This window comes from Streptomyces sp. NPDC048185, assembly GCF_043202495.1.
In the GTDB taxonomy this organism is placed as follows: domain Bacteria; phylum Actinomycetota; class Actinomycetes; order Streptomycetales; family Streptomycetaceae; genus Streptomyces.
In genome coordinates this window covers 1,098,458-1,154,325 of the sequence record NZ_JBIDAN010000001.1, presented here as the reverse complement: position 1 = coordinate 1,154,325, position 55,868 = coordinate 1,098,458, and the positions used below count along the sequence as shown (strand labels likewise).

At 73.8% G+C, this 55,868-nt stretch carries 52 protein-coding genes and 3 tRNA genes (1 of these 55 cut by a window edge); 26 read left to right on the top strand and 29 right to left on the bottom strand.

The genetic code is table 11. The features are described from left to right. The 3 genes from ACGF3H_RS05095 to ACGF3H_RS05085 all read right to left on the bottom strand — a co-directional run. Positions 1-590: the 5' portion of an SEC-C domain-containing protein gene (locus ACGF3H_RS05095; protein WP_362498916.1), read on the bottom strand. 427 nt of this gene lie to the left of the window's left edge; the window shows 590 of its 1,017 coding nt (coding positions 1-590); its start codon is at positions 588-590; its stop codon lies beyond the left edge, outside the window. Positions 591-674: 84 nt separating this feature from the next. Next, on the bottom strand, positions 675-1,100 hold the full coding sequence (locus tag ACGF3H_RS05090) for a DUF3592 domain-containing protein (RefSeq protein ID WP_362498913.1): 426 nt from the start codon (positions 1,098-1,100) through the stop codon (positions 675-677). Between the two features lie 74 nt (positions 1,101-1,174). Further along, the gene (locus ACGF3H_RS05085; protein ID WP_362498910.1) at positions 1,175-2,602 is read right to left on the bottom strand and encodes an MFS transporter; all 1,428 of its coding nucleotides are present in this window, start codon (positions 2,600-2,602) and stop codon (positions 1,175-1,177) included. A 112-nt stretch (positions 2,603-2,714) separates the two neighbouring features. On the opposite strand from ACGF3H_RS05085, the gene ACGF3H_RS05080 reads away from it, so the two are divergent. The 4 genes from ACGF3H_RS05080 (at position 2,715) to ACGF3H_RS05065 (ending at position 5,506) form a co-directional block, all read left to right on the top strand. Then, complete coding sequence (locus ACGF3H_RS05080) at positions 2,715-3,254, top strand: winged helix-turn-helix transcriptional regulator (protein ID WP_393582540.1); 540 nt, start codon at positions 2,715-2,717, stop codon at positions 3,252-3,254. 91 nt (positions 3,255-3,345) lie between these two features. Next, positions 3,346-3,657: a DUF6412 domain-containing protein gene (locus ACGF3H_RS05075; RefSeq protein ID WP_362498906.1), complete on the top strand. Its 312-nt coding sequence runs from the start codon at positions 3,346-3,348 to the stop codon at positions 3,655-3,657. Between the two features lie 109 nt (positions 3,658-3,766). Next, positions 3,767-4,486 (top strand): membrane protein insertase YidC, encoded by a 720-nt coding sequence (locus ACGF3H_RS05070; protein WP_362498905.1) that lies wholly within the window; start codon positions 3,767-3,769, stop codon positions 4,484-4,486. A gap of 162 nt (positions 4,487-4,648) precedes the next feature. After that, a complete protein-coding gene (locus tag ACGF3H_RS05065) occupies positions 4,649-5,506 on the top strand; it encodes a fumarylacetoacetate hydrolase family protein (protein ID WP_362498902.1) in 858 nt (285 codons plus the stop codon). 114 nt (positions 5,507-5,620) lie between these two features. Here the strand turns inward: ACGF3H_RS05065 and ACGF3H_RS05060 are convergent, their stop codons facing one another. The 3 genes from ACGF3H_RS05060 to ACGF3H_RS05050 form a co-directional block, all read right to left on the bottom strand. Continuing rightward, positions 5,621-6,493: an LLM class F420-dependent oxidoreductase gene (locus tag ACGF3H_RS05060; RefSeq protein WP_362498900.1), complete on the bottom strand. Its 873-nt coding sequence runs from the start codon at positions 6,491-6,493 to the stop codon at positions 5,621-5,623. A gap of 96 nt (positions 6,494-6,589) precedes the next feature. Continuing rightward, the gene (locus ACGF3H_RS05055; RefSeq protein WP_362498898.1) at positions 6,590-7,069 is read right to left on the bottom strand and encodes a heme-degrading domain-containing protein; all 480 of its coding nucleotides are present in this window, start codon (positions 7,067-7,069) and stop codon (positions 6,590-6,592) included. Then, complete coding sequence (locus ACGF3H_RS05050; protein ID WP_362498896.1) at positions 7,066-8,145, bottom strand: Gfo/Idh/MocA family oxidoreductase; 1,080 nt, start codon at positions 8,143-8,145, stop codon at positions 7,066-7,068. The genes ACGF3H_RS05055 and ACGF3H_RS05050 overlap by 4 nt, the downstream gene beginning before the upstream one ends. Positions 8,146-8,311: 166 nt before the next feature. Here ACGF3H_RS05050 and ACGF3H_RS05045 point away from each other — a divergent pair, with 166 nt between their 5' ends. From ACGF3H_RS05045 to ACGF3H_RS05005, 9 genes are all read left to right on the top strand, one after another. Further along, entirely contained in the window at positions 8,312-9,478 is a 1,167-nt protein-coding gene (locus tag ACGF3H_RS05045; RefSeq protein WP_393583257.1) for an ROK family protein, read from the top strand. Between the two features lie 121 nt (positions 9,479-9,599). Continuing rightward, positions 9,600-10,415 carry a hypothetical protein gene (locus ACGF3H_RS05040; protein ID WP_362498891.1) on the top strand — a complete coding sequence of 272 codons (816 nt, stop codon included), beginning with the start codon at positions 9,600-9,602 and terminating at the stop codon, positions 10,413-10,415. A 454-nt stretch (positions 10,416-10,869) separates the two neighbouring features. Further along, the gene (locus tag ACGF3H_RS05035) at positions 10,870-11,625 is read left to right on the top strand and encodes a GntR family transcriptional regulator (RefSeq protein WP_362498888.1); all 756 of its coding nucleotides are present in this window, start codon (positions 10,870-10,872) and stop codon (positions 11,623-11,625) included. 119 nt (positions 11,626-11,744) lie between these two features. After that, positions 11,745-12,890, top strand: coding sequence for a TIGR03364 family FAD-dependent oxidoreductase (locus tag ACGF3H_RS05030; protein ID WP_362498885.1), 1,146 nt, complete (start codon positions 11,745-11,747; stop codon positions 12,888-12,890). A 14-nt stretch (positions 12,891-12,904) separates the two neighbouring features. Beyond that, the gene (locus tag ACGF3H_RS05025; RefSeq protein WP_362498883.1) at positions 12,905-13,606 is read left to right on the top strand and encodes an HAD family hydrolase; all 702 of its coding nucleotides are present in this window, start codon (positions 12,905-12,907) and stop codon (positions 13,604-13,606) included. Positions 13,607-13,771: 165 nt separating this feature from the next. Beyond that, complete coding sequence (locus ACGF3H_RS05020; RefSeq protein WP_362498880.1) at positions 13,772-14,551, top strand: HAD-IIA family hydrolase; 780 nt, start codon at positions 13,772-13,774, stop codon at positions 14,549-14,551. A gap of 103 nt (positions 14,552-14,654) precedes the next feature. Continuing rightward, positions 14,655-15,209, top strand: a complete 555-nt coding sequence (locus ACGF3H_RS05015; protein WP_362498879.1) for a hypothetical protein — start codon at positions 14,655-14,657, stop codon at positions 15,207-15,209. Positions 15,210-15,211: 2 nt separating this feature from the next. Beyond that, positions 15,212-15,901: a class F sortase gene (locus tag ACGF3H_RS05010; RefSeq protein ID WP_362498877.1), complete on the top strand. Its 690-nt coding sequence runs from the start codon at positions 15,212-15,214 to the stop codon at positions 15,899-15,901. A gap of 49 nt (positions 15,902-15,950) precedes the next feature. After that, the gene (locus ACGF3H_RS05005) at positions 15,951-16,979 is read left to right on the top strand and encodes a glycoside hydrolase family 6 protein (RefSeq protein ID WP_362498875.1); all 1,029 of its coding nucleotides are present in this window, start codon (positions 15,951-15,953) and stop codon (positions 16,977-16,979) included. 83 nt (positions 16,980-17,062) lie between these two features. Here the strand turns inward: ACGF3H_RS05005 and ACGF3H_RS05000 are convergent, their stop codons facing one another. The 3 genes from ACGF3H_RS05000 to ACGF3H_RS04990 form a co-directional block, all read right to left on the bottom strand. Further along, complete coding sequence (locus ACGF3H_RS05000; protein ID WP_393582558.1) at positions 17,063-19,000, bottom strand: galactose oxidase-like domain-containing protein; 1,938 nt, start codon at positions 18,998-19,000, stop codon at positions 17,063-17,065. After that, complete coding sequence (locus tag ACGF3H_RS04995) at positions 18,997-21,039, bottom strand: cellulose synthase catalytic subunit (RefSeq protein WP_362500335.1); 2,043 nt, start codon at positions 21,037-21,039, stop codon at positions 18,997-18,999. Before ACGF3H_RS04995 ends, ACGF3H_RS05000 begins: the two co-directional genes overlap by 4 nt. 283 nt (positions 21,040-21,322) lie before the next feature. Beyond that, positions 21,323-21,396 (bottom strand) — tRNA-Lys (locus ACGF3H_RS04990). A gap of 199 nt (positions 21,397-21,595) precedes the next feature. Between ACGF3H_RS04990 and ACGF3H_RS04985 the strand changes: the two genes are divergently transcribed. The 3 genes from ACGF3H_RS04985 (at position 21,596) to ACGF3H_RS04975 (ending at position 24,711) form a co-directional block, all read left to right on the top strand. Continuing rightward, entirely contained in the window at positions 21,596-22,672 is a 1,077-nt protein-coding gene (locus ACGF3H_RS04985; protein WP_362500336.1) for a peptidoglycan-binding protein, read from the top strand. A 69-nt stretch (positions 22,673-22,741) separates the two neighbouring features. Beyond that, positions 22,742-23,953 (top strand): SPFH domain-containing protein, encoded by a 1,212-nt coding sequence (locus ACGF3H_RS04980; RefSeq protein WP_362500337.1) that lies wholly within the window; start codon positions 22,742-22,744, stop codon positions 23,951-23,953. A gap of 152 nt (positions 23,954-24,105) precedes the next feature. Beyond that, a complete protein-coding gene (locus tag ACGF3H_RS04975) occupies positions 24,106-24,711 on the top strand; it encodes a lytic polysaccharide monooxygenase (protein ID WP_362500338.1) in 606 nt (201 codons plus the stop codon). A 41-nt stretch (positions 24,712-24,752) separates the two neighbouring features. Here ACGF3H_RS04975 and ACGF3H_RS04970 read toward each other — a convergent pair. The 6 genes from ACGF3H_RS04970 to ehuB form a co-directional block, all read right to left on the bottom strand. Continuing rightward, positions 24,753-24,826, bottom strand: a tRNA-Lys gene (locus ACGF3H_RS04970). Positions 24,827-24,925: 99 nt separating this feature from the next. After that, positions 24,926-25,684 (bottom strand): IclR family transcriptional regulator C-terminal domain-containing protein, encoded by a 759-nt coding sequence (locus tag ACGF3H_RS04965; protein ID WP_362500339.1) that lies wholly within the window; start codon positions 25,682-25,684, stop codon positions 24,926-24,928. A 194-nt stretch (positions 25,685-25,878) separates the two neighbouring features. After that, positions 25,879-26,664 (bottom strand): ectoine/hydroxyectoine ABC transporter ATP-binding protein EhuA, encoded by a 786-nt coding sequence (ehuA, locus tag ACGF3H_RS04960; protein WP_362500340.1) that lies wholly within the window; start codon positions 26,662-26,664, stop codon positions 25,879-25,881. After that, on the bottom strand, positions 26,654-27,304 hold the full coding sequence (gene ehuD, locus ACGF3H_RS04955; RefSeq protein ID WP_362500341.1) for an ectoine/hydroxyectoine ABC transporter permease subunit EhuD: 651 nt from the start codon (positions 27,302-27,304) through the stop codon (positions 26,654-26,656). The genes ehuA and ehuD overlap by 11 nt, the downstream gene beginning before the upstream one ends. Beyond that, positions 27,301-28,005 (bottom strand): ectoine/hydroxyectoine ABC transporter permease subunit EhuC, encoded by a 705-nt coding sequence (gene ehuC, locus ACGF3H_RS04950; protein ID WP_362500342.1) that lies wholly within the window; start codon positions 28,003-28,005, stop codon positions 27,301-27,303. Before ehuC ends, ehuD begins: the two co-directional genes overlap by 4 nt. Further along, complete coding sequence (gene ehuB, locus ACGF3H_RS04945) at positions 28,002-28,931, bottom strand: ectoine/hydroxyectoine ABC transporter substrate-binding protein EhuB (RefSeq protein ID WP_362500343.1); 930 nt, start codon at positions 28,929-28,931, stop codon at positions 28,002-28,004. Before ehuB ends, ehuC begins: the two co-directional genes overlap by 4 nt. 107 nt (positions 28,932-29,038) lie before the next feature. Between ehuB and ACGF3H_RS04940 the strand changes: the two genes are divergently transcribed. Further along, positions 29,039-29,536: a DUF3830 family protein gene (locus ACGF3H_RS04940; RefSeq protein ID WP_362500344.1), complete on the top strand. Its 498-nt coding sequence runs from the start codon at positions 29,039-29,041 to the stop codon at positions 29,534-29,536. A 135-nt stretch (positions 29,537-29,671) separates the two neighbouring features. Here the strand turns inward: ACGF3H_RS04940 and ACGF3H_RS04935 are convergent, their stop codons facing one another. The 4 genes from ACGF3H_RS04935 to ACGF3H_RS04920 all read right to left on the bottom strand — a co-directional run bounded on the left by ACGF3H_RS04935 (position 29,672) and on the right by ACGF3H_RS04920 (position 34,071). Continuing rightward, complete coding sequence (locus ACGF3H_RS04935) at positions 29,672-30,958, bottom strand: MFS transporter (protein ID WP_362500345.1); 1,287 nt, start codon at positions 30,956-30,958, stop codon at positions 29,672-29,674. Positions 30,959-30,996: 38 nt separating this feature from the next. Further along, positions 30,997-31,503: a GNAT family N-acetyltransferase gene (locus ACGF3H_RS04930; RefSeq protein WP_362500346.1), complete on the bottom strand. Its 507-nt coding sequence runs from the start codon at positions 31,501-31,503 to the stop codon at positions 30,997-30,999. 195 nt (positions 31,504-31,698) lie between these two features. Beyond that, positions 31,699-33,087 (bottom strand): amidase, encoded by a 1,389-nt coding sequence (locus ACGF3H_RS04925; protein WP_362500347.1) that lies wholly within the window; start codon positions 33,085-33,087, stop codon positions 31,699-31,701. A 36-nt stretch (positions 33,088-33,123) separates the two neighbouring features. Beyond that, positions 33,124-34,071 (bottom strand): D-2-hydroxyacid dehydrogenase, encoded by a 948-nt coding sequence (locus ACGF3H_RS04920; protein ID WP_362500348.1) that lies wholly within the window; start codon positions 34,069-34,071, stop codon positions 33,124-33,126. A 186-nt stretch (positions 34,072-34,257) separates the two neighbouring features. Between ACGF3H_RS04920 and ACGF3H_RS04915 the strand changes: the two genes are divergently transcribed. The 3 genes from ACGF3H_RS04915 to ACGF3H_RS04905 all read left to right on the top strand — a co-directional run bounded on the left by ACGF3H_RS04915 (position 34,258) and on the right by ACGF3H_RS04905 (position 36,424). Beyond that, a complete protein-coding gene (locus ACGF3H_RS04915; RefSeq protein WP_362500349.1) occupies positions 34,258-35,094 on the top strand; it encodes an aspartate/glutamate racemase family protein in 837 nt (278 codons plus the stop codon). Continuing rightward, the gene (locus ACGF3H_RS04910; RefSeq protein ID WP_362500350.1) at positions 35,091-35,822 is read left to right on the top strand and encodes a decarboxylase; all 732 of its coding nucleotides are present in this window, start codon (positions 35,091-35,093) and stop codon (positions 35,820-35,822) included. The genes ACGF3H_RS04915 and ACGF3H_RS04910 overlap by 4 nt, the downstream gene beginning before the upstream one ends. A 149-nt stretch (positions 35,823-35,971) precedes the next feature. After that, entirely contained in the window at positions 35,972-36,424 is a 453-nt protein-coding gene (locus ACGF3H_RS04905) for a DUF1801 domain-containing protein (protein WP_362500351.1), read from the top strand. A gap of 107 nt (positions 36,425-36,531) precedes the next feature. On the opposite strand, the gene ACGF3H_RS04900 is transcribed toward ACGF3H_RS04905, so the two are convergent. After that, positions 36,532-39,732: a LuxR C-terminal-related transcriptional regulator gene (locus ACGF3H_RS04900; protein ID WP_362500352.1), complete on the bottom strand. Its 3,201-nt coding sequence runs from the start codon at positions 39,730-39,732 to the stop codon at positions 36,532-36,534. Positions 39,733-39,863: 131 nt separating this feature from the next. On the opposite strand from ACGF3H_RS04900, the gene ACGF3H_RS04895 reads away from it, so the two are divergent. Beyond that, on the top strand, positions 39,864-40,316 hold the full coding sequence (locus ACGF3H_RS04895; protein ID WP_362500353.1) for a pyridoxamine 5'-phosphate oxidase family protein: 453 nt from the start codon (positions 39,864-39,866) through the stop codon (positions 40,314-40,316). 37 nt (positions 40,317-40,353) lie between these two features. Then, complete coding sequence (locus tag ACGF3H_RS04890; RefSeq protein WP_362500354.1) at positions 40,354-42,225, top strand: SMI1/KNR4 family protein; 1,872 nt, start codon at positions 40,354-40,356, stop codon at positions 42,223-42,225. 21 nt (positions 42,226-42,246) lie between these two features. Here ACGF3H_RS04890 and ACGF3H_RS04885 read toward each other — a convergent pair whose 3' ends face one another. Next, positions 42,247-42,612, bottom strand: coding sequence for a nuclear transport factor 2 family protein (locus tag ACGF3H_RS04885; protein ID WP_362500355.1), 366 nt, complete (start codon positions 42,610-42,612; stop codon positions 42,247-42,249). Between the two features lie 110 nt (positions 42,613-42,722). Between ACGF3H_RS04885 and ACGF3H_RS04880 the strand changes: the two genes are divergently transcribed. Together ACGF3H_RS04880 and ACGF3H_RS04875 are read left to right on the top strand one after the other, a co-directional pair. Next, positions 42,723-43,625 carry a LysR family transcriptional regulator gene (locus ACGF3H_RS04880; RefSeq protein WP_362500356.1) on the top strand — a complete coding sequence of 301 codons (903 nt, stop codon included), beginning with the start codon at positions 42,723-42,725 and terminating at the stop codon, positions 43,623-43,625. Positions 43,626-43,687: 62 nt separating this feature from the next. Next, positions 43,688-44,788: an LLM class flavin-dependent oxidoreductase gene (locus ACGF3H_RS04875; RefSeq protein WP_362500357.1), complete on the top strand. Its 1,101-nt coding sequence runs from the start codon at positions 43,688-43,690 to the stop codon at positions 44,786-44,788. Here ACGF3H_RS04875 and ACGF3H_RS04870 read toward each other — a convergent pair. Further along, entirely contained in the window at positions 44,764-46,626 is a 1,863-nt protein-coding gene (locus ACGF3H_RS04870; protein ID WP_362500358.1) for an EAL domain-containing protein, read from the bottom strand. The two genes, ACGF3H_RS04875 and ACGF3H_RS04870, sit on opposite strands and share 25 nt — an antisense overlap. A gap of 332 nt (positions 46,627-46,958) precedes the next feature. Here ACGF3H_RS04870 and ACGF3H_RS04865 point away from each other — a divergent pair, with 332 nt between their 5' ends. Further along, a complete protein-coding gene (locus tag ACGF3H_RS04865) occupies positions 46,959-48,287 on the top strand; it encodes a M6 family metalloprotease domain-containing protein (RefSeq protein ID WP_362500359.1) in 1,329 nt (442 codons plus the stop codon). Between the two features lie 92 nt (positions 48,288-48,379). Here the strand turns inward: ACGF3H_RS04865 and ACGF3H_RS04860 are convergent. The 7 genes from ACGF3H_RS04860 to ACGF3H_RS04830 form a co-directional block, all read right to left on the bottom strand. After that, a tRNA-Lys gene (locus ACGF3H_RS04860) sits at positions 48,380-48,453 on the bottom strand. Continuing rightward, the gene (locus ACGF3H_RS04855) at positions 48,444-49,028 is read right to left on the bottom strand and encodes a bifunctional DNA primase/polymerase (RefSeq protein WP_362500360.1); all 585 of its coding nucleotides are present in this window, start codon (positions 49,026-49,028) and stop codon (positions 48,444-48,446) included. Before ACGF3H_RS04855 ends, ACGF3H_RS04860 begins: the two co-directional genes overlap by 10 nt. 140 nt (positions 49,029-49,168) lie before the next feature. Beyond that, positions 49,169-49,540, bottom strand: coding sequence for a hypothetical protein (locus ACGF3H_RS04850; protein WP_362500361.1), 372 nt, complete (start codon positions 49,538-49,540; stop codon positions 49,169-49,171). 325 nt (positions 49,541-49,865) lie between these two features. Then, a complete protein-coding gene (locus ACGF3H_RS04845; protein WP_362500362.1) occupies positions 49,866-51,227 on the bottom strand; it encodes an AAA domain-containing protein in 1,362 nt (453 codons plus the stop codon). Then, the gene (locus tag ACGF3H_RS04840) at positions 51,224-52,831 is read right to left on the bottom strand and encodes a hypothetical protein (RefSeq protein ID WP_362500363.1); all 1,608 of its coding nucleotides are present in this window, start codon (positions 52,829-52,831) and stop codon (positions 51,224-51,226) included. The genes ACGF3H_RS04845 and ACGF3H_RS04840 overlap by 4 nt, the downstream gene beginning before the upstream one ends. Continuing rightward, positions 52,822-54,024, bottom strand: coding sequence for a hypothetical protein (locus tag ACGF3H_RS04835; protein WP_393816453.1), 1,203 nt, complete (start codon positions 54,022-54,024; stop codon positions 52,822-52,824). Before ACGF3H_RS04835 ends, ACGF3H_RS04840 begins: the two co-directional genes overlap by 10 nt. Beyond that, complete coding sequence (locus ACGF3H_RS04830; RefSeq protein WP_362500364.1) at positions 53,921-54,874, bottom strand: phosphatase PAP2 family protein; 954 nt, start codon at positions 54,872-54,874, stop codon at positions 53,921-53,923. The genes ACGF3H_RS04835 and ACGF3H_RS04830 overlap by 104 nt, the downstream gene beginning before the upstream one ends. A 202-nt stretch (positions 54,875-55,076) precedes the next feature. Between ACGF3H_RS04830 and ACGF3H_RS04825 the strand changes: the two genes are divergently transcribed. After that, positions 55,077-55,676 (top strand): histidine phosphatase family protein, encoded by a 600-nt coding sequence (locus tag ACGF3H_RS04825; protein ID WP_362500365.1) that lies wholly within the window; start codon positions 55,077-55,079, stop codon positions 55,674-55,676. Positions 55,677-55,868 lie beyond the last annotated feature (192 nt).

Below are 55,868 nucleotides of genomic sequence, written 5' to 3'. Positions count from 1 at the left end.
TCGGCCGGGTCGTCGGAGCCGAGGGACCAGACGCGCTTCGGGTCGTGCAGCTCGTCCAGGGACACCGGCATCGAGTGCAGGGTGTCCGCCAGGCGGTCCCAGTCGTCGTGGGGCGCGCCCAGCATGCGCCGGACCCGGTGGCGCCCGTAGAGCAGCGGATGCGTGGAGTACGGCGGCTCGGCCACGTCTGTCAGGAGCAGGCGGGCGCCCTCCGTGAACGTCTCCTGGGCCGCCTCCAGCTCGTCGTGGGCCTCCAGGGCCTCGGCCACGATCACCCAGGGGGCCGGGTCGCGCGGGGCCGTCGTGCGGACGCCCTCGATGATCGCCCTGGCCTCCGCCTCGTGGCCGTACTCCCAGAGGTTCGACGCCTTGAGGGCGCGGACCAGGGACGGGTCCTCCAGCCCGTCCGGCGAGGACAGCAGGCGGTCGTAGAGCTTGGTCGCGGAAGGGCGGTCGCCGGACAGTTCCAGGTGGGCCGCGGCCCGGACCAGGAGGGCCTCGGCGTCCTCCGGATACAGGCCGGCGGTCCGCTCCAGGCGGGCGGCTTCGGCGGCGTGGTCGACGTTTTCGGCAGGCGTGTCGGGGCGCATGGGTGACACCGTACTGCCGCGAGGTGACGAAGGTCAGGGGCCCGCGGGTCGCGGGCCGCGGCCCGGGCGGCGGACGTGCGGAGGTCAGAAGGGGTACAGGTTCGCGATGCGGATCAGGACCGCCGTCAGCGTCCCGGCCCACAGCAGCACGCCGAGCCACATGCCGAGCACCGCCGTCCGGTAGCGCTCCGGCGAGTCCAGGACCACGCTCTCCGGGGCGCCGGGGAGGTGGCGCAGGTGGACGCGGGTCCCCTTGGCCAGCCGGTGGGCGTCCGTCGTGTCCGGGAGGGCGTGCTCGTGCTCGGTGCCGTCGCCGTCGGTCCAGCGGACCACCGGGTGCAGCGTCGGGTACGTGCCCTCGCGGGACGCGACGTGGTCGCTCACCACGCCCTCGGCGTGACGGCCCATGCGACGCAACACGTGCTCGGTGAACGCGTTCCTGGCCTCCACGGCCGTGAGGACGAGTCCGGCGAGGAAGGGTATGAGGGCCAGGAACCAGTACGCAGTCATGGGCGCAGAGCCTATGGTTCTTCCGCCGGTACGGCGGCCGGCGGGCCCGGCTCATCCCATCCCCGCGGCCCGGCTCACCCCCGTTCCCGCAGCACCCCCACCGCCACCGCCGCCACCAGCGCCAGCCCCGCCGACACCCAGAGGGCCACGTCCGTGCCGCGCCCCGGGTCGCCCGCCGACGTGGCGATCGCGATGGTCAGGGCGACGCCGGCGCACGAGCCGATGTAGCGGAACGTCTGCTGCGCCCCGGACCCCATCGCCGCCCGGGCCGCCGGCACCGACTCCACGGCGAGCAGCGGCAGCGCGGCGTTCAGCAGGCCGCTGCCCACGCCGGCCACGACCAGGCCGGGCAGCAGGCGGGGCCAGGAGCCGGCGCCGACGGCGCCCAGCATCGTCAGGGCGCCGGCCGCGTGCAGGGCGAAGCCGACGGTCAGTTGGTGCCGCGGCGGCACGCGGTGGGCGATGCGGCGGGCCTGGAGGGCGACGGTGAAGGACAGGCCGGACCACAGCAGGAACAGCCACGCCGTGTCCATCGGGGACAGACCGAGCCGCTGCTGCAGCAGGGCCGGCAGGAAACTGAACAGCCCGATCACCGCCAGTCCCATGAACAGGCCGCCGGCGGAGGACGCCAGGAAGGGCGCGCGGCGCAGCAGGGACAGGTCGATCATCGGGGTGGCCGCGCGGCGCTCCACCAGGACGAACAGGCCGCCCAGCACCACGGCCGCCGCCAGCAGCAGGCCCACCGGTGCCCGCAGCCAGCCGTCCCGCCCCAGCGTCACCGCAGCCACCAGCGCGACGAGCGCGAGTCCGAACGTCACCGCGCCGGCGAGGTCCGGCCGGCCGCCCCGCGGTGAGCGCGACTCCGACAGGGACCGCGCCCCGAGTCCGGCGACGACCAGGGCTGCGGCGCCGAGGACGCCGTACGACAGGCGCCAGTTCGGGACGGCCCCGGTCAGCAGGGGGCCCACCGCGATGCCCCCGCTCACGAAGGCTCCCCACACGCCGGTCGCCCGCAGCCGGCCGGCCGGGGTGGGGAACGCGTGCACCAGCAGGCCCAGGCTGCTGGCCAGCAGTGCCGCGCTCGCCGCGCCCTGCGCGATGCGGGCCAGGGTGAACAGCCAGGTCGTGCCGGCGAAGGCGCCCAGGACGGTGGTGACGCCCAGGGCCAGGGTGCCGGAGACGAAGATCCGGCGGCGCCCGTGGTCGTCGGCCAGGGAGCCCGCGACCAGGAGCAGCGCGGCCAGGCCCAGCGGGGTGCCGTTCAGCAGCCAGGCCTGCGCGGACAGGGGGGTGTGCAGGTCGGCGGCCGTCTCGGGGAGCGTGACCATCGGCGCGGTGTACGTCATCAGGGCCACGGCGGTCGCGGCGCTGGTCAGGCCGAGGGTGAGGCCGGGGCGCGGTGGTGCGTGCCGGTCGGGGCGGCCCTTCCGGCGTACGGCACCGGTGCCGGTGCCTCTGCCGGTGGGGGCGGGTGCGGTGGAGTCCGTGCCGATGTCGGTCATGTCGTCCGCTCTCGGTAGGTTCGGTGACTGAACTGACCCTCAGGCCGGTCAACCTAGCACCTCTGGTTCGATGAATGAACCCACTCGTCGGAAAGTGGCTACAGTGGAACCCATGGCACTGGGCAAGGACTACGCGGCACAGGAGTGCGCGATCGCCCGCGCGCTGGAGGTCGTCGGCGAGCGGTGGACGCTGCTGGTGATCCGCGACGCGCTCTACGGCGTCCGGCGCTACAACGACTTCCTCGTCCACCTCGGCATCCCGCGCGCCGTCCTGGCCAACCGCCTCCAGACCCTCACCGCGGAGGGCATCCTCGAGAAGCGCCGGTACCAGGAGTCGCCGCCCCGGGACGAGTACGTCGTCACCGACCGCGGCATCGCCCTGTGGCCGGCCCTGCGCGCGCTCGGCCTGTGGGGCCGCGAGCACCTCGGCGGGCAGCCGTTGCGCTCCTTCTGGCACGCCGACTGCGGCACGGAGCTCGGCCCGTACGGTGAATGCCCGGCCTGTGGAACCGTCGTGGCCGTCCGGGACGTCGAAATGGTGCCGGGACCGGGACTCGATCCGGATCCGGCGGACCCGGTGAGCAGGGCCCTGCTGGAGCCGAGACGGCTCCTCCAGCCCCTCGACACCGACCCGCGGCCGGGCCCCGCCTAGGCGGCGGCCGGCGCCCGCCCGCACGCTGTCGGGCGCCGGGCGGGGTCATGTATAACTGGGGCGAACGCGCGTACGAGAGGAGGGGCCGCTCATGACCCGAGACCGGGCCGTGCCGCGCCCCCTCCTCGTGCTGCTGCTCGTCCTCCTGCCCGTCGCCCTCGTCGACGTCGGCAGCCTCTCCGCCACCGTCGCGCTCGCCGCGACCGCCGCGGCGAGTTCCGCGCTGGCCGTCTGCGCCCTGATCACCGCGCGCTGCGCGCCCGCCGTGCCGCCCACCCGGGTGCGTACGGCCATCAGGGACCGGGACCGCCGTACGGCCTTCCTGCCGCAACGCGATCCCGACGCCTCCGGCCGCCGCCGGCCCCGGGCACCCGGACACGCCCTCCCGGCGACCACCGCGTAGGGCACCCCTTCGCCACCGCGAGGACCGTGCGCCCGCGCGGGTCGTCATGCCGCACACCCCGATCACCGATCGCACCGGCACGACGAGACCCCCGGAGGGCTCCTCACCCATGTCCGTTTTCGCCAGCCTGGTCGAGCACCTCGCCGACCTGCTCCAGCCGCTGTTCGGCGCCTCCGCCGCGGCCGCCGCCATCGTCCTGTTCACCGCCCTCGTACGACTCCTCGTCCACCCCCTGTCGCGGGCCGCCGCGCGCGGGCAGAAGGCGCGCGCCGCGCTCCAGCCGAGGATCGCCGAGCTGCGGCGCAGGCACGCGAAGAACCCCGAGAAGCTGCAGAAGGCCGTGCTGGAGCTGCACGCCGAGGAGAAGGTGTCGCCGCTGTCGGGCTGCCTGCCCAGCCTGTGCCAGCTGCCCGCGTTCTTCCTCCTCTACCACCTCTTCTCCAACGGCTCGATCGGCGGCGAGGCCAACGGCCTGTTGTCCCACCAGCTGTTCGCCGCACCGCTCGGCGGGCGGTGGGCCGACGCGCTCGGGGACGGCGGGCCGCTCGGCGGCTCCGGGCTGGTGTACGCGGGGCTGTTCGCGCTGGTCGCCTGCGTCGCCGCCGCCAACTACCGCCTCACCCGGCGCAGGACGGCCGAGCAGTCGGCGCTGCCCGCCGCCGGGAACGGGGAGCAGCAGGTGCCCGGGCTGGGGGCGATCGCCAAGGTCATGCCGTTCATGTCGTTCTTCACGCTCGTCACCGTGGCCGTCGTGCCGCTGGCCGCCGCCCTCTACATCGTCACCAGCACGACGTGGAGCGCCGTCGAACGGGCCGTCCTGTACGGGTGAGCCCGGCCGCCCTCACGTGGCTACGGTCCAGTACGTGAACGGGGTATTGCGGAGTGGAAGCCGACCTTGGACGATCGAACAAGTCCTCCGATGGCTGCGCACTGCCGCAACCAGGTCGCACCTCATCGGGCGGGCGCCCGCGAACGAGGGAGTTGGGGATTCATGAAGCTGCTGCGAGTCGGTACGGCGGGGTCGGAACGGCCCGCGCTGCTCGACGCCGAGGGGACCCTGCGTGACCTGTCGGGCGTGGTGGCGGACATCGACGGCGAGCTGCTCGCCGACGACGCGGCACTCGACCGGGTACGGGCCGCCGCCGACGCCGGTGAGCTGCCCGTCCTGGACGGCACGGGGCTGCGCGTCGGACCGCCCGTGGGCCGCATCGGCAAGGTCGTGTGCATCGGGCTCAACTACCACGACCACGCCCGCGAGACCGGCGCCGAGCCGCCCGCCGAGCCGGTCGTCTTCTTCAAGGCGCCGGACACGGTCGTCGGACCGGACGACACCGTGCTCGTGCCGCGCGGGTCCGTCAAGACCGACTGGGAGGTCGAGCTGGCGGTCGTGATCGGGCGCACGGCCCGCTACCTGGACTCGGCCGAGGAGGGGCTCGCGTGCGTCGCCGGGTACGCGGTCGCGCACGACGTGTCCGAGCGGGAGTTCCAGATCGAGCGGGGCGGGACCTGGGACAAGGGCAAGAACTGCGAGACGTTCAACCCGCTCGGTCCGTGGCTGGTGACCGCCGACGAGGTCCCCGACCCGCAGCGGCTGTCGCTGCGGCTGTGGGTGAACGGCGAGCTGAAGCAGGACGGCACGACCGCGGAGCAGATCTTCCCGGTGGGGGAGGTCGTGCGGTACGTCAGTCAGTTCATGGTGCTGCGTCCCGGTGATGTGATCAACACCGGGACGCCGGCGGGCGTGGCGATGGGGCAGCCCGAGCCGAAGCCGTACCTGCGGGCGGGCGACGTGGTCGAGCTGGAGATCGAGGGGCTCGGGCGGCAGCGGCAGGAGCTCAAGGACGCGTAGGCGCTCCGCCGGGGGCGGGGACCCGCGGCGCGTCGCCGGCCGCGGGTCCGGTCGCGCCCACGCGGCGGAGCCGCACATGTCACAGCCCCGCGCCCCTTTGGGGCGCGTTTTCGCTCACGCCAGTAGCGAAGCCAGCCTGCGCCAGCCTTCCCTCGGGGTGAGGGCCGTGTCGGCCTCCACCACCTGGAGCGCCACGTGGTCCGCGCCCGCTTCGAGGAAGGCCGTGACGCGGGTGCGGATCGTGTCGTCGTCGCCCCAGGCGAACAGGGCGTCGATCAGACGGTCGCTGCCGCCGTCCGCGATGTCGGCGTCGGTGAAGCCGAGGCGCAGGAAGTTGTTGGTGTAGTTCGGGAACTGCAGGTACATGGCCAGGTAGGCGCGGGCCGTCGCGCGGGCGCGGGCCGGGTCGGCGTCGAGGACGACCTTGAACTCCGGCGCCAGCAGCGGGCCCTCGCCGAGCCGCTCGCGGGCCTGCGCGGTGTGCTCGGGGGTGACCAGGTACGGGAGCGCGCCCGCCGCCCGGTCCCGGGACAGGTCCAGCATCTTCGGGCCGAGCGCGGCCAGCAGCCGGTGACCGGGCCGCATCCCCGCCTTGTCCAGCTCGTCGAGGTAGTCGACCATCTTGGAGTACGGGCGGCTGTACCCCTCGACGCGCGGGCCGTGACTGACCCCTAGGCCGAGCACGAAGCGGCCGGGGTGGGCGACCTCCAGCTCGGCGAAGCTCGCCGCGGCGGCGGAGGCCTCGTGCTCCCAGACGCTCTGGATGCTGGTGCCGACGACGATCCGCGAGGTCGCCTCGATCAGCGGGGCGGCCTGCCGGGCGGAGCCGCTGCCGCCCAGCCACAGGGCGCCGAAGCCGAGCTGCTCCAACTCGGCTGCCGCCTCGGCGCGTTCACCCCGGCCCTCCGGGTCCTCGGCGCGCAGGTGCGGGCTCCAGATCCCGTACCGTCCGACGGATTCCTTCAGTGCGGCCGTCGCGTCGTTCATCGGTTCCGATCCCTCCGGTGGGCACGTGATCGTCTGTCGTACGTCGCGTGCCAACCAGAGGGATCCGGCGTTGATTCCCGGGGACGGTCGTCCGGGCTACTCGCCCAGGAACCGCTCCAGCGCCTCCACGACCAGCCGGTGGTCCTCCACCTGCGGCAGGCCCGACACCGTCACCGCGCCGATCACGCCCACGCCCTCCACGGTGACCGGGAAGGAGCCGCCGTGCGCCGCGTAGGTGTCCGGGTCGAGCCGCGAGGAGTCCTCGAAGGTCGTGCCCTTGGCCCGGAAGCGGGCGCCCACCAGGTACGAGGCGGAGCCGTACCGCTCCACCACCCGGCGCTTGCGGGCGATCCAGGCGTCGTTGTCGGGGGTCGAGCCGGGCAGGGCCGCGTGGAAGAGCTGCTGGCCGGCCCGGTGGATGTCGACGGCGACGGGTGCCCGGCGCTCCCGGGCCAGCTCGACCAGGAGCGAACCCAGCGCCCACGCGTCGTCGTGGGTGAACCGGCGGAAGACCAGACGGCGTTCCTGCGCCTCCAGTTCCTCCACGGTCGGGGCGGGACTCTGTTCGCGCGTCACAGGGCCACCGCCACTCCGTCGCGTGCCGAACGGCGGGCCGCCTCCAGGACGTCCAGCGCGGCAGCCGCCTCGCGGGCGCCGACCGGATGGGGGCCCTGCTCCCGCAGCGCCGCGGCGACGGCCGCGTAGTAGGCGGGGTAGTCGCCCGGGACGGTCGCCTCCACGCGTCCGCCGCCGGTCGGCGGGGACTCGCCGGAGCCCACGCGGCCCCACAGCGCCTCGTCCTCCTCTCCCCAGCCGGGACCCGGCCGCTTGCCCTCGCGCAGGGCGCCCTCCTGCGGGTCCAGGCCGTACTTGACGTAGCCCGCGCGCGAGCCCAGCACCCGGAAACGGGGGCCGAGCTGGGCGGCGGTGGAGGAGACGTAGAGGTGCGAGCGGACGCCGTTCGCGTGCGTGATCGCGATGAACGTGTCGTCGTCCGCCTCGGCGCCCGCGCGCCGCACGACCGACTCGGCGTAGACCTGCGTGGCGGGGCCGAACAGGACGAGCGCCTGGTCGACGACGTGGCTGCCGAGGTCGTAGAGGAGACCTCCGATCTCCGCCGGGTCGCCCGACTCGCGCCAGCCGCCCTTGGGCTTCGGCCGCCAGCGCTCGAAGCGCGACTCGAAGCGCCACACGTCGCCCAGCGTGCCCTCCTCCAGCAGCTTGCGCAGGGTGAGGAAGTCGTTGTCCCAGCGGCGGTTCTGGAAGACGGAGAGCAGCAGACCGCGCTCCTCGGCCAGCGCCGCCAGCTCGCGCGCCTCGGCCGCCGTGCCCGCGACCGGCTTGTCCACGACGACCGGCAGACCGGCCTCCAGGGCGCGCCGGGCGAGCGGCACGTGGGTCTTGTTCGGGGACGCGATGACGATCAGGTCCAGCTCGGCGGCCCGGTCGAACAGCTCGTCCGGCGTGTCGACGGTCCGCACGTCCGGGAACTCGTCGCGGGCCTGCCGCTGCCGGTCCGGGTTCGAGGTGACCACCGTGTCCAGGGCCAGGCCCTCGGTGGCGGCGATCAGCGGGGCGTGGAAGACGGAGCCCGCGAGGCCGTAGCCGACGAGCCCGACCCGCAGGGGGGTGCCGGGGGGTGTACCAGTCATACGTCCACTTTGGCAACGCTGTTGCCAAAGTGCAAGCGCCGGGGACAATGGGGGCGTGAACAGGGCTGACGGCGGCGGAACGGGTGACGGTGCGCGCGGTGCCGCGGAGGCGCGCGGCGTGCGGGGCGCCGACGGTGGGCGCGGGGTGCGTCCCGCGGCGGGCGAGGTGGCGGGCGGTGCTGCGGGCGGTGCCGCGGGGGGTGCTGCGGGCGGTGGCGCGGGGGGTGCGAATCTGCTCGCCCTGCGCAGCCACAACACCGCCCTCGTCCTCGACCTGCTGCGCACCGCCGGGACGGAGGGCATCAGCCGGCTCGAACTCGCCGAGCGCACCGGGCTCACCCCGCAGGCGGTCAGCAAGATCACCGCCCGGCTGCGGGCGGAGGGCCTCGCCGCCGAGGCCGGGCGCCGCGCCTCCACGGGCGGCAAGCCGCGCACGGTGCTGCGGCTGGTGCCGGAGGCGGGGCACGCGGTGGGCGTGCACCTGGACCGGGACGAGCTGCGGGCCGTGCTGGTCGACCTCGTGGGGACGGTCGTGGGGGAGCGGCGGTCCCCGCTGGACCTGGGCGCGGGCGCGGCGACCGTGCTGGAGGGGGTGGCGCGGGCGGCCGGTGAGCTGGTCGCCGACGCGCTGGGCGTGCCGGGCGGACGTCTCGCCGACGGGCCCACGCTCCTCGGGCTCGGGGTCGCCCTCCCGGGGCCCCTCGACCACGTCCGGGGCGTGCTGCACCGGGTCACCGGCTTCCCGGAGTGGGACGGCTTCCCGCTGCGGGACGCGCTGACCCGGCGTCTGGGGGTGCCGGTCGTCGTCGACAAGGACACCAACGCGGCGGCCCTGGGGCTGGCGGTCGGCGGCGAGGCGGGCGGTTCGTTCGCCTATCTGCACCTCGGTACGGGGCTCGGCGCCGGCCTCGTCCTCGGCGGCGGCGTGCACCGGGGCGCGCGGACCGGTGCCGGGGAGTTCGGGCACCAGGTCGTCCAGCTGGACGGGCCGCCCTGCACCTGCGGCGGGCGCGGCTGCATCGAGGCCCTCTGCCTGGGCGCCGTCGCCCGCGGCGACCTCGCGGAGGCGGCGCGGGTGCTGGGCGCGGGCGCCGGCAACCTCGCCGGGCTGCTGGACATCGACCTGGTCCTGCTCGGCGGCCGTACGGTCGCCGCCGCGCCCGAGGTGTTCGTCTCGGGGGTCGGCGCCGTGCTCGACGCCCGGGCCCGGCGCGAGGGCGGGCGGGAGGGTGCCGTGCCGGTGCGGATCGCGCCCGGCGGGACGCGCGGGGTCGCCCGGGGCGCGGCCCAGCTGCTGCTCGCGCCGCTGTTCGGGCGGGGCGACGGCCCCTGACGCCCCTGACCCGGCCGGCGCAGCGCCGTACGCCAAGCGAGGGCACCGTTGCCGCCGTTCGGGGGGCGCACCCCGAACGGCGGTCCCGGTGACCGCGTCCGTCCGGCACGCTCATGTGTTCATGCGACTGTTCACGCCCGCGTTCCCCTGCCTGGCGGCGGCAGCCGCCCTCCTGGTGGCCGCCTCGGGTCCGGCCGCCGCCACGCCGTGGGCCCCCGCCGACCCCGGCGCGCCGCTGCCCGCCTGCACGGCCCCCGACGACCACACGTTCCCGCTCACCACCCGCATCCACGGCGGCCCGGGCGCCTACGAGTCCGGCGGCGGCTTCGGCACCTGGTACCTGGACCTCACCAACACCACGTCCCGCACCTGCGAGGCCGTCCACCCGGTCGTCGTCCTCGTCGACGAGCGGCGGTCCCTGGAGCCGGCACAGGCCCGTCTGGAGTTCTACGACGGCGACCGCCCCCGCCCCGTCACCCTCGAGGCGACCGACCACGACGAGCTGATCGGCGCCTTCGGCGAGGGCGAGGGCGACGCCGCCTTCCCGGGCTTCACCGTCGGTCCCGGCAGGACCCTCACCGTGAAGGTGCGGCTCGCGCTCACCTCGGACGCGGCGCCGGGAGAGGTCACCGCCAACGCGGCGGTGGTCCAGCGCCGCGGCGACGACGGCGACTGGGTCGGCCAGTCGAACGACTACCGCTTCCGCGTCGGGACCGGCGGCACGTCCGATGACCCCGCCGACGAGTCGTCCGCCGCGGGGAGGGCCGAGCCCGTCGCGCCCTCCGTCGCCTCCACTCCCGACAGCAGCGGCACCGGGTTCCCGTTCGCCGACGAACTCGCCGGCACCGGAACGGGCCGCCTGGCGGCCCTGGCGACCGCCGCCGCCCTGCTGGCCACCGGCGCGGCGGCGGTCCTGCTGACCCGCAAGCGACGCTGACGCGGGTTCCGTTCGGGCGGGGCCGGACCGCGCGGGCGCCGCCGACGCCCAGGCACGGCGGACCCCGGGGCCTCGCCCGCGCCCGGCACCGGCCCGCCGCCGCCCCGCACGCCCGTCCCACCGACGCCTCGCCGCTGACACGCGTCCAGCCCCGACGCCGGACCCGCCGCCCTTGCGACGCCGGCCCGGCGCGCGCACGGGTCGGCGCCCTCGACGCCGGACCTACCGCCCCTTGCGACGTCGGCCCTGCGCGCGCACGGATCATGCCCTCGCCGCCGGACCTACCGCCCCTTGCGGCGTCGGCCCTGCGCGCGCACGGATCATGCCCTCGCCGCCGGACCCGCCGATCCTTCCGACGCCGGCCCTGCGCACCCGCGGATCGGCGGAGAGGCTCCTCCGCCCCTCGGCCGGAGGCCCCCGCCGCGTGGCTGTGCGCGTCTGCGACCATCCCTGCGTGGACTACCCGAACGACCAGGCCCCCGGCGCCCCCGTCCGCTCCGGGATCCCGGAGCACGGCCGCGTGCCGAAGTACTACGCCGTCAAGGCGCGGATCGACGCTCTCGTCGGCGAGCTGGGGGAGGGTGTCGCCATCCCCACCGAGCGGGACCTGTGCGAGCGGTACGGGGTCGCCCGCGAGACCGTCCGGCAGGCCCTGCGCGAGCTCGTGCTGGAGGGCAAGCTGCGCCGGCAGGGGCGCGGCACGGTGGTCGCCGGCCCCAAGCTGGCCCAGCCGCTGTCGCTGGCCAGCTACACCGAGGGCGTCCGGCGCCAGGGGCGCACCCCCGGTCGCGCGCTCGTCACCCTCGACCGCTTCCCCTGCCCCGACCCGCTCGCCGCCGAGACCGGCCTCACGCGCGGCGAGCCCGTCTGGCACCTGGAGCGCGTGCTGCTCGCGGACGACGAGCGGGTCGGGCTGGAGAGCACCTACGTCGCCGTGACCCGCCTCCCCGACCTGGACACCGCCTTCGACCCGGACTCGTCCTTCTACGCCCACCTCGCCGCGCAGGGCATCGCCTTCGGCGACGCCGACGAACGGATCGAGACCGTGCTGGCCACCCCGCGCGAGGCCCTGCTCATCGGTACCCCGCCGGCCCTCCCGATGCTGCTCATCCACCGCGTCTCCCGCGACACGGAGGGCCGCCCGCTGGAGCGGGTGCGCACTCTCTACCGGGGCGACCGTTTCTCGTTCACGACCCACCTGCGCGGCTGAAACGTCACGGAAAGCGCCCTTTTCGCCCCTCCTCTCTCATTACGAAAAGATAACGGGTCTAGCCCAAACGTGCGACCAGTTCACGCTCTCGTTGTCAGCCGGATTCCTCCGGTTCGCCGATGCCAAGGAGCGTTGCGGTCGTGAGAGTGATAGTCGTCGGAGCCGGCGTGGTGGGCACCATGCACGCCTGGCACGCAGTGGAACGCGGCCACGAGGTCGTACAGATCGAGCGCGAGACCGAGGCGCGCGGCGCCTCGCTGCGCAACTTCGGCCAGATCTGGGTGAGCGGCCGCGCGGGCGGCGAGGAACTGGAGACCGCGCTGCGGGCGCGGGAGCTGTGGGAGGAGATCGGCGGCCGGATCCCGGCGCTCGGCTTCCGCCCGAACGGCTCCCTGACCCCGCTGCGCGGCGACCTCGAACGCGCCGTCGCCGAGGCCGCCGTGGCCCGCCCGGACGCCGCCGCCCGCGGCCACAAGCTCCTCACCCCGGGCGAGGCCCGCGCCCTCAACCCCGCCCTGCGCGGCGAGTTCGACGCGGCCCTGTACTGCGAGCGGGACGCCGCCGTCGAGCCGCGCACCGCCCAGCTCGCCCTGCGCGCCGAGCTGCGGAAGTCGCCGCGGTACACGTTCCTGCCCGGCCGCGAGGTCCGCGACGTCGTCGGCGAGCGGGCCGTCCGCGACGACCACGGCGACGTGCACACCGGCGACGTCGTCGTCCTCGCCACCGGCGCCTGGCTCGGCGGCCTCGTGCGCGAGCTGGCCGGGCCCGACCTGCCCGTGCGCAGGGTCCGCCTCCAGATGATGCAGACCGACCCCCTCGGCGAACCGCTCACCACCTCGGTCGCCGACGCCGACAGCTTCCGCTACTACCCCGCGTACGGCTCGCCCGCCCTGGACGAGCTGAACGCGCGGCAGCCGCAGCCGGCCACGGCCGCGGAGCACCGGATGCAGCTGCTGATGGTCCAGCGCGCCGACGGCGGCCTGACCATCGGCGACACCCACGAGTACGAGCAGCCCTTCGCCTTCGACACCGTCGAGGACCCCTACGAGCACCTCACCGGCGTCGTCGAGTCTCTCCTGGGACGCCCGCTGCCGAGGATCCGCCGCCGCTGGGCCGGGGTGTACGCGCAGTGCACCGACACCAGCCGCGTCGTGCACCGGCAGCAGGTGCGCGACGGCGTCTGGCTGGTCACCGGGCCCGGCGGGCGCGGCATGACCTGCTCGCCGGCGATAGCCGAGACCACCGCGAACGAACTGAACTGGTGAACCCCCTGATGACCATGACCGAGAACACCCCCGACATCCGCCTCGTCGTCCTCGACATGGCCGGCACCACCGTCGCCGACGGCGGCCTCGTCGAGCGCGCCTTCGACAGCGCCGCCCGCGAGCTGGGCGTCGAGCCCGGCACCGCCGACCACGCCGAGAAGCTCGACCACGTCCGCGCCACCATGGGCGAGTCCAAGATCTCCGTCTTCCGGCATCTCTTCGGCGGCGAGGACCGCGCCCGGCGCGCCAACGCCGCATTCGAGAAGGCGTACGGCGAACTCGTCGACGGCGGCCTGATCGCCCCCGTCCCCGGCGCCCGCGAGGCCGTCGAGGAACTCGCCGCGGACGGCCGCACCGTCGTCCTGACCACCGGCTTCGCCCGCGTCACCCAGGACGCCGTCCTCGACGCGCTCGGCTGGCGCGACCTGGTGCCGCTCACCCTGTGCCCCGCCGACGCGGGCGGCCGCGGACGGCCGTACCCGGACATGGTGCTGGAGGCGTTCCTGCGCACCAAGGCCGCCGAGGACGTCCGCCAGACCGCCGTCGTCGGCGACACCTCCTACGACGTGCTCAGCGGCGTGCGCGCCGGCGCCGGACTGGTCGCCGGGGTGCGCACCGGGGCCCACGGCGACGACGCCTTCCGCGCGGCGGGCGCGACCCACGTGCTGGACTCCGTCGCCGCCCTGCCCGGCCTCCTGCGGGAAGCAGCCGGCTGATGAGCACCACCAGCAGCGGCATCCGCTTCGACTCGGTCACCGTCGCCTACGAACGTCGACGCCTGGAAGGCGGCCACCGGAAGCTGAGACGGCCGTTCCCCCCAAGATCCTGCTCTGTTTAGGCTAGGGCGCACGCTGGACCGCGTACGGCAGGAGATCCCGCACATGGCAGACCGCAAGCCCATCGAGTCATGGCTCACCGACATGGACGGGGTGCTCATCCACGAGGGCGTCCCCATCCCCGGTGCCGACGCCTTCGTCAAGAAGCTGCGCGAGTCCGGCAAGCCCTTCCTCGTCCTGACCAACAACTCGATCTACACCCCGCGGGACCTGCACGCCCGGCTGCGCCGCATGGGTCTGGAGGTGCCGATCGAGGCGATCTGGACCTCGGCGCTGGCCACCGCCAAGTTCCTGGACGACCAGCGGCCCGGCGGCTCGGCGTACGTCATCGGCGAGGCGGGGCTGACCACCGCCCTGCACGACATCGGCTACATCCTCACCGACCACGAGCCCGACTACGTCGTCCTCGGCGAGACCCGCACCTACTCCTTCGAGGCCATGACGAAGGCGGTGCGGCTGATCAACGCCGGCGCCCGGTTCATCTGCACCAACCCCGACGAGACCGGCCCCTCCGCCGAGGGCCCGCTCCCGGCGACCGGCGCGGTGGCCGCGCTGATCACCAAGGCGACCGGCAAGCAGCCCTACTTCGCGGGCAAGCCCAACCCGCTGATGATGCGCACCGGGCTCAACGCGATCGGCGCCCACTCCGAGACCAGCGCGATGATCGGCGACCGCATGGACACCGACGTGCTGGCCGGCATCGAGGCCGGGATGCAGACGTTCCTGGTGCTCACGGGCCTGACCCGGCCCGAACAGGTCGAGAACTTCCCCTACCGGCCGTCCAAGGTCGTCGACTCGATCGCGGACCTCGTCGAACAGGTCTGAAACCCGCGCTCCCACCCCGTCGCCCGTTCGGCGCAGTGCCGCCCCCGCACCGGATGCGGGGGCGGCACCGGCGGGGCAGCCTCCAGATGACTGGAGGTACACGATGGGATCGCTGAAGGTAACTCTCTGTGCCGCAGCCGCGCTGGCGGCGGTGGTGACGCCGGTCGCGGCGACGGCGTACGCGGCCGACGGGAGCGGGGTCTCGGTGACTCCGGCCTCCCCGGCGCCCGGCACCGAGGTCACGCTCCGTGTACCCGGCTGCACCGAGCGGACGGCCGTCGCCGTGTCGGCGGTGTTCGAGACGGACGTACAGCTCTCCGCGGCCACCGAGGACGGCGTCCTGGTCGGCTCCAGCCGCGTCCGCTCCACCGTGGCGGCCGGGGCCTACGCCGTGCAGGTCACCTGCGGCGAGGACGCCCGCACGGGCACCGTCACCGTCGCGCGGCGGCCCCGCCCGACCGCACCCCCCTCACCCGTCGCACCCGTCGACGCGGGCGGCGGCGGAACCGCGGAGCTGGCCGCACCGGACACCGGGGACGGGGCGCGCGTCGATCCCCCCGGCACCGCGCACACGGTGACCGGCCTGGCGCTCGCCGGGATCGCCGCCGTCGCCGTGGGGCTGCGCGGGGTCCGCAGCCGGAGCCGCAGGACGGGCTGACCATGTCCGACCACGACCGGCCCCCCGGGCAGGACCACATACGCCCCGTCGGCCCCGGCCGCCTGGTGAGCGGCATCGCCTGGGTGGTGCTGCTCCTCGGACTGTGGCTGTGGGGCCGCGAGGCCACCGACGTCCGCGCGGGCGTGTCCCGCCCGGCCACCGGGGACATGGCGGCCGCCGGACGGCCCCCCGACATACCGCTGCCGCCCGCCTCCGCACCCCTCGGCACCGCCCGGCCCGAGCGGCTCGACGTCCCCGGACTCGGCATCAGCGCCCCGGTGCTGGCGCGCGGCCTCGACGCCAAGGGCGCGATCGAACCGCCGTCCTTCGACCAGGCCGACGCCGTCGGCTGGTACGCGGCCGGTGTGGCCCCGGGGGCGGCCGGCACCGCCCTGATGGTCGGGCACGTCGACACCGAGACCCGCCCCGCCGTCTTCTACCGGCTCAGCACCCTGGAACCCGGCGAGACGATCCGGGTGGTCCGCGACGACGCCGAGACCGCCGAGTTCACGATCGACGACATCCAGGTCCTCGACCGCGACGGCTTCGACGCCCGTCAGGCCTACGGGCCCCACGACCCGGACCGGGCCGAACTTCGCCTGATCACCTGCGGCGGCACCTTCGACCGCGCCACCGGCGGCTACACGGCCAACGTCGTCGTCTCGGCGTACCTCACGGGCACCGGCTCATGACCCGCGTATGTCAGGATTGAGCCTCCGACAGTGCACCCAGGGGGGTTGGATGTACGGCAGCAGGGGGGCCGGAGGCATGTCCGCGAGGCGGGCGTCCGCGGCGGTGCTGGGGGCGGCGCTGCTGATCGCGGGGTGCTCCTCGTCCGGAGACGAGGACGACGACAAGGACGCAGGGGCCGGGATCACCCAGCAGCCCAAGGAGACCGACCCGTTCTGGGTCAATCCGGACGGCACCGCGGCCCAGCAGGTGGCATCCCTGGAGAAGGCGGGGAAGAAGGACCAGGCCGACCGCATCCGCAGGATCGCCCAGCAGCCGACCGGCGAGTGGATCAGCCCGGAGAACCCGGAGGAGCAGGCCCGCGGCTTCACCGAAGCCGCCGACGAGGCCGGGCGTACCGCGCTGCTCGTCCTCTACAACATCCCGCACCGCGACTGCGGCCAGTACTCGCAGGGAGGCGCCGCCGACGGCGACACCTACCGCGAGTTCATCGACGGGGTGGCCGAGGGCATCGGCGACCGTGCCGCCACCGTCGTCCTGGAACCGGACGCGGTGCTCCACCTGGTCGACGGCTGCACCCCGGACGAATTCCACGAGGAGCGCTACGACCTCCTCAAGGGCGCCGTCGCCAAGCTCACGGCGCTGAAGAACACCAAGGTCTACCTCGACGCGGGCAACGCCGGCTGGGGCCACCCGGACCAGATCTTCGAGCCGCTCAAGTGGGCCGGCATCGACCAGGCCGACGGCTTCGCCGTCAACGTCTCCAACTACTACTCCACCGAGGAGTCCATCGCCTACGGCAAGCAGCTCTCCGCCAAGGTGGGCGGCAAGCACTTCGTCATCGACACCAGCCGCAACGGCAACGGCCCCTACACCGAGGGCGCCCCGGACGAGCGCTGGTGCAACCCTCCGGGCCGCGCCCTCGGCGAGACCCCGACGACGAAGACCGCCGACCCCCTCGTGGACGCATACCTGTGGGTCAAGCGCCCGGGGGAGTCGGACGGCGAGTGCAAGGGCGGCCCGAAGGCCGGCGAATGGTGGCCCGACTACGCCCTGAAGCTGGCCGACGGGACTGGCTGACGCGGGGGTCCCCGTGCCCCGAAGGGGCGCGGGGAACTGCGCGACCAGCCACGACGAGCCCGCGGACGAACGACCGAGCCGCGCTACGGAACGCGCACCCACTGCGCCTTGGAAGGCGTCCCCCGACCGTCGGTGACGAAGAGCATGTACCACCCCGACTGCACCAGGTTCTTACCCTCCGGCACGGTCACCGTCAGCTTGTCCCCGTCGGCCTTGAAGTCCAGCGCGATGGACCGCTGGTCCACGTCGGTGACGTGCGTCGAGGCGCTCGGCCGGATCAGCCGCACCTTCTTGACCGTCGAGGCGGCCTGCGAGGTGAAGGTCCCCGACTCGCCGCGCGCGATGGTCTGCGGGCCGCCCGACAGGTCGGGCCGCGAGTCCCGGTACAGGTACGGCGGCGTGTAGATCTCGATGCGCTGCTCGAACTTGCCCGGCTTGGTGTTGGCCTTGTCGGCGTAGAGCGAGTCGGAGCCGAAGAACATCAGGCGCCCGTCGGGCAGCAGGATCGAACCGGAGTGGTAGTTCCGGCCCACCAGCGGGTCGGCCACCTTCTCGAACGTGTTGGTGTCCGGGTGGTAGAGCCGCGCCTGGTGGATGTTGGAGTCGCCGCGGCCCCGGTAGTCCTCCGAGCCGCCGGAGACCAGCACGGTGTCGTCGGGCAGGACCGAGGCCTGCGGGTAGCGCGTGCCCTTCTCCAGCGACGGCCCGTCCGTGAACCTCGGGTCGTCGGCCTTCAGATCGACGATCCGCGTCTTCTCGCTGGCCAGCTCGGACTCGCCGACCCCGCCGCCGCCGATGACCATGTACTTCTCGTCCTGCGCCGGCGGCAGCAGCACGGTGCCCGAGGTCTCCAGCATGTCCGGGTCGCTCATGCCGGGGATCTTGGTGAACTTGTTGGTCTCCACGTCCCAGACGCCCGGGTCGCGCCCGACGTCGTCGGGGCCGTACCCGGCGTTCGAACCCGAGTAGAAGACCTTGCCGTTCTGCATCAGGAACAGCGCCGGGTACGTCGGGAACTGGCGGACCGTGTCGGTGTAGGTCCACTTCTTGGTCTCCGGGTCGTAGACCTCGTTCTTGCCCGGGACGAGCTGGCCGATGTCGTCGAGGCCGGAGACGCTGAGGATCTTGCCGTCGCCCAGCGTGGTGAGCGTCGGGTACCAGCGGGCCTCGTGCATCGGGTCGACCTTGATGTACTTCTCGGCGACCGGGTCGAACTCGAAGGCGTCCCGGATGCCCTGGAAGTCCTTCTTGTCGAGGGCGAGCTTCTGCGCGATGCCGTAGGTGTTGCGCGCGTCGGCACCCGACAGGCCCTGGATGCGGTAGTTGTCCTCGGTGCCCGTCTCGTACTCGGCGCCGCTCGCCTGCGCCTCGACGTAGATCCGGCCGAGGCCCGGGTCGTTGCGCACGAACGCGCCGGACGCCGGGTCGAAGACCTTCTCCGCGCGCGGCACCAGCACCGGGTCCTTGGAGACGAAGGTCTTGCCGTTCTCCTTGCCGGTGAACCTGGTGCCCGCGGGCAGCGTGATCGGCTTGTCCGGGTTCTCGTTGTGGACGATCATCAGGCCGCCGGCCTTGGTGACGTCACCCTTGAGCTTCTCGTACCGCTTGGTGCCGCCCGCGATCAGCAGATTGCCGTTGGCGAGCTGGGTGTGGCCGGTGCAGAACAGGTCGGCGGGTGTCGGCACCTTCTTGATGGTCCCCTTGACCGGGTCCCAGATCCGGGTGTCGAACTTCTTGTCGTCGAAGTTGTCCTGGTTGTTGCCCGACCCCGCGACGAGGAGCACCTTGCCGGTGCGCAGCAGCGCCGCGTGAATGGTGTTCTGCCGGTACTTCTCGGGAAACTCGATGATCTCCCACTTGCCGTTGGCGGCCTTGTACTCCGGCTTGTTGATCTTGTACTGGTGGTATTTCTCGGTTCCGAAGCGATAGAGCCACGGTCCGTTCATCCCGGCCAGCGCTACTACCACCGCCGTGCCTATCGCGAAGCGACGGGCCCGGCGGCGGCCGGCACGGTCTTTCATTCCTTACGTCCCCCAAGTCCACCAAGGGCGATCTGCATGGTCTGGTCGCTGCCCCCGTCGGGGGAGTCGGCCCAGCTGGGCTTCTGCTGCGGCACGTGCGCTCCGTACGCGCCGTGCGCTCCGTGCGCGTCGTGCGCTCCGTAGGGCGCGTCCTGCGCCGGCAGCGGGTGCGGCTGGTACGGCCCCGCGGGCGCCGCGTCCTCGGGCTGGGTGCGCGGCTCCGCGGGCGCCGCCGGGGCGGGCTTCTTCCTCGCCTCCCGCAGGGAGTGCCGCCAGGCGAAGATCGGCGAGGCGGTGATCAGCAGCGCGAACGTCGCCCAGATGATCATGGCGGGGTGCGAGTGGCCCAGGACGAGGCCGGCGGTGATCGAGCCGCCGAAGACGACGATGAAGTACCAGTGGTACCGGAAGGTCCCGAACAGGGTGTCCGGGCTCGCCGAGTCGCCCTTGGGCGTGACCACGAACTTGCTCTTGCGCCGCAGCACGGAGTCGATGAGCGCCTTCGCGTACAGCGGCGCCGACAGCGCGGACATCACCATGCCGGCCACACCGCCGGAGCCCTCCGGCTCGTGCGGCGAGACGTTGTGCCGGCGGTTCCAGACGTACAGGCCGATCTGCAGCGCCGAGGCGTTGCCGTAGAGCATCAGCCAGACCGCGGGGTCGATGTTCACGCCCGAGGCGCCCATGCCCAGGAACAGCGCGCAGCTCAGCGCCGCCAGGAGCCAGTTCAGGGCCGACATCGGGTAGAAGATGATCATCATCGTGTAGTTGAAGAGCTTGCTCGGCGGCAGCGAGTACCAGCCCTTCCAGTACTGCTTGAGGATCGTCTCGTACGTCCCTCGCGACCAGCGCATCTGCTGGGTGAAGAAGTCGGTCCAGGCGTTCGGGCCCTCACCGACGGCCAGCACGTCCGGGGTGTAGACCGAGCGCCACTTGCGGCCCGTGGCCGGGTTCTTGTGGCGGTGGATCTCGAAGCCGGTCGCCATGTCCTCGGTGATCGAGTCGTACAGACCGCCGATCTGCTTCAGCGCCTTGATGCGCACCGCGTTGGAGGTGCCCACGAACATGGGCGCGCCGTAGCGGTTGCCCGCGCGCTGGATCAGCGCGTGGAAGAGGAACTGCTGGGACTCGGCGGCCTTGGTGATCGGGTTGTCGTAGTTGCCGTAGACCTGCGGGCCGATGACGAAGCCGACGTCGGGGTCGCGGAAGAAGCCGAGCATCCGCTCCAGGTAGTTCGGCAGTGGTACGTGGTCGGTGTCGACGGAGGCGAAGAAGTCGTAGTCGTCGCCGTGCGCCTCGAGCCAGGCGTTGTAGTTGCCGTGCTTGGTCTTGGCGCGGTGCGGGCCCTTGGGCATGTTCCACTTGGCGACGCCCTTGCGGGAGAAGTGGTGCACGCCGAGGCGCTCGCAGACCGCCTTCACCTCGGGGTCGTCACCCTCGTCGAGGAGCCAGACGTGCAGGAGACCGCGGTGGCGGATCCTGACGGCCGCCTCCAGGGTCTTCGTCACCATCTCCAGCGGCTCCTTGCCGGGCACGAAGGAGGTGAGGAAGGCGACCCGGGTGCCGGTCTCGGGCACCACCGGTACCGGGTCGCGGGCGACCAGCGTGGCGTGCGCGTTCGACAGCACGTTCAGGCAGCGGAAGAGCTCGATCAGGCCGATCGAGACGAGCATGACCATGTCGAGGGCGGGCAGCCAGTCGAAGGCCGGGTAGTCGCGCTCCGTCCAGTGCTCGGGCTGGAGCAGCCAGACCAGCAGCACCACCGACAGCAGCGGGGCCGCGGCCAGCATCAGGGCGACCCGGATGCGGTGCGGCTCCTGCGACAGGAGCGAGCGGTACTGCACCGTGTACGGCTTGTGCGGGTCCGGCTGGGTGAGGGGGCCCGCGAGCCGGCTGTAGTGCTCGTAGTCGTATCTGGGGAGGGCCTTCTTGATCCGGCGGAACGAGCCGGTGTTCCAGTTCCGGTGCGCGGGCACCCTGAGCTGGGTGGTCCGGGACGGGTCGTGGTCCTGCCCGGCGCCCGTCGGCGTCGACGTCATGAGTCATCCCCCCACACGCGGGTCAGTGCGTGTTTCGTCGCTTTCTTGGTCCGCCGGGTCCCCCTCGGCCGTCACGGACATCACCGTGGTGGGTTGCTGTCACCACGGCATCCACACCCTATATAGACATGGAACAGCGACCCCCGGTTGCATGATGCCCCCCCGCGGCATCCGGCCCCGCGATCGGACCAGGGTTCTACGGCGTTCGTCATGATCGCAAGGGTCCCAGGACTCGGATACGCCGAAGGCCCCCCGTGTGCTACGGAGGGCCTTCGACCGTCGGTGCGCCGCCAGGGACTCGAACCCCGGACCCGCTGATTAAGAGTCAGCTGCTCTAACCAACTGAGCTAGCGGCGCCTGCTGACCTGGAGAACTCTACCCGACGCCGAAGGGTGCTCCGGACCACGTCCGGCGCCGGCGTCCCCCGTGCGCACCACCCGCGTACATCATTCGGACCGTCAACATGCGCTCGAACGCGACAGTTGGGAAACTGATCACCGTGCGCCGGTGCGCGCACCGTCGCGGACTTTTTCACCTGCAGTGTGAGGGGAATCGCATGGAGACTCCGGTATTCGAGGAAATCGCCCCCGTGAGCGACTGCGACTGCCCCGGTTGCCGGCACTGGCGCAGTGTCCTGCCGCATTCCCCGGCCGGCCGGGCCCCCGCGCACCCGGCCTCCCGCCGCGTCCTGGTGGTGGCCGCCGCCGGCGCGACCGCCGCGTTCGGCGCGGGCCAGGCCGCGGCGGCCCCGGCCGCCGCCCACGCGACCCACCGGCCCGGGGACCCCGGCGACCCCGCGGGTGAGGTGCCCGACACCCCACAGGGCCCGAGGGCTCCGCTGCACGGTCCGACGGGCCGCCCGGCGGGTCCCGCGGCCGGCACGCTGCTGCCCGCGATCACCCGTACGGACATCATCGAGCGGGCCAAGACCTGGGTCAGCGCGAAGGTGCCCTACAGCATGACCGCCTACTGGTCCGACGGTTACCGGCAGGACTGCTCGGGTTACGTGTCGATGGCCTGGAACCTGCCGACGAACGAATGGACCGGGAGCCTCGGCGCCTTCGCGGACCGCATCACCAAGGAAGAACTCCAGCCCGGCGACATCCTGCTGTTCCACAACGCGTCCGACCCGCAGTCGGGCTCCCACGTGGTGATCTTCGGCGGCTGGACGGACGACAAGCACACCTCCTACACGGCCTACGAGCAGACCCCGCCGCACACCCGCAAGATGGCCACGCCCTACGCCTACTGGAGCAACTCCGCCAAGTACCTCCCCTACCGCTACAAGGGGGTGACCAGCGGCACGACCCCCTCGGTGGGCGGGGAACCGGCCGCGGCGGACCTCCCGGAGCCGTCCCCCTCCGGCGCTGCCGCCCCGCCCGCCTCGCACGGGGTGCCCGGCTATCCCGGCCGGGCGATGTTCCGGCCGGGCGCGGAAAACCCCCACGTCACCCGGCTCGGCGGACAGTTGGTGAAAAAAGGATTCGGCCGGTACTACGCGAGCGAGCCGGGGCCGCGCTGGGGCGAGGCGGACCGGCGGAACGTCGAGGCCTTCCAGCGGGCCCAGGGCTGGCGGGGCGGCGCGGCGGACGGCTACCCGGGCCCGGAGACCTGGCGGCGGCTCTTCTCGTGAGCGCTCCCTCGGGGGCACCGTTCGTGATCACCCGTTCATGACGCGTCTGGCGCGGAGGCTGGAGCACGCATGAGTACGACCTCTTCGACGACACCCTCGACGACCCCGGAGCCGGTTCCCGCTCCCGTCCCGGCCTCGGTTCCGCCGTCGCCGTCACCGGCACCGTCGCCGTCGGCTCCGGCCCCCGGGCTCGGGGGGCCCGGGGAGGGCTCGGTCCGGCCGGCGCGGCTCATCCACAACGAGGTGACCACCGAGATCCCCGTCCACCTGCTGTTCCGGGACGACCCCGCGCCGGCTCCGGTGCCGCTGCGGCCCGCGGTCGTCGAGCGCCGGCACGGCACGGGGGAGCAGCCCCGGATGCGGCGGCCCACCATGGCGCGGCCCCGGCCGGTGGCCTCGGTCGACCCGGAGCTGGCGGAGCGTCCGGCGCGCGTGCTGCCCGGCATGGCGGGCGTCGCCGCGGGGGCCTGCGGGGTGGTGGGCTGTGCGGTCACCTCCTGGTGGGCCGGGATCGTGCCGCCGCTCGCCGTGGCGGCCCTGGGGCTGCCGGAACAGGCGGGTGCCGGGCTCGGGCCCGCGCAGTGGGCGGCGTACGCGGCCGCCGGTGCGCTCGGGCTGTTCGGCTTCGGCGGTCTGGCCCGGGGGCGCACCGGGCAGGCCTGGGTGCTCGGACTCTTCGGCCGCTACCGGGGGACCGTCCGGCGTACCGGCCTGATGTGGGTGAACCCGCTGTTCCTGCGCCGCCGGGTCGACGTCCGGCTGCGGCACTGGCGCAGCGAGCCGATGCCCGCGGCCGACGGGAACGGGGTCGCGCTGAGGACGGTGACGCTGGTGGTGTGGCGGGTGCGGGACACCGTGCGGGCCACGCTGGGTGTCGAGGACCACGAGACGTACCTGCGCGAGTGCGTCGAGGCGGCGCTGGCCCGGATCCCGGTGGAACCGGCGGGCACGGTCCGCGGCGCGGCGGACGTGGCGGGCGAGACGCTGACCCGGCTGGTGGCGGCGGACGCGGCGCCGGTCGGCCTGGAGGTGTTCTCGGTGCGGCCGGTCCGGGTGGAGTACGCCCCGGAGGTGGCCGCCGCGATGCACCGGCGCCGGATCGCCGCACTGGACGCGGCGCAGCGGGCGAGCGTGCTGACCTCGGTCGTGGACTCGGTGGAGGACACGGTGACCCGGCTGACGATGCGCGGCCTGGTGGAGCTCGACGACTACGAGCGCAAGGTCCTGGTGAAGGACCTGACCGTGGCGTTCTGCGCGGGGCGGGGCGAGCCGGGGGCGTGAAGGAGGCCGGGACGGGTCCGGGATCGGACCGGACCCGGGTTCTTCGATTGGTATGGACATGTTCAACTGACGGCAATAACCTGTGACTTGGTCTAGACCAAGAAAGCTCGCTGCACTTCCCCCACGTCTCCCCACGTCACAGGAGAAGCAGGATGCGCACAAGGACCAAGCTGTCCGCCGCGGCGCTGGGCATCGCGACCACCGGAGCCCTCGTGCTCTCGTCCGGCGGCGCCAGCGGCCACGGCTACACCGACCTCCCCGTCAGCCGGCAGAAGGTGTGCCAGAACGGCACCGTCTCCGGGTGCGGCTCCATCCAGTGGGAGCCGCAGAGCGTCGAGGGCCCCAAGGGTTTCCCGGCCGCCGGACCGGCCGACGGGAAGCTCTGCTCGGCGGGGCACGGCACGTTCGCCTCGCTCGACGCCCCCAAGCAGCCCAACGGCCAGGCGTGGCCGACCACCAAGGTGAACGGCGGGCAGAGCTACACCTTCCGCTGGCAGTTCACCGCCCGGCACGCCACGACCGACTTCAAGTACTACGTCACCAAGCCGGGCTGGAACCAGGACCACGCCCTGTCCCGGTCCGACCTCAACCTGACACCGTTCTTCACGGTGCCCTACGGCGGGAAGCAGCCGCCGGCCACGCTCTCCCACAGCGGCACGCTGCCGTCGGGGCTGAGCGGGCACCACGTCATCCTGTCGGTGTGGACGGTCGCCGACACGGGCAACGCGTTCTACGCCTGCTCGGACGTGACCTTCTGAACGAAGGAGGGCCCCTCGCGTGTGCGAGGGGCCCTCTTCTGTGCGCCGCCAGGGACTCGAACCCCGGACCCGCTGATTAAGAGTCAGCTGCTCTAACCAACTGAGCTAGCGGCGCATGACTCCCGCCTTCCGCTTCCCGCGGTCGGCGACGACGAAAATACTACCCGGTCCGAAGGGGTGCTCACGACCACCGCCCGCGGGGGCGCACCGGCCCCTAGATCGCCAGCGACAGCAGGACCGGCGCCGCGCCCCGGTTCAGGGCGTCCGCGGCCTGCCGCAGCCGGTGCGCGTGCTCGACGGGCAGGGACAGGGCCAGGCAGCCGGCGGCGGAACCCGCCGTCAGCGGGACGGCCGCGCAGACCGTGCCCACCGCGTACTCCTGAAGATCGAGGACGGGCACCGTGGGCGGCTGGGACTCCAGCCGGGACAGCAGCAGCCTGTCGCTGGTGATGGTGCGCGAGGTCAGCCGGGCCATCTTGTGCCGGGCCAGGTGGTCGCGGCGGCCCGCGTGGTCCAGCTGGGTCAGCAGGCTCTTGCCGACCGCGGTGGCGTGCGCCGAGACGCGGAAGTCCACCCACTCGTTCACCCGGGGCGCGGCCGGACTGTCGGCGAGGTGGGTGACGCTGACCTCACCGTCGACGTACCGGCTGATGTAGACGGCGGCGCCCACCGAGTCGCGCAGCCGGTCCAGGGTGTGCTGGAGCTTGTCGCGCACGGCCTCCTCGCGGCCGTGCGCCGAGCCCAGGCGGGACAGCGCCTCGCCCGTGACGTAGGCCCCGTCGGCGGTCTGCTCGACGTAGCCCTCGCGGCGCAGCATCCGCAGGAGCGGGGTCAGTCGCTCCCGGCCGAGGCCGGTCTGCCGCGCGAGTTCGGTGTCGGTGATTCCGGTGCTGTGCCGCGCCACCGTCTCCAGGGCGCGCAGGGCGTCCTGGACCGAGTGGTGCGGCGCGGTCGGCTTGTGCTGCAGCGCCACGGTGGTCTCCCCCTGCGCTCGCTTCGTAGGCCCTGATCCGGACAGCGGGTCACGTTCACGATAGCCGTCAAAAGGCCGGATCGGAGGGGGTGTTGGCGAGATTCCGGCGCCCTCAACTGCGGCGTCGGCACTCTGGCACATGCCAGTGGCGTGCCCCGGCGTCCCGACCTCGGACGTTGGGGCACGCCCCGCCCTCACAGCACCGCGCTGAGAAATTCCCGGGTCCGGTCGTGCTCCGGCTCGCTGAAGATCTTCTCCGGCGCGCCGGCCTCGATGACCCGCCCCGAGTCGAACATCAGGACCTGGTCCGATATGTCCCGGGCGAAGTTCATCTCGTGGGTCACGCAGAGCATGGTGATGTCGGTGCTGCGCGCGATGTCCCGCAGCAGGTCGAGGACGCCCGCGACCAGCTCCGGGTCCAGCGCGGACGTCACCTCGTCCAGCAGCAGCACCTTGGGCCGCATGGCCAGCGCCCGGGCGATCGCCACCCGCTGCTGCTGGCCGCCGGAGAGCTGGGCCGGGCGGGCGTCGCACTTGTCGGCCAGGCCCACCATGTCGAGCAGGCCCTTGGCGCGCTCCACCGCCTCGTCCTTGGACATGCCGAGCACGGTGACCGGCGCCTCGGTGATGTTGCGCAGCACGCTCATGTTCGGGAACAGGTTGAACTGCTGGAACACCATCCCGATCTGCTTGCGGACCTCGCGGCGCTGCTTCTCGTTCGCCGGGAAGAGCTGCTGCCCGTCCACGGTGATCGTGCCCTCGTCGGGCTTGAGCAGCGTCATCAGCAGCCGCAGGATCGTCGTCTTGCCCGACCCGGACGGGCCGATCAGGGTGACGTGCTTGCCGGCGTCGACGGAGAAGTCCAGGTGGTCGAGGACGGTGTTGTCCCCGAACCGCTTGGTGACCTGCTCCAGGCGGATCAGCTCACCGGTGCTGCGCTCGGGGCTCTTCTCGGGGTTGGGGAGAGTGTCAGTGGGCAAGGCGTCGCTCCAGGGCTCGCAGGGCAAGGGAGGCCAGGTAGGAGACGATGACGAAGGCCACGCCGATCACCGTCAGGGGCTCGGTGAACTGGAAGTTCTGCTGGGAGAACAGCCGTGCCTCACCGAGCATCTCCAGCACCGTGATCGCCATCAGCAGGGGCGTGTCCTTCAGCATCGAGATCACGTAGTTGCCGAGGGCGGGCACCACCCGGCGGACGGCCTGCGGCAGGATCACCGCGGTCCACGTCCGGCCCAGCGGCAGGTTCAGCGCCGTCGCGGCCTCCCACTGGCCGACCGGCACCGCCTCGATGCCGGCCCGGTAGACCTGCATCGTGTACGTCGAGTAGTGCAGGCCGATGCCGATCACGCCGGTGGTCAGCGCCGAGGCGGTCACGCCCCACTCGGGCAGCACGTAGAACAGGAAGAACAGCTGCACCAGCAGCGGGGTGTTGCGCACGAACTCGGTGACCACGCCGACCGGCCAGGTCACCCAGCGGGACGGCACCCGCATCAGCAGCGCCCACACCAGGCCGAGGAGGAAGGAGATCAGCGAGCCGAGCACCAGGATCTGCAGGGTGACCAGCAGGCCGTCCCAGAAGTGCGGCATGAACTCCGAGACCGCGTTCCAGTCCCACGTCATCGGACACCCCCGATCTCGGCCGGCTCAGGAGTGACGGTCTTCCGCTTCGGGACCGCCTTCCCGACGCCCGCCTTCAGCTTCTTCTCCAGGCCGCGCATCATCCGGGTGAGCAGGAAGGCGATCACGAAGTAGATCAGCAGGATGTACGTGTAGATCTCCGCGCTCTCCTGGAGGGCCAGACGCACCAGGTTGCCGCTGAACGCCAGGTCGCCCATGCCCATGATCGACACCAGGGCGGTGCCCTTGAGCAGCTCGATCAGCAGGTTGGAGAAGGGCGGGATCATCTCCGGCACCGCCTGCGGCAGCAGGATCAGCTTCATCCGCTGCCAGGGCGTGAAGCTGAGGGCGATGCCGCCCTCCTTCTGCGCCGGGTCGACCGCGCCGAGCGCGCCGCGCACGATCTCGGAGCCGTACGCCCCGTAGGTCAGGCCCAGTGCCAGTGTGCCCGCCCACATCGGCACCAGCTGCCAGCCGAACGCCGGGGGCAGCACGAAGAACACCCAGAAGATCATCACCAGCGCGGAGGTGCCGCGGAAGACCTCGGTGTAGAAGCCCGCGAGGAAGCGGACGATCCACAGCCGGTGGGTGCGCGCGACGCCGACCACGAAGGAGACGGCCGTCGCCAGCAGCGCGCTGAAGAAGAGCAGCTGGACCGTGACCCAGACGCCCCGGAGTACGAGTTCCCACAGTCCGGATGTCATCCGCCGCACAGCTCCTTCGCGGTCAGATCGGTCATCTCGTCCTCGGTGAACCCGAACGGCTCGAGGATGCGGAGCAGTTCACCGCTCTTCTTGAGCTTCTGCAGCTCGGCGTTGAAGGCGTCCCGCAGATTGGTCTCGGTCGGCCGGAAGGCGAAACCGCCGCCGTCGACGTGCGGCTTGCCGCCGACGACCGGCTTGAACGCCTCGGTCGCCTCGGCCTTGCCGGACTTCTTCACCACCTCGCGGGTGGTCAGCGCCGTGCCCGCGAAGACGTCCACCCGCCCGGCCTCGACGGCGTTGAGGCCGGCCACCTGGTCGGGCACGATCAGGATGTCGCTCTCCTTGTACCCGGCCTCGACCGCGTACTGGATCTCGGCGTACCCGGTGCCGGTGGCGAACTTGGCCTTCTTCTCCACGACGTCCTGGTAGTCGTGCAGGCCCAGGGGGTTGCCCTTGCGCACGATGAAGGAGTCGAGCATCTGGTAGTCGGGGTCGGAGAAGATGACCTGCTCGCAGCGGTCCGGATTGATGTACATCCCGGCCGCCACGACGTCGAACTGCTGCGACGCCAGCCCCGGGATGAGGGAGCCGAACTCCGTCGGCACCGGCTGCACCCGGTCCACGCCGAGGCGCTTGAAGATGACCTTCGCCAGCTCCGGCGCCTCGCCGGTCAGCTCACCGTTCCTGTCGATGTACCCGAAGGGGATCTCGCCCGCGATGCCGAGCCGGGCCACACCCTGGGCCCTCAGCCGGTCGAGCAGGTCGCCGCCCTCCACGTTCGACGCGGTCGCGACCCGTGAGCAGCCGGCGGCCCCCAGCGCGCCGAGCGCCGCGGCCCCCGCGAGCAGCGATCGGCGAGTGGGCCCCGAACTCCCGGGCCTTCGGACGGATATGCCCCATGGAGGGGTTCTGTGTGGTGGAGCCATGGGCGCGCAGCTACCCGAAGCCCCGAAGGTTATGCCGATCTTTTTCGGTCCGATACCGCGGCACGGCACCCTTGACCGCGGCGCCCCGGCCCACTGCCATGGAGGGCATGGCTGATCGCTACATCGAAGTCTCGCTGGTCACACGCGGAATCACCTGCACGGCCCGGCTGCTGGAGGAACGGGCCCCGGTCACCTGCGCGGCGGTCTGGGACGCGCTCCCCCTGGCCGGCGACGTGTATCACGCCAAATACGCCCGTAACGAGATCTACGCCCTTTTCCCGCCCTTCGCGGCGAACGAACCACCGCTGGAGAACCCGACCGTCACGCCCATCCCGGGTGACCTGTGCTATTTCGCCTTCGCGGGCGCCGAGTTGGGCACCAAGGCGTACGGCTACGACCGCGAGGTCCGCGCCGGCACCACCCTCGTCGACCTGGCCCTGTTCTACGAACGCAACAACCTGCTGCTCAACGGCGACGTCGGCTGGGTCCCGGGCACCGTGTGGGGCCAGGTCGTCGACGGCCTGGACCCCATGGCCGAGGCCTGCAACGACCTGTGGCGAACAGGAGCGGCGGGAGAAACGCTCAGCTTCCGCCGCGCCTCGTGACGAGGGGGCGTACGCCAGCGCTCGCCGCCCCGGCTGCGGACCGCCGCGCCCCCCGCCGGGTGAGTCGGCGGGGGCGTCGGCGTGCTGTGTGCCCGGGCCGACCCGGGTGGGCCGGCGGCACCTGGACCTCCGCTGTCACGGCGTTGTGCCCACAGCAGTGGGGCCGAGCTCTCCGAGCGGGATGTCACGCAGGCCGCGCAGGGGTGAGAAGAACAGCCACAGTCCCGCGCAGCAGCCGCCGGCCACCGCGATCCACAGTGTGCGTTGCACGCCGATGGCGGAGGCGAGAACGCCACCGACGACACCACCCAGCGGAAGCGTGCCCCAGTTGATCCAGCGGGCGGCGGCGCTGACCCTGCCGAGCATGTCCGGCGGGCAGACGGCCTGGCGGTAACTGGTCAACGAGACGCCCGCGACGGTCGAGGCGAAGGTCCACGAGATCCAGCCGAAGCCGAACAGCAGCACCCACCAGCCGGGCCCGGCCAGCGGAATGAGCAGGCCGGGCAGCGAGAGCAGGGTCATGGCGATCCAGCTGATGCGCGCCGAGCCGACCTTACGGGCCAGATACCGGGCCGTCACGCCGCCGGCCACTCCACCGACAGCCCCCAGCGCCAGCAACAGCCCGACCAGGCCCTCTTCCAGGTGGAGCGTGCGGATGAGGAACACCGGGCCGAGGCTCTCCACCATGATCACGAAAAAATTGGCCGTGCCGTTGAACGCCACGGAGTTGCGCAGTATGGGATCGCCGGTGACGTAGGCGAGCCCCTCACGGATCTGCGACCGCAGTGCGGGCCGTCGGCCGGGTCCGGGCGGGACGGGGCGTGGCTCACGCTTGCGGATCGCCGTCAACGAGCCTGCCGACGCCGCGAAGGAGATCGCGTCGGCGGCCATCGCCCCGGCGGCGCCGATCAGCGTCACCAGCCCCCCGCCCAGCGAGGGCCCGGCGATCTGCGCGACCGACCGGGAGGCCGCGAGCTTGCTGTTGCCGTCCAGGAGTTGGTCACGGTCGAGCAGTGCCGGCAGATAGCTCTGGTAGGCCACCGAGAAGAACACCGAGAACACGCTGGAGACGAGCGCGACGGCGAAGAGCTGGACGAGGGTCAGTTTCCCGAAGGCATGGGCCAGCGGCACCGAGCCGATCACCAGCAACAGCGCGAGGTCGCATCCGATCATCAGCCGGCGCTTGGCCACCCGGTCCACGACGGCCCCGGCGGGCAGCGCCACCAGCAGATACGCGCTCGTCTCCGCAGCCGCCAGCAGGCCGACCTGGAACGCGGAGGCGTCCAGCAGCACCACGGCGACCAACGGCAGCGCGAGAACGGTGATCTGCGAACCCGTCTCGCTGACCGTCTGGCTGCCCCAGAACAGCAGGAAGTCACGATGGCGCCAGACCGAGGGGCGTAATCCCTCAACACGGGTCACCGGTCGATCACCACGTCCTCGGATAGGTAAGACAGAAGCTACTGAACCTTCGGGATGCCCGGCAGGGCGAGGTAGTCCGGCCAGGAGATCTCGCGGCCGATGAAGCGCGGCTGCTCGAAGGGCCAGTCGGCGGCGATCCACTGCGGCACCAGCGCGTCGAGGGCCTGCTCGACCGTGCCGCCCACCAGTTCGTCCACCACCCACCAGGAGACGTCGGCGTCCGCGCCGGCCCTCTCCGGTGGGTCGATGTAGACGCAGCCGAGCAGGGCTGTCTCCGCCGCGTCGAACAGCGCGTAGTTGAAGGACTGGTGTGCGGTGATCTCCTTCTCGTGCCGCAACAGGTCGGCCCGGTCGGCCTCGTAGGTCATGGTGGCCGCGGGCCAGCCCCAGGCCGGGCCGTAGAGGGTCCACAGCCGCTCGCGCGAACCCATCACGGCCGGATAGTCGAGCGGGGCGTCCGCCTCCCGGATCGGCCGCAGGTGATGATCACCACCCGGGAGCGGTACCAGGACGGGGTGGACGAAGTCATCAGGAAGCCAGCTCACGACGCCCGACCGTAGCAGCGCGCGGCGCTCCGGTCCCTGGGTTTTCCCGTGGGCCGCCGGGCCCCTTCTCCTGCCGGGCAGGTCCCGCGACCTACCCCCCGGCCGGGACTCCCGTCCGATCCGCAGGCTCCGTGAGCGGTACCCCCACCTCCGGGCGCACCCGGACCCTCGCGTGCTCGCCGGTGATGTCCGCTGCTACCCGGCCGACGCCACCCCCGCCCCGTACAGCGCATGCGCCGCCCGCAGCACCAGGTCGTCGCGGTGGCGGGCGGCCACCAGCTGGAGCCCGACGGGGAGGCCGTCCCCGTCGGTCCCCACCGGCACGGTCGCCGCCGGCTGCTGGGTCAGGTTGAACGGGTACGTGAACGGCGTCCACCCCGTCCACCGCCGCTGCCCGGAGCCCTTCGGCACCTCCACACCCGCCTCGAACGCGGTGATCGGCAGCGTCGGCGTGACCAGCAGGTCGTACGCCTCGTGGAAGCGGCCCATCCGGCGCCCCAGCTCCATCCGGACGTCCACCGCGGCCAGGTAGTCCAGCGCCGAGTACCGCGCCCCCGCCCCGACGACCTCCCGCAGCCCCGGGTCGAGCACCTCCCGCTGCGCCGCCCTCAATCCCTGCGCGACCCGCGCGGCCCCGCTGAACCACAGGGTGTGGAAGGCGTCCACCGGGTCCGCGAAGTCCGGGTCGGCCTCGGTGACGTACGCGCCCAGCTCCGCCAGCCGCTGCACCGCCCGCCGCACCGCCGTCGCCACCGCCGGGCGCACCGCCACCTGCCCCCCGAGCGACGGCGAGTACGCCACGCGCAGCCCCCGCACCCCGCCCGCCAGGGCCTCGGAGTACGAGCCGGGCGCCGGTCCCAGCGCCGACCAGTCGCGGGCGTCCGGCGTGCCGATCACGTCCAGCATCAGCGCCGCGTCCGCCGCGTCCCGGGTCATCGGGCCGACGTGCGACAGCGTGCCGAAGGCGCTCGCCGGATACAGCGGGACCCGGCCGTACGTCGGTTTCAGGCCGAAGATGCCGCAGAAGGACGCCGGGATGCGCACACTGCCGCCGCCGTCCGTGCCCAGCGCCAGCGGCGCCGCCCCCAGGGCCACGGCGGCCGCCGCGCCCCCGCTGGAGCCGCCCGCGGTACGGGACGGGTCGTGCGGGTTGCGGGTGATGCCGCTCAGCGGCGAGTCGGTCACGCCCTTCCAGCCGTACTCGGGCGTCGTCGTCTTGCCGACGAGGACCGCGCCGTGCTCGCGCAGCCGGGCGACGGACGGCGCGTCCTCGTCCCAGGGGCCGTCCGGGGAGACGGCCAGGGAGCCGCGCAGGGTCGGGTGGCCGCGCGTCAGCAGGATGTCCTTGACCGTGACCGGCACCCCGTCCAGCCGGCCGCCCGGCTCCCCGCGCCGCCACCGCTCCTCGGCCCGCCGCGCCTGGCCCAGCGCCTCCTCGCCGGTCAGCCGGACGAACGCGTTGACCACTGGCTGGATCCGCTCGGCCCGTTCCAGGACCGCCCGCGTCACCTCCACGGGGCTGAACTCGCCCTTGCGGTAACCGTCGACGAGCTGTACGGCGGTCAGCTCGGTGAGGTCGGTCATGCACCCTCCCGCTTCCTGGGAACGTCCGGTGGGACGTCAGTGTCCGGGTACGTATCCGCGCTTCTTGTCGACCACGTTCGGCAGCGGCTCGCCCGCCGCCCACCGTTCGAACAACTCCACGAACTGCGCCCCCAGTTCGTCCCGCCAGCCGATGGTGTCTCCGCTCATGTGCGGGGAGACGATCAGACCGGGGGCCTGCCACAACGGGTGGTCGGGGCCGAGGGGTTCGTGCTCGAAGACGTCCAGCGCGGCGCCCGCGATCCACCGCTCCGCGAGCGCCTTCGCCAGGTCGGCCTCGACGACCAGCTGTCCGCGCCCGACGTTGACGAAGCGGGCGGAGGGTTGCATCACGCCGAACCGGCGGGCGTCGAACATGCCGCGGGTGTCGTCGGTGAGCGGCGCGGCGGCGACCACCCAGTCGGCGCGGGTCAGCAGCCGGTCCAGGTCCTCGGGGCCGTGCACCCCGGACCGCGCGGTCCGGCCGACCAGCGCGGTGGTGACGCCGAGGGCCTTCAGCGTCCCGGCGATCGCCCGCCCGATCGGCCCGGAGCCCACCACGCAGGCACGGGTTCCGGCCACCCGCAGCGACTCGCGGTGCCGCCAGGTCCGCTCCCGCTGGAGCTCCAGCGTGCGGGGCAGGTCCTTGGCCATCGCCAGCACCAGGGCGGCGACGTACTCGGCGATCGGCCCGTCGAACACACCGCGCGCGTTCGTCACCACCGTGTCGGAGCCGGCCAGTTCGGGGCACATCAGGTGGTCGACGCCCGCGCTCGCCGTGTGCACCCAGCGCGGGCGCGGTCCGCCGCCGGGCCAGGCGCGGCGCACGGCGTGCGACCGGAAGTCCCACACGAGCAGCACGTCGGCGTCCGGCAGCCGCTCGGCGAGGGTCGACTCGTCCGCGTGCACGATCCGGACGCGGCCGGTCAGCCGGCCCAGCCGGGGCGGGGGCTCGGCGTCCAGGACGAGCAGGGTGGGCATGGTCATCGGCGACGTGTCTCCGGGATACGGGGCGGGGCGGCTGCCGGAGCGGCGACGGCAGGCCGACCGGTTGTTCACCCAAGGGTGGCGCGGGCGGATTGACCACGCTCGCACCGGAACCTACCTTCGTCAACACGGCCGTGCGTACGGTGCGTTGCCCTCTCCTTCCTCAGCGTGAGGCCGGTGCGTGCCATGGACATCTCCTTTCTCGGCGGACCAGCTCCGCAACGCGGGGTCGGCGTGGTCGCCCCGTTCGACTTCGCACTCGACCGCGAGCTGTGGCGGTGGGTCCCCGACGAGGTCTCGCTGCACATGACGCGGACCCCCTACGTGCCCGTCGAGGTCGGCCTGGACCTCGCCCGGATGGTCAGTGAGCACGAGACGCTCGGCGAGGCCGTCCGCACCCTCAACGCCATCGCCCCCGAGGTCGTCGCCTACGCCTGCACCTCCGGCAGCTTCGTCGGCGGCATCGCCGGCGAACGCGCGATGTGCGAGGAGATGACCTGGGCGGGCGCGGTCCCGTCCGTCACCACCTCCGGCGCGCTGCTGGACGCGCTGACCGAGCTGGGCGTACGCCGGGTCGCACTGGTCACGCCGTACACCGTGTCGGTGACCCGGGTGCTGGAGGAGTACGTCGCCGAGGCGGGCGCCACGGTCACCGGCTGCGCGTTCATGGGACTGACCCGGCACATCTGGAAGGTCCCCTACCGCGACGTGGCCGAGATGGCACGCCGGGCGGTGCCGCGCCCCGGGGCGGCCGACGCGCTGTTCATCTCCTGCACCAACCTCCCCACCTACGACGTCATCCCGCAGCTGGAGGCCGAGCTGCGGATACCGGTGATCTCGGCCAACCAAGTGACGATGTGGGCGGCGCTGCGCCGACTGGGTACCCGTGCCGTGGGGCCGTACCAGGCGCTGACCGACCCGGCGGCGCGGACCGGCCCCGCGGTGCCGGGGCCGGCCGGCCCCGTACTGCCAGAGACTCCGGACGTCCCTGGCACGGAACAGCAGCAGGAAGGGTGGACATGACAGCACTGGGATTCCTGTACCCGGGCCACTCCGGCGAGGACGACTACCCACGCATCGAGCAGCTCCTGGGCAGCGACATCCGAGTGGACCTGGTGCACACCGACATCGGCGAGGACGCGCACCGCGTCGACGCCCTGCGCGAGATGGGCTCGCCGCAGCGGCTCGAGGCGGGCACGGCCGAACTGCGCCTGGCCGGCGCCGACGCCGTCGTGTGGGCCTGCACCAGCGGCAGCTTCGTGCACGGCTGGGAGGGAGCCCAGGAGCAGGTGCGCTCCCTGGCCCGGACGGCGGGTCTGCCCGCCTCCTCCACCTCCTTCGCCTTCGTGCACGCGGCGCAGGAGCTCGGGGTGCGCCGGGTCGCGATCGGCGCGACGTACCCGGAGGACGTGGCCCGGTTGTTCGCGGACTTCCTGCGCACCGCCGGTGTGGAGAGCGTCGCCGTCGTCAGCTCCGGCATCATCACGGCCGCGGAGGTCGGCACCTGGACCGAGGCCGAGGTGCTGGCGCTGGCCCGCTCCGCCGACCGCCCGGACGCGGAGGCGGTCCTCCTCCCGGACACGGCCCTGCACACGGCGGCGCACATCCCGCTCCTGGAGAAGGAGCTGGGCAAGCCGGTCCTGACCGCCAATCAGGTGACCGTCTGGGAAGGGCTCCGGCTGGCCGACCGGAGGGTCAACGCTCCGGAGCTCGGGGCGCTGTTCACGCGGGAGCCGGTGGTCCAGGTGTGAGACGGGGCGTCACCGGACCCGCGGCCCGGGTTCCGTGGCGCTTTCCGTGGTCACCACGGAGGCGCGGGCGCGCCGGCCGCGGGAGGCTGTGGTCACAGCGGTCGGCCGGGCGCACCGGCCGGCCCGCAACGACGACCACGGGAGGGACCATGACCGCCACCGGCGACAGCACGTACGAGGGTTTCACGGCCGAGGAGCGCGCCGCGATGAAGGACCACGCCCAGGAGCAGAAGAAGGCGGCGCGCCGCGGCTCGCGTGCGGACAAGGCGGCGGAGGCCGAGCGTGACCTGCTCGCGAAGATCGCCGAGATGGAGGACTCCGACCGGGTCATGGCCGAGCGCGTGCACGCCGTCGTCACGGCCACCGCCCCCTCCCTCGCGCCGAAGCTGTGGTACGGGATGCCCGCCTACGCGCTGGACGGCAAGGTCGTCTGCTTCTTCCAGAGCGCGGCGAAGTTCAAGGCGCGCTACGCGACGCTCGGCTTCAACGACCCGGCGCAGCTGGACGAGGGCAGCATGTGGCCGACCGCCTTCGCCCTGACCGAGGTCACGCCCGAGGTGGAGGAGCGGATCGCGGCCCTCGTGAAGCAGGCGGTCGCCTAGGCGGCAGGCGGCAGGCGGCAGGCGGCAGGCGGCAGGCGGCAGGCGGCAGGCGGTGGGCGCCAGGCGGCGGCAGCCGGCAGGCGGTGGGCCGGGAGCCGTGCCGCCGGTCACCGGGCGGGCCCGGGCGCGAGCCCCAGGCCGGTGAGCGCGGCCCGGCCGGCGGCGGCGTGCCCGCCCCCGGCGAGCAGGAGGGTGCGCGCCGACTGGTAGGGACAGCCGGCCGCGTCGAAGGCCGCCGCGGCGGCGAGCTGCCCTGGCAGGTCACCGCCGAGGAGCGCCCCGGCGCGGTCCACCTGCGCGGTGGCGACCGGATTGCCGGCGACCGTCTTCCGCGCGGCCTCGACGCGGGCCCCGGCCTCCGGGTGCCCGGCGAGCACCGACGCCTCCGCCCTGAGGGCCACGTACCAGTGCAGCCAGATCCAGCACACCCACTTCCACACCTCCCCGGGGTCGGGGGCGAGCCGGTCCAGTGCCGCCCCGGCGTCCCCGTGGTGGAGCAGGACCATGGCGTCGAGGACCGCGCCGTAGCCGAGACGGTGCTGCTCCGGGGCCGTGTCCGCCTGGTCGACGACCGCAAGCCAGGCCGCCCGTTCGTCGTGCTCCCCGCGCAGCCCGCGCACCATGGCGACCGACGCGGCCGCGGCCCCCAGGGACAGCGACGGCCGGCGGCCACTGTGCTCCCAGGCGTCGAGGAACCGCGGGCTGCGGGCGAGCACCTCGTCGCCGTGCCCGGCGAACGCGTCCGCCGTCAGCAGCCAGGCCGTGGCGTGGTGTCCCGCCTCGGCCAGCAGCGGGTGGCCGGCGAGCTGTCTGCCCCACCGCCGGGCGTCCGGCAGCGCACCCACGCCGAGGGCGGTGCCGGCGGCCATGGCGAGGGCGTCCATCGACTCGTGCGTCCGGGCGGGTGCGGGTGCGGGTGCGGGTGCGAGGGAGGCCAGGACGCCGACCCGGCGCCGGGCGGCCGCCGCGCCGGCGAAGGCGTCACCGGCCCAGCTCCGGGCGCCGGACAGCGCGTCGAGGGCGGCGGACTCCGCCACCGGGTCACCGGTGCGCCGGGCGAGCACGACGGCCTGTTCGGCGCGTACGACGGTGTCGTCCACGGTGTTCTCCGCGGCGCCCTGGAGCGCGCCGTACGCGTCGCAGAGCACCGCCGCCTCGGCCAGCGCGACGGCGGCCTCGGCCGCGGGGGTCCCGTCGCACTGCTCCCGCGCCCCGTCGAGGAGGGCCGTCACCTCGTCCACGGGCGGGATCCTGGTGAACAGGGTGGAGAAGCGGTACGCGACGGTGGCGGCCGCCGCCAGGTCGCGGCACGCGCCCGCACGGTCCCCGGCCCGGCGGGCGGCCTCGGCGGCGGCGCGGTGCAGCCGGTACATGTCGTCGCCGAGCCTGCGGCACCCGGCCACCGCGGCGGCCTGCCGCAGCGCCGCGGCACCGGCGGCGCCGCCGGCGAGGGCGGCGGCCTGCTCGTAGCGCTGCTGGGCCTCGCCGAGCAGGGTGCGGGCGAAGGCCAGCCCGGCCAGCGACAGGGCGAGACGGTGGGCGTCCGCGCGCCGCTCGGGGCGGCCGGCGGCCCAGGCGAGGGCGGCCCGGAGGTCGTCCGCCAGCGCGTCGAAGCGGGCACGCCAGTCCGCGCCCGAGGTGTCCTCCAAGGCGGTGGCGGCGGCCAGGCACCAGTCCAGGTGGCGGGCGCGCACGCCGGTCAGCTCACCGGCGCCGGCGAGTCGCTCGGTCCCGTACTGGCGGATGGTCTCCAGCGCCTGGTACCGCGTACCGGTCGCCGACGGCGTCACCACGAGCAGACTCTGCTCGGCGAGCCGCCCGAGCCCGTCGACGACCTCGGCGGCATCCAGCGGCGCATATCCGGCGGCCTCGGTGGCGGTGGCGGTGGCGGTGGCGGTGGCGTGGACGGCGGACCTGGTACCTCCGGCGGAGGCGCCGTCACCGAATCCCGCGGCCCGGGCGACGACGACAGCGTCGGCCGACCCCCCAGCGCTGCCGCCGGCGAGCCCGGCACCCTCGGCGGCCGCCCCGGTGAGCAGCCGTGAGGGCCCGGCGGTTTCGGTGGTGGGCCCGGGGGTTTCGGTGGCCGGTCCGGTGGTGGGCCCGGGGGTTTCGGTGGCCGCTTCGGCGGGGTGTCCGGTGTCTTCGGCAACGAGCCCGGTGGTCCCGGCGGTGATGCCGGTCGTCCCGGCGGCGAGCCCGGCGGTCCCGGCGGCGAAGCCTGCGGCCTCGGTCGCCGCTGCGGGGGTGCGTCCCGCGATCTCGGTGGCCGCCTCCGCGGTGAACGGGGCGACGAACACCGACACGCGGCGCAGCAGCACCCGGTCCCGCGGGTCCAGCAGGTCGTGGCTCCAGTCCAGCACCGCCCGCAGCGACCGGTGGCGGTCGTCGGCGCGGGGCCCGCCGGTGAGGATCCGCAGCGGGTCGGAGAGACCGGCCGTCAGGCCGTCCAGGCCGAGCGTGGACCAGCGTGCCGCCGCCAGCTCGATCGCCAGCGCCACGCCGCCGAGCCGTTCGCAGACGGCCACGACCCCGTCGCTCACGGCCGGGCCGGGCGGCTGCCCGACGGCGGCGGCCCGGTCCATGAACAGCGCCACCGCCTCCGACGCGTCCCCGCCGTCCCGCGACAGCGGCGGGACCGGGAGGACCCGCTCGAACGGCACCATCAGCCGGGCCCGGCTCGTCACGAGCACCCGCAGCCCCGGACAGGCCGCGAGCAGCCGCTCCAGGAACGGCGCCACCCCGTCGCGCACCTGCTCGCAGTTGTCCAGCACCAGCAGCGCCCGGTGATCCGCCAGCGCGGCCAGTACCGCGTCGTCGACGCCCCGCCCGGGCTGCTCGCCCACACCCACGGCCGCCGCGACCGCCGCGCCCACCCGGTCCGGCTCCGTGACCGGGACGAGGTCGGCGAACCACACCCCGTCCGCGAAGTCACCGGCCAGGTCCTCCGCCACCGCCAGCGCGAGACGCGTCTTGCCCACCCCGCCCGGACCGGTCACGGTCACCAGGCGGTGCGCCCGCACCGCCTCGGCGAGCTCCCCCCGCTCCCGCACCCGGCCGATGAACGCCGTCAACGGCGCCGGCAGGGCGGGCGCGGACCGGGACCGCTCGGCGCGGGCGACCTCCGCCGCGTGCCGGGCGAGCGCCCGCCGGTCCGGCAGGTGCAACTTGCGCAGCAGCGACGAGACGTGCGACTCGACGGTGCGTACGGAGAGGACCAGCCGGGCCGCCATCTCCGCGTTGCTGAGGTGCTCCCCGAGCAGCGCGAGCACTTCCGCTTCCCGCGCCGATATCCCTGGACTGGTCACCGGCCCATTATCCGTGGCGCTTTCCGTGGCGGGCACGGACGCGCCCCGTCCCCCGGCCGCGGGAGGCTGCGGTCACGGCGACCCGCCCGGCGCGACCGGGCGGTCGTGACCCGCGACCGACAGGAGAGACCATGAGCGCCGCACCCCGCTCCCGCGCCCAGCGCCGCGAGGACACCGAGCACCGGCTCACCCACGACGTCGACGTCTGGGTGGCCAGCGCCTCGGCGGACGGCGCCCCGTACCTCGTACCGCTGTCCTTCGACTGGGACGGCGACGCGCTGCTGGCGGCCACGCCGCCGGACAGCCCCACCGGCAGGAACCTGGCCGCCGGCCGGGTCGTCCGCCTGGCCCTGGGCCACACCCGCGACGTCACGGTGATCGACGGTGAGGTCGAGGTCCTGGACCTCGGCGCACTGCCGCCGCAGCGGGCCGACCTGTTCGCCGAGCGCACCGGCTTCGACCCGCGCGCGTCGGCCACGCCGTACCGGTGGTTCCGGATCGTCCCGCGCCGCGTCCAGGCCTGGCGCGAGGCGAACGAGCTGACCGGCCGCGAGCTGATGCGCGACGGCCGCTGGCTGGCCTGACCGGCCGTTGTCGGTGCCGGGTGACAGGATGCCCGGCATGACGACGGACGGTGGCTTCGACTGGCATGAGTTCCTGGGGCGTTGGCAGGCGGAATGGGTTCCGGACGAGCACGGGACCCGGCGGGAGCGGCTGGGGGAGCCGCCCGCCTCCGAGGGCGCCATCGCGGCGGCCGAGGAGCGCCTCGGCACTCGACTGCCGCCCTCGTACCGGGAGTTCCTGGCCGTCGCCGACGGGTGGTGGGTGGACGCCACCGCATCGGTGTACCGGCTGGGCGGCGTCCAGGAGATCGACTGGTTCGGGGACCCGTACGGACTCACGGAGACCTACGACGAGTTCCTGGACGAGGACTCGACCGAGGCGGATCACCTGCTGGCCGGCATGTGGCGGCGGGCGCTGCGGCTGGAGACGGAGTCCGACATGTCGCACGCCCTCCTCGACCCCGGGGACGTCGGTGCGGACGGCGAATGGGCGCTGTACGTGTACCAGGGCTGGAACGGTGACCTCCCGGACCGCTACCCGTCCTTCCGGGCGTACATGGAGGCCCGGTACCGCTCGTTCCACGCGGACCGGGCCGGTTCCGTGCCGGGGTTCGCGAACGACACCACCCGCGCCCAGGACGCCAACGTCGAGCGGGCCAGGGAGGAGGCGCTGCGCGGGCACTGGGAGACGGCCGGCGAACTGCTCGACGAGGCACGGTCGTTCGGCCGCCCGGGAGCCGCGGCGCTGCTACGGCAGCTCACGACCCGTCCGGCGGCCACCCTGCGCTTCGCCTTCGCCGGCCTGGTGACCGACCCCCGCTGCACCGGCGAACTGCTCCCGGTTCTGGCGGCGGCGCACGTGGCGGACAACCGCCACCGGGAGTCCCTGGGGGCCCTCGCCCTGGGCTGCGACGCCGACGACGGGCTGCGGGCGGCGGCGGACGATCTCGTCGCGCGGGTCCTGGACGGTACGTACCGGTACGAGCCGGGCGGGACGTTCGGCCGGGCGGTGGACGAGGCATGGGAGGCGGCACGCTGGGGCGACGTGGACGGGGCGTGGCGGACGATCCGGGCGGCCGTGCCGTCCTGGACGCCGCCGGGCCCGGACCTGGTGGCGCCGGTGGGCCTGACGGCCGACTCCGTTCTGGGGTGCGTGGTCACGCCCGAACGCTGGCGGGAACTGCTGTCCACGCCCCGCGCGGGCCGCGCCGGCCCGGCGCCGGAGCCCGCGCCCGACGTGGACCCGCCGGGACTGCGCTGGCTGGTGGACGGCGCCCGCAACCGGATACGCACCGGCTACCGGTGCCTGTGGGTCGAGGGCGTCGAGCCGGCCGCTCTGCCCGGCCTGATCGGGGAGCCGGGCTGCGCGGGGCTGAGCCCGCAGCCGGTCGGCCCCCGGGAGCGCGTCTTCGGACCGACGGCCCCCGGGCCGGACGGAAGGGAACTCTGGGAGGACCGGGCGGTGCTCTCCGTGGGACGGACGGCGTCCGGCTGGGCGTTCGGCTTCGAGGAGGCTCCCTCGTACGAGCCGGGCAACCAGTTCTTCCGCTCACCCGCCGCCGCGGCCTCGGCCGGGGGACGCTGCGTGACGCTCTGGGTCCAGCCCTCCCGGATGCACACCGGCCAGATGATCCACCTGTCGGTGGCGGAGCACGGTCGGGAGCTGTTCGCCTTCACGGTGCGCGGGGAGGAGATCGAGCGCGACGGCGAGATCCCCGAATCCCTGGACCCCGCCCGGCTGTTCGGGGGCGTGACCGGTGAGGACGGCGAACGGCGCCTGCTGGCCGCCCTGGAGAGCGGGTTCGCCCTGTCCCTGCCCCGTTTCGCCCTCACCGACGGCGCCCTGCACCGCTTCACCACCCGCTCGTGGACCCGGGCGCCCCGCGAGGGGGAGAGCTACGCCGTGTTCAGCTGGTCGCGCCTCGGGTGACGGCGGTGCCGGCCGCGGACGTCAGCGGGCGGGCGGGACGAACTCGGGCTGGTCGAGCACCCGCAGCCAGCTGCCGTCGGGCTGGCGCCGCACGACCTGCGCCCGCGCCCCGGTCCCGTCCTTCGGCGGGGTCGAGGTGAGGGCGAGGTCGCCGTTGATCAGCGTGGGCAGCGGCTGCTCCGGCTCGAAGCGGGGGGCGTTGGCGAGCACCTTCTCCCACAGGGCGCGGATCGCCTCCCGCCCCACCGTCCGCTCCCCGGGCGGGTAGGCCAGCACCGCCTCCTCCTCGTACAGCGCGGCGACCCCGGCCGCGTCCCCGGCGTTGGACCTCTCGACGAACAGACGGGTGATGTCCTCGGGCCGCATGGCCTTCTCGTACTCCGGCACGGTTCCTCCTGCGTCGGTCTCTCGTTCCCGGTCTCTCGTTCCTTCCAGCCTCGTGGGCCTCCGGTGAGAAGTCCAACAGATGGTACGTATCGGAACTAGAATCAGTGGTTATGGAACTGAGGCAGCTCGAGTACTTCGTGGCGGTCGCCGAGGAGCGGAACTTCACGCGCGCCGCCGAGCGGGTGCACATCAGCCAGTCCGGCGTCAGCGCCCAGATCCGCCGGCTGGAACGGGAACTCGGCGCCGAGCTGTTCGACCGGTCGGCGCGCACCGTCACCCTCACCGTCGCCGGGAAGGCCGCGCTCGAACACGCCCGCGCCGCACTGGCCGCGGCGGGCTCGGTCGGCCAGGCGGTGGGCGAGGTGACCGACCTGATCCGGGGCCGGCTCGCCGTCGGCATGGTCATCGGCTGTGTCCTCACCCCGCTGTTCGACGCCCTCGCGGCCTTCCACGAGGCGCATCCGGGCGTGGAGCTGTCCCTGCTCGAGGACGGTTCCGACCGGCTCGCGGACGGGGTGCGCACCGGCGCCCTCGACCTGGCGCTCGTCGGAGCCGCGGCGGCCGCTCCCGGGGACCTGGCAGCGCGGACGATCATCAGTGAGCGACTCGTCGCGGCGGTCCCGGCCGGACACCCCCTGGCGCGGCGGCGGCGGGTCGTGCTGCGCGACCTGGCCGAGCACCCGGTCATCTGCATGCCGCCGGGCACCGGCCTGCGCGCCGTGTTCGACCAGGCGTGCGCCGCGCAGGGCCTCCGGCCCGCGATCGCGCTGCAGGCCAGTGCCGGGGACGCCATCGCCGGACTGGCCGCCCGCGGGCTCGGCGTCGCCGTGCTCAGCGACTCCATGGCCGCCGCCCACCGCGACCGCCTCACCGCCCGCACCATCGAGGACGTGGAGACGCCGGGGGTGCTCGCCCTGGTCTGGGCGGGCACGGCCGGCCCCGCGGTGCGCGAGCTGCTCGCGCACTGCCGAGCGGCCTTCGCAGGCCGGGACCGGCGCCCTCCCGGGGAATAACCGGAGGCACCCTCCTGTTAGTCGGCGCAGTGACCCGGCACGACAACAGGAGGCACCCCACCATGGCCGCAGACGCCGCAGAGGAGATCCGGGGCACCGCCCACGGCACCGCACCCGTCCCCCTCTCCGTACTGGACCTGGTGACCGTCGGCGCGGGCCGCACCGCCACCGACGCCCTGCGGACCAGCGTGGACATCGCCCGCCTCGCGGAGAACCGCGGCTACCACCGGTACTGGGTGGCCGAACACCACTCGATGCCGGGCGTGGCCTCCTCCTCGCCGGCCGTGATCCTCGCGCACCTCGCCGCCCACACCGGCCGCATCCGGCTCGGCTCGGGCGGCGTCATGCTGCCGAACCACGCGCCGCTGGTGATCGCGGAGCAGTTCGGCACGCTGGAGGCCATGGCCCCGGGACGCGTCGACCTCGGCCTCGGCCGGGCACCCGGCACCGACGGGGCGACGGCCGCCGCCCTGCGCCGCACCGACCGGCTGAACGAGGGCGCCGACGACTTCCCGCAGCAGCTCGCCGAGCTGATCCGCTTCCTGGACGACGACTTCCCCGACGGGCACCCGTACGCCCGTATCCACGCCGTGCCCGGGCCCGTGCAGGCCACCTCGCCCGGGGGCGTGCAGTCGGCGCACCGGCCGCCGGTGTGGCTGCTCGGCTCCTCCGGGTTCAGCGCGCGGCTGGCCGGCACCCTCGGGCTGCCCTTCGCCTTCGCGCACCACTTCTCGGCGCAGAACACGATCCCGGCGCTCGACCTGTACCGCGAGTCCTTCCGCCCGTCCGCCGTGCTGGACGCGCCCTACGCCCTCATCGGCGTCGCCGCGCTCGCGACCGACGACGAGAAGGAGGCCCGCCGGCAGGTGCTGGCCGCCGCGCTGAACATGGTCCGGCTGCGCACCGGACGCCCCGGGCTGGTGCCGACGCCCGAGGAGGCGGAGGCGTACGACTTCAGCCCGATGGAGCGGGAGTTCGTGGCGTCCTGGAACGCCAACGTCATCCACGGCACCGCCGACGAGGTCCGGGCGGGCCTGGACGACCTCCAGAAGCGCACCGGAGCCGACGAGCTGATGCTCACCGCCAACGCCCACGGCGGCGACGTACGCCTGCGTTCCTACGAACTGATCGCCGACGCCTACGGTCTGCCCGCGCCGGCCTGAACCCCGGACGTCCCGGAGGAGCCCAGCAGCGCGGAGATGCGGTCCGGCGCCACCGGCCGGGAGTACAGCCAGCCCTGGCCGGTGTCGCAGCCGATGCGGCGCAGCCGGCTCGCCTGGTCCGAGGTCTCCACGCACTCGGCGGTGACGGTCAGGCCCAGCCGGTGGGCGAGCTGGACCATCGCCTCGACGATGACCTCGTCGGCCGGGTTCGCCGCGGCGTCGTCGGACGCGTCGGCGGTGTCGGCGACCCCGGCGTACTGGAAGCCCCGGACGAAGGCGCCGTCCAGCTTCAGCACGGACACCGGGAGCCGGCTGAGGTAGGCCAGGTTCGAGTAGCCGGTGCCGAAGTCGTCGATGGCGATGCGGACGCCCATGTCGCTCAGCGCCTTCAGCACCTGCAGCGGCCGGCCCGCCGAGCCCATCACCGCGGACTCCGTCAGCTCCAGCTGGAGCAGGTGCGGGGCGAGGCCCGTATCCTCCAGGGTCGCCGCCACGTCCGCCACCAGGTCGGAGTCCCACACCTGGCGGACCGCCACGTTGACGCTGACGAAGATGGGCGGCTCGCCGGGGTGGTCGAGCTGCCAGCGGCGGGCCTGCCGGCAGGCGGTGCGCAGGATCCAGCGGCCGAGCGGGACGATCGAGCCGTCCTCCTCCGCCAGTGCGATGAACCGATTCGGCGCCAGTACGCCGAACTGAGGATGATTCCAGCGGATGAGCGCCTCGACGCCGCGCACCCGGCCGTCGTCCATGCCCACCAGCGGCTGGTACTCGAGGGCGAACTCGCCGCGGTCGATGGCCGGGCGGAGCGTGGCGGCGAGGGCCTGGCGGGTCATGCGGCTGGCGTTGCGCTCGGGGTCGAACAGCGTCCAGCGGGCCCGGCCGTCGGCCTTGGCCCAGTACAGGGTCGTGTCGGCCGCCTGCATCAGGGCGGTGGGCGTCGTCCCGGCGGTGTGCCGCTCGACCACCCCGACCGACGCGGTGACCGACAGCCGGCGGCCGGAGAGGTCGAAGGGCGGCTGGAGGGCGGCCAGCACGGACTCGGCGAGGTCGGCGAGCTGGTCGGTGCCCGTGGAGTCCTCCACCAGCAGGGCGAACTCGTCGCCGCCCAGGCGGGCCACCAGCGGCACCCCGGCCCGCGCGCCCGCGGCCTCCTCCGCGCAGCGCGTGAGCCGCTCGGCGACGGCGGCCAGCAGCCGGTCGCCGACGCGGTGGCCGAGCGTGTCGTTGACGGCCTTGAAGCCGTCCAGGTCCAGGTAGCACAGGCCGACCCGGCCGGTGCCGCCCTGCTCGTACGACTCCGCCTCCAGCGCGGCCGTCAGCCGCTCGAAGAACAGGGCGCGGTTGGGCAGCCGGGTCACCGGGTCGTGCATCTGGAGGTGGCGCAGCCGGGCCTGGAGTTCGCGCCGGGCGCTGATGTCGGAGACGGACAGCAGCAGGCCGGGCGTGTCCCCGGCCAGCGGCGCCACGGTGACCTGGGCCCACAGGGAGTGGCCGTCGGCCCGCTTCAGGCGGCGGGTGCAGCGCAGCCGGGGCTGCCGGCCGCTCAGCACCTCGCGGTACGCGTGCCAGGTGCCCGCGTCGGACGCGAGGTCGACCAGGTCGGCCGCCGCGCAGCCGGTCAGGGCGGCGGGGTCGGTGCCGAGCAGCGTGCCCAGCGTGTCGTTGGCGCTGACGACCAGGCCCTCGGCGTCCACGACGGCCATCGCGAGCGGGGCGGCCGTGAACACCTCGCGGTAGGCCGCGGGTCCCGTACGTGCTGCCAGGTCGATGTCACCGTCCGTGACGGCCGACCGGTCGACGTCCGCCGCGGGCGCCGGCCCTTCGGAGGTTCCGTTCACCGCTGCTCCCGCAGTGCCTCGATCTCGGTCCGTCTGTGTCCGTGCAGGAAAGTGTGCCGATCATAGAGGCTGGCTCCGGGCCCTTCCAGCCGCCGATCCGCTTCGCGGACCGAGTGAGCCCTCCGGGTGATCGTTTCTGCCCACGTCTGGTCGGCTCCATCACGCCTCCGACCAGTCGTGACGTTCCGTGAGTGGTCCGGGGGTGTCGACACCGGCGCGCTCCGGCGGAAGGCCGAGCGACTCACCCATCCGGTGCAGGCGAACAGGGCGCAGTACGACAAACATGCACAAGCTGGGTGCGGTGTCCCGCGAAACCGCATCCGGAGGTCGATGTGCCGCGCCAGCTCCCCCTGAGGCGACTTCCCCGCGAGGCCCTCAAGGGCCTCGGCGCGAGCCGCCGGGCGAAGGGGGCGGCCCGGCCCAGGCTGCGCAGCACGGCCGCGGTGTGCACCACCATGTCGGCGCTCGCCGCGACCTCCCTGATCACCGCTCCCTCGGTCGCCGAACCCTTCTCCCCGGAGCCCTGCGCGCTCCGGCGCACCGCGGCCCACCACTCCGAGGGCCTGGACACCTGGAACGCCGCCTATCCCCGACCGGCCCGCGCGCTGGACGCGGTGATGGTGTTCCTGTCCTTCCCGGACTCCCAGCCGCTGACCCGGCCGGCCGAACTGGCCGCCGACCACTTCCCGGCCACCACCCGCTTCTTCCGGCGGGCCTCCTACGGCGCGTTCACGCTCCGGCCGCACCCCCTGCGGGACTGGATCCCCATGCCGAGGCCGTCGACGGCGTACGACATACGGCGCGACTGGGGTCCCGGGCACCGGGCGGCCTACCTCCGCGACGCGCTCGCCGCCGCCGATCCGCACGTGGACTTCTCCCGCTACGACATCGTCTACTTCGTCGCCGACCCGGACGCCCCCGGCGTCGACTCCGACGCCACGAAGGTCGTCAACCTGGACTCCCCGATGCGGGCCGACAGCACCGACGTCCGGCGGGTCGTCACGGTGTTCGAGAACCACCCGCCGGACCGGCTGGTGCTGGCCCACGAGACCGGGCACGTCTTCGACCTGCCCGACCTGTACCACCGGCCCGCGGACGGCAAGGGCGACTGGGACACGCACGTCGGCGACTGGGACCTGATGGGCAGCCAGTTCGGGCTGGCACCCGACCTGTTCGGCTGGCACAAGTGGAAGCTCGGCTGGCTGCGCCCCCGGCAGGTGGCGTGCGTCCGCGGCAGCGGACCGACCCGGCTGACCCTGGAGCCGCTCGGCGCGGGTCCCGGCGTGGTGGTGACGGGGGCCGCCGGGGCGCCGGCCTTCGGCCTCGGCCGGGGAACCAAGCTCGCCGTGGTCCGCACCGGGGCCGACAGCGCGCTCGCCTTCGAGGCGCGGGGACCGGTGGGCAACGACGCCGCCGCCTGCCGCGCGGGGGTGCTGGTGTACCGGGTGCGCGGCGGGGCGGAGTCCGGGGGCGGGCCGGTCGAGGTGATCGACGCCCACCCGCACACCGAGGCCTGCTGGGAGGACTCGGTCTACCCGCCGCTCGCGGACGCCCCGGTGGGACTCGGCGAGAGCTTCACGGTGCCGGGGGACGGCGTACGGGTCGAAGTGGAGGGGCGGACGGTGTCGGGGGCGTGGACGGTGAAGATCACGCCCGGCTGAGCCTCCTGGGCAGACCGCGCCGCAGCCGCGCAAGAACAACGATGGCGAGGCCGGTTCGCGCATTGCGCGAACATGCCTCGCCATCGACAACGTGCGCCGCCAGGGACTCGAACCCCGGACCCGCTGATTAAGAGTCAGCTGCTCTAACCAACTGAGCTAGCGGCGCCTGCTGACGTCGTAGACCTTAGCATCCTGGTCGGCGGAGGGAAAAATCGAAATCCGCACCGCGGCCCGGGCCGCCCGGACCGCCGCCCAGAGCAGGATCTCCGGGCCGGGCAGCCACGGCAGACGGGTGTCGGGGGCCACCAGCCAGCGGGAACCGGAACGGGGGGACGCGCCGGTGGGCGCCGGGACGGTCACCGCGTCGCCGGCGCCGTGGCACAGCAGCGGCGGCACGTCGACGGTGCGGCCGTCCTGCCGGCCGCGGGCGCTCCACTCCTCCCACTCCAGCAGCGAGGGCAGCCGCTGGGCGGTGCCGGGCGCGGCGAACAGCAGCGTCCGGCCGCGGAACTCGGCGACGGGTCCCGACCCCGGGCCCTCCTCCCACATCCGGTCCAGCATCCGGCGGCCGAAGACCGCGGGGACGCTCACCACGTCGAAGGCGGAACCGCAGGGCAGGACGACCGGGGCGTCCGGCCGCTCCTCCCACAGGGCGAGGGTGCTGCGCGGGTAGGCACCCGCCGAGGCCAGCCAGGCGGCGCCGTCCGCGGTGACGTCCGAGACATTCCGTGTGCTGCTCATGCTCCTTACGTCTACCGGCTGTGAGGATGCCGCTCCGTTGAGTTGCGGGAAACCGGGACACGGGCGGCGGGGAGCCGGTATCTTGCCCGTCTGGCATATGCGTCCCGGGTAGTCGAACAGACGGGCGGGCCGGTGCCGGTCTACACCGGGTCGACGTGCCCGGGGCCGCGGCCCTCGGCGCCGCGCAGCAGATCCCGGCCGAACTCCACCATCTTCTTGGCGTAGTCCTCGGTCCACTCGGCCCGGTCGGCGATGTCCGCGGCCGTCAGCCGGTCGAACTTCCGCGGGTCCGCCAGCTGCGCCGCCGCCATCGCCTGGAACTCCACCGCCCGGTCCGTCGCGGCCCGGAACGCCTGCGTCAGCTCCGTCGCACGGTCCAGCAGCGCCCGGGGGTCGTCGATCGACTCGAGGTCGAAGAAGTGCTCCGGATCGGCGGCCGCCTCCGCGGGCTCGAAGAGCAGGGGCGCGGGGCGCAGCCGCGGTTGGTTCCGACCCGGCGTGGGCTCCGCCATGTCTTCTCCTTCTCGTACGTCACGGACGACCGTCCCCCACGAGCGGGGGCACCCTCGGTGGAGTGGGCCACCGTCCATTGTCCCGCGCCCATGCAAGTGGGCCTCGACCTCACGAGGGGCGCAGACGCTCGCGGGGCACCTGTGCGGTCAGGACTCCCCGGCCGGGGCGCCGCGCTGGTCGCCGGCGCGGTGGTCAGGGTCGCCAGGGGACGCGGTGTTCGGCGAGGTGGGCGAGGACCGCGTGGTTCGCCTCCCACCCGTCCGGGCTGTATCCATCGGCCGCCTCCGGCGGCGTGCCGGACTCCGTCCGGCGGCGGCGCGAAGGTCAGGGTCGCCAGGGGACGCGGTGTTCGGCGAGGTGGGCCAGGACCGCGTGGTTCGCCTCCCACCCGTCCGGGAACTTCACCAGCGTTCCCAGCTGGACCGGCTCCGTCGACGGGTAGTCGTCCAGCAGGGCGTCCACCCCCTCGCGGCACACCACGATGCACGCGTGCCGGTGGCGGGAGGCCAGGACGCACAGGCGGCCCGTCTCCAGGTGGAAGGCGGTGGCGTCGGGGCGGCCGGAGAGCGGGTGCAGGACGACCGTCACGTCGTACTCCCGGCCCTGCAGCCGGTTCGCCGTGTCCACCGTCACGTCCCGCACCCCCAGCTCGGCCAGCGCCGCCCGGACCGCCGCCGCCTGGTCCCGGTGCGCGGTGCCCACGGCGATGCGGCCGGCGGTCAGCGGGGCGGGGTCGGGCGAGCGCTCGGAGACCGCCGCGCCCCCGCGGTCCAGCAGCCGGCGCACCACCGCCGCCACCGCCCGCACCGCCTCCGGGTCCGTGCGCGGCGTGTGCCGGGCCGGCAGCTCCAGCAGGCCCCACCCCGAGGCGGCGGCCTCGTCGATGACCCGGTCGGGCCCCGAGCCGTCCGACGGCACCGCGAAGGACAGCCGCCGGTCGCCGTGGCCCGTGCCGCTGCGGAACGGCGTGTACGGGTAGAACGCCGCCGACACCAGCGGCGCCGCCGACGCCGGGAGCCGCCACGACACCGGCAGCCGGTGCTGCGGCAGCCCCGGATTGTGGGCGAGGAGTGTCGTCACCGCCGAGCCGGACGGGTCGTACGACAGCCCCGCCCACTGCTCGCTGCCCACCGTCGCGAACGGGTCCAGCTGCCCCGGGTCGCCCACGAACAGCGCCCGCTCGAACAGGCCGGCCACGGCCAGCAGCGCGTCGGACCGCATCTGGTACGCCTCGTCGACGATCGCGTGCCGCCACGGCTCGTCCACCGAGACGTGCGCCCACTTCGCGGCGGTCGACAGGACCACCGCCTGCCCGGCGAGGTCCGCCGCCTTCGCGGACTTGCGGACGTTCGCCAGGTCGTCGAGCGCCTTGTCGTACGGATCGGCGTCGCTGCTGTGCAGGCGGCCCACCGGGAGGTCTGGGTCCTTCTCGGCGAGCCGCAGCACCAGGTCGTCCACCTGGGCGTTGGTCTGCGCGACCACCATCAGCGGACGTCCGGCCCCGGCCAGCTCAAGCGCCGCCCGCACCACGAGCGTGGACTTGCCGGCGCCGGGCGGTGAGTCCACGACGACACCGCGCTCCGTGCCGTGCAGGGTGTCGTGGAGGATCGCCGCGGTGGCGCGGGCGGCCTCGGCGCCCGGGTCGAAGGCGGCCCCGACGGGGGCGGTGGTGGCCTCGGCGGTCACAGGACGTCCTCCGGGGTCTGGGCGTCGGCGGGCTCCGGTACGGCGGCCGGCTCACCGGGCGGCCCGCCGTGCGTCCACGGGGTCTGCTCCGGGTCGGGCAGCTTCGCCCCGCCGCGTTGCTCGTGCTCGAAGAGGGTGAAGCAGACCAGGTCGCCCTTCTCGGGCACCGACCCGGCCTCGGGCTCCTTGCCGCGGCCCATCTTGTCGACGATGCGCAGCACCAGCACGCCCTCCTCGTCCGGCCCTCCCGGCCCGACGTACTCCGCCGCCTGCGGCTTGCCGCCCAGCGATCGGTACACCTTGACCCGCTCTCCCAGGTGCGGCCGGTCGTCCGTGCGGACCGTGACCAGCGGGCGCGGACTGGGCCGCTTGCTCTCGCTGTACGCCATGACCACGTCCACGACCTCGCCCGCGAACGCCTCCCCGGACAGCCGCCGCCCGGCCATCACCAGCGGGTCGTCCAGTGCCTCCTGCGCCTCGAGCCGGGCCTGCTCCCGCTCCCGCGTCGCGAGCTTGTTCGCCGCGGTCACCGCGTCGTCCCGGCGCGGCTGCGGGGGCTCACCGGCGAGGATGCGGTCGCGGTGCGAGGTGAACGACCAGCGGTCGCGCGTCCACCGGTCCTCGACGTGCGCCCCGGCGGGCAGCTCCCGCAGCAGGTCCAGGCCCCGCCACACCGCGTCCCAGGTGGGCCGCGTGCGGCTCTCCACCAGATCGCGGATCTCCCGCTCGGCGGCCGTGAGCGCGCCCAGCCGGTCGTCGGCCTCCAGCCCGTCCTCGGCGGCGAAGAGCGCGGTGCGGGCGCGGTCGTAGCGCTCGATGGCGGGCGCGAGCAGCTTGTTGTCGAAGGCCGGGTCGGTCGCCGGGCCCGCGGGCGGGCACCGCAGCTGGCCGTCGGCGTCGCGGGCGAGCTCGGCGTGGCGCGCGGCCTCGGCGCCGGTCGCCCACCCGTCGGGCGGGGCGATCCACGCGAGCAGCGCCCCCAGGTGCTGGTCCTCCAGGGTCGACTGCCCGGTCGCCCAGTGCCGGCCCAGCAGGTCGGTCATCGCGAGGAGCAGGGAGGAGCCGGGCACCCGCGCCCGCTCGCCGTAGTGGGTCAGCCACCGGCCGAGCAGCGGCACCCTCGGCGGCGCGGGGTGCGGCGTCTCCGGGTCCTGCTCCGCCGTGCGCCGGAAGCGCATGGACCGGCCGAGCAGCCGTACGAACTCGATGCCGGCGCGGCTCGGCACGATCAGCTGCGCCGCGTCCGCGCACAGGTCGACCTCGACCCTGACCCGCTTGCCGGTCTCCGGGTCCGTCTCGGTGCGCTCGGCGGCCTCGACGCTGTCGGCGTACGCCTCGACGTGCGGCAACACGATGCCGGCCAGCTCGGCCAGGAACGCGGAGCGCAGGTCGCGGTCGCGGGGCTGCGGGACGACGAGCAGGTGCGGCGCCTCCCGGTCCGTGCCGACCAGCGCGCCCAGCGGGGCGCCGGCCTCACCCGCGGTGATCAGCGGCACGAAGACGAGGGGGCGGTCGGACAGGTGGCGGTGCCGCACGGTGGCGGCGGGCTGGGCCCGGCCGTCGCGCACCGCCTCGAGCCGGGCGAGCGTGGTGATCAGCGACACGCGGCCACCTCGCCGGTCCCGCCGCCCACCGACGCCAGCGCCTCGGCCCGCAGCGCCGCCGCCCGGCGCAGCGCGGCCACCGCCGGGTCGTCCGGGTCGCCGGCCTCGCCGTGCGCCGCGGCCAGTACGTCGTCCACCGTGGACAGCCCGCCGAGCTCGGCCCGCACCGGGCGGCCCAGCGAGGTCACCGCACCGGCCGCGCGGGACCGGGCGCGGCAGTGGAAGGCCAGCTCGCACGCGGACAGGCACTCGGGCGCGTACGTCGCCGGGACCGCCTCGACCGCGGCCGTCAGCTCGTCGGCTGGCAGCGCGGGCGAGAAGCAGACGCCCTCGGGGAGCGCGTCGGCGATCTCCTCGATCCGGGTGAGGCGGGCCAGCTGGCGGCCGGTCACCGCGCGCTGCTTGCGCACGTCGACGGCGGACGCGGTGGGCAGGTTGGAGAAGTCCTTCGGGCAGACCAGGAGGATCCGGTGCCGCACACGCGGCGGCGGGTCCAGGCGGGCGGCGACCTCCTCCAGCGCCAGCACGTACACCGCGGCCTGGCGGGCGGCGGCGCCCACCTTCGCCGGGTCCGCGGAGCCGTCCAGCATCGGGAAGGACTTGATCTCGACGACCGTCCAGGTGCCGTCCGGGTGGACCACCACCGCGTCCGGCTCCAGGAAGGCGGGGGAGCCGGCGACGTCCAGGGCCAGCATCGGATGGTCCAGGAGCGTCCAGGCGCCCGACGCCCGTGCCGCCTCGCGCAGCGCCAGCGAGGTGCGCGCGGCACGCCCCTGGGGGCCGGTCGCCGACAGGTCGGGCGCCTGCGCCCCGGCGGGCGGCTCGGCGGCCGGGTCCAGCCTCTCGTGCACGAGGCGCAGCAGCTCGGCGCCGCCGTCCGCCTTCACCCGCGCCTCGAAGGCGTTGCCCCGGGTGAACGCGAACTGCGACTGGCCGAAGACCGACGGCGAACCGAGCGCGCTCGCCAGCGAGCCCTTGTCCACCCCGGCGCCGTCGAGGATCGCGCGCCGCCTGCACCCCGGGTTGGCCGCGAGGGCGGCCAGGGCCCGCGCGTCCAGCGCCTTCGCCTGGACGTCGGGACCCCGCAGCTCAGCGAGCCGGTGCCGGAGTCTCGTCCCCCGCGTCCGTGGGGGAGGCGTCCGGCTCGGCTCCCGCTCCGAACCGCTGCTCGCGCTGCCGTGGAAATCGCTCACCCGCGGAAGTCTGGCATCCACCACTGACAACAGGGGAATCAGCGTCGCCGGAACCCTGCGGGGCGGAGGCGAAGCGGGCGGTGATCCGGGTCCGCGCCCGGTCCGCGATCCGCATCACGAACGGCGCCAGCAGGAAGCCCGCGCCCATCACGGCGGCGCCCGCCACCGCGTCGAGGAAGTAGTGGTTCGCGGTGCCCATCACCACGATCGTCGTCACCAGCGGGTAGACCACACCGGCCACCTTCGCCGTGCGCGTGCCGCCGTACCGCCACAGCATCACGCCGCACCACAGCGCCCAGCCCACGTGCAGACTCGGCATGGCCGCGTACTGGTTGGTCATCCCGCCCAGACCGCGCGGCGCGCTCGCCTCGCCGCCCCACCAGCCGTACGAGCTGTAGTGGGCCATCGTGTCGACGAACCCGTGGCTCGCGTCCAGCAGCCGGGGCGGGCAGGTCGGCAGCAGCGTGAAGCCGATCAGTCCGATGAACGTGGACGTCATCAGCCAGGTGCGGGCCGCCCGGTAGCGCACGGCGCGGGAGCGGAACAGCCAGATGAGGATCGCCGGGGTGACGACGTAGTGCAGCGACGCGTACCAGAAGTCGGCCGGGACGCCGAGCCACGGTTCGCGGGTGAAGAGACGGTTCAGCGGGTGCTCGGCGTTGAGGAACAGCACCTTCTCGATGTGCAGGATCGCCAGCCCGTGGTCGACGGCATCCGCGACGTCACCGCGCACGAGAAGGCGGCCCGCCGAGTAGCAGGCGTACACGAGGAGGATCAGCGGAAGCTCGGTCCACCAGCGAAGCCGGGTCCGAGGGGCCGCCTCGGTGCCCGGTGTCTCGGTGTGCGGCAATCCGATCGCCCTCCCCCTTCTTCTCGCATCTTCTCGCGCGTGCCCGACGGCGCCGGGCGTGCCACTCTACGGCGTCCGGAAGACCTCCTCACGGAGCGCCCCCGGCCCTGATAGACGCCGGGACGTCCCCCCGGGTTGCCCGCCCGCCGCGTGCGCGATGATGGAGGTGTCCCCCCGACATTCCTCCCGGAAAGGCCCCTTCATGGCACCGCGCATCCTGCTGGCCCGGCACGGACAGACCGAGTGGTCGCTGTCCGGCAAGCACACCGGCAGGACCGATGTGCCGCTCCTGGAGGAGGGCCGGCGCGGCGCCAAACTGCTCGGCGAGCGCCTGCACCGGGCGCCCCTGGACGGCCTGCCCGGCGTCGAGGTGCGCACCAGCCCCCTGTCCCGGGCCCGCGAGACCTGCGAGATCGCCGGCTTCGGCGAGCGCGCCGAGACCTGGGACACGCTCATGGAGTGGGACTACGGGGCGTACGAGGGCATGACGCCGGACGAGATCCAGGCGGTCCGGCCGGGCTGGCTGATCTGGCGGGACGGGGTCCCGGAGGGCGAGAGCCTGGCCGACGTCACCGCGCGCGCGGACGAGGTGGTCGCGTGGGCACGGGAGGCCGACCGCGACGTCCTGGTCTTCGCCCACGGGCACATCCTGCGGTCGATCGGCGCCCGCTGGCTGGGCCTGCCGCTGGACTTCGCGTCCCGGATCCGCCTGAACCCGACGTCACTGTCGATACTGGGCTGGGCCTACGGAGACCCGGCCATCGAATCCTGGAACGACCTCGGCCACCTGACCGACCACTGACACCCTGACGCCGCGCGGGCCCGACCGCAGCCACTCGAGCCACCTCGCCTCGCCCCCTGGCTGCGGGCAGTCGTGCCACCTCGCCGTCCCCCCCCGAGCTGCGGGCAGCGTGCCGCCTCCCCCCTAGCTGCGGGCAGTCGTGCCGCTGGGGCGGCACGGGTGGGCGCAGCGGCACCCCGCAACGCCGGGCCA

Coding starts and splice junctions, on each gene's coding strand:
- ACGF3H_RS05085 (WP_362498910.1), bottom strand. CDS start 2,602: ATGACCGACATCGGCACGGACTCCACCGCACCCGCCCCCACCGGCAGA.
- ehuD (WP_362500341.1), bottom strand. CDS start 27,304: ATGACGTGGGACTGGAACGCGGTCTCGGAGTTCATGCCGCACTTCTGG.
- ACGF3H_RS05000 (WP_393582558.1), bottom strand. CDS start 19,000: ATGAAAGACCGTGCCGGCCGCCGCCGGGCCCGTCGCTTCGCGATAGGC.
- ACGF3H_RS04910 (WP_362500350.1), top strand. CDS start 35,091: ATGACAGCACTGGGATTCCTGTACCCGGGCCACTCCGGCGAGGACGAC.
- ehuC (WP_362500342.1), bottom strand. CDS start 28,005: ATGACATCCGGACTGTGGGAACTCGTACTCCGGGGCGTCTGGGTCACG.
- ACGF3H_RS05020 (WP_362498880.1), top strand. CDS start 13,772: ATGGCAGACCGCAAGCCCATCGAGTCATGGCTCACCGACATGGACGGG.
- ACGF3H_RS04875 (WP_362500357.1), top strand. CDS start 43,688: ATGGCCGCAGACGCCGCAGAGGAGATCCGGGGCACCGCCCACGGCACC.
- ACGF3H_RS05050 (WP_362498896.1), bottom strand. CDS start 8,145: ATGACTGGTACACCCCCCGGCACCCCCCTGCGGGTCGGGCTCGTCGGC.
- ehuB (WP_362500343.1), bottom strand. CDS start 28,931: ATGGCTCCACCACACAGAACCCCTCCATGGGGCATATCCGTCCGAAGG.
- ACGF3H_RS04985 (WP_362500336.1), top strand. CDS start 21,596: ATGGAGACTCCGGTATTCGAGGAAATCGCCCCCGTGAGCGACTGCGAC.
- ACGF3H_RS04975 (WP_362500338.1), top strand. CDS start 24,106: ATGCGCACAAGGACCAAGCTGTCCGCCGCGGCGCTGGGCATCGCGACC.
- ACGF3H_RS04825 (WP_362500365.1), top strand. CDS start 55,077: ATGGCACCGCGCATCCTGCTGGCCCGGCACGGACAGACCGAGTGGTCG.
- ACGF3H_RS04980 (WP_362500337.1), top strand. CDS start 22,742: ATGAGTACGACCTCTTCGACGACACCCTCGACGACCCCGGAGCCGGTT.
- ACGF3H_RS04890 (WP_362500354.1), top strand. CDS start 40,354: ATGACGACGGACGGTGGCTTCGACTGGCATGAGTTCCTGGGGCGTTGG.
- ACGF3H_RS05070 (WP_362498905.1), top strand. CDS start 3,767: ATGTCCGTTTTCGCCAGCCTGGTCGAGCACCTCGCCGACCTGCTCCAG.
- ACGF3H_RS04925 (WP_362500347.1), bottom strand. CDS start 33,087: ATGACCGACCTCACCGAGCTGACCGCCGTACAGCTCGTCGACGGTTAC.
- ACGF3H_RS05025 (WP_362498883.1), top strand. CDS start 12,905: ATGACCGAGAACACCCCCGACATCCGCCTCGTCGTCCTCGACATGGCC.
- ACGF3H_RS04895 (WP_362500353.1), top strand. CDS start 39,864: ATGAGCGCCGCACCCCGCTCCCGCGCCCAGCGCCGCGAGGACACCGAG.
- ACGF3H_RS05010 (WP_362498877.1), top strand. CDS start 15,212: ATGTCCGACCACGACCGGCCCCCCGGGCAGGACCACATACGCCCCGTC.
- ACGF3H_RS05005 (WP_362498875.1), top strand. CDS start 15,951: ATGTACGGCAGCAGGGGGGCCGGAGGCATGTCCGCGAGGCGGGCGTCC.
- ACGF3H_RS04920 (WP_362500348.1), bottom strand. CDS start 34,071: ATGACCATGCCCACCCTGCTCGTCCTGGACGCCGAGCCCCCGCCCCGG.
- ACGF3H_RS04850 (WP_362500361.1), bottom strand. CDS start 49,540: ATGGCGGAGCCCACGCCGGGTCGGAACCAACCGCGGCTGCGCCCCGCG.
- ACGF3H_RS05065 (WP_362498902.1), top strand. CDS start 4,649: ATGAAGCTGCTGCGAGTCGGTACGGCGGGGTCGGAACGGCCCGCGCTG.
- ACGF3H_RS04915 (WP_362500349.1), top strand. CDS start 34,258: ATGGACATCTCCTTTCTCGGCGGACCAGCTCCGCAACGCGGGGTCGGC.
- ACGF3H_RS04855 (WP_362500360.1), bottom strand. CDS start 49,028: ATGAGCAGCACACGGAATGTCTCGGACGTCACCGCGGACGGCGCCGCC.
- ACGF3H_RS05015 (WP_362498879.1), top strand. CDS start 14,655: ATGGGATCGCTGAAGGTAACTCTCTGTGCCGCAGCCGCGCTGGCGGCG.
- ACGF3H_RS04880 (WP_362500356.1), top strand. CDS start 42,723: ATGGAACTGAGGCAGCTCGAGTACTTCGTGGCGGTCGCCGAGGAGCGG.
- ACGF3H_RS05030 (WP_362498885.1), top strand. CDS start 11,745: ATGCCAAGGAGCGTTGCGGTCGTGAGAGTGATAGTCGTCGGAGCCGGC.
- ACGF3H_RS04995 (WP_362500335.1), bottom strand. CDS start 21,039: ATGACGTCGACGCCGACGGGCGCCGGGCAGGACCACGACCCGTCCCGG.
- ACGF3H_RS04940 (WP_362500344.1), top strand. CDS start 29,039: ATGGCTGATCGCTACATCGAAGTCTCGCTGGTCACACGCGGAATCACC.
- ACGF3H_RS04905 (WP_362500351.1), top strand. CDS start 35,972: ATGACCGCCACCGGCGACAGCACGTACGAGGGTTTCACGGCCGAGGAG.
- ACGF3H_RS05075 (WP_362498906.1), top strand. CDS start 3,346: ATGACCCGAGACCGGGCCGTGCCGCGCCCCCTCCTCGTGCTGCTGCTC.
- ACGF3H_RS05060 (WP_362498900.1), bottom strand. CDS start 6,493: ATGAACGACGCGACGGCCGCACTGAAGGAATCCGTCGGACGGTACGGG.
- ACGF3H_RS05090 (WP_362498913.1), bottom strand. CDS start 1,100: ATGACTGCGTACTGGTTCCTGGCCCTCATACCCTTCCTCGCCGGACTC.
- ACGF3H_RS05040 (WP_362498891.1), top strand. CDS start 9,600: ATGCGACTGTTCACGCCCGCGTTCCCCTGCCTGGCGGCGGCAGCCGCC.
- ACGF3H_RS05080 (WP_393582540.1), top strand. CDS start 2,715: ATGGCACTGGGCAAGGACTACGCGGCACAGGAGTGCGCGATCGCCCGC.